The organism is Companilactobacillus keshanensis (assembly GCF_003946205.1).
GTDB lineage: Bacteria > Bacillota > Bacilli > Lactobacillales > Lactobacillaceae > Companilactobacillus > Companilactobacillus keshanensis.
The window spans coordinates 1-57,671 of sequence record NZ_RHOS01000003.1 but is presented as its reverse complement, the minus strand read 5'-3'; the positions used below and the strand labels follow the sequence as shown (position 1 = coordinate 57,671).

Sequence of the window (57,671 nt, the reverse complement as noted above, 5' to 3'; positions counted from 1 at the left end):
GACTGGTGATAAAGCTCAACACTCTGATATGATAGCTAATTCACAGTTCATAATCCTCTTCCATCAATATATGATAGGAAATAATAAGAATAATTCACCACAGACACCAAGTAAGAATCCTCGTTAAATCTTGTATTACCCTGAAAACTTAAATACAATGTTTATATGGTATATATAGATTGGAATCTCAGCTTAGTTAATAACTTTGCAATTTTGTTTTTAATGTTACAGCTGACACATTATTTTTTAAAAGAATTTAAACCACTGTATATTTTGACTGATATTCTAGGTGCTTTAATTTTTGCCTATATCGGTCTATTTATTGACGATATTTTTATTCTACTATTCGTTGGTTTTATTCTAGCAATGCAACTGGCTTTAGCAAAAAATCATAAATTAGATTTAAAAGCTGCTATTTCTCTAGTAATGGCGGCTAATCTTCAATTAATTATCTCTAGTTTAGCTACATATATCGCTAGAATATTACTATTTATTTCTTCAGGCCAGTGGCGTCTGAGAACACTTGAAAAATATCAAAATATCTTCATCGGACTGACTGTTATTGTCACAGTAATGCTTGCTTTGGTGTTCATAATTGTCGTCAGTCAATTCAGAGACCGTATAACTCAAACCAGACTACAGATCGAACATTATCATTTGGGTAAACGTGTCTTCATGATCTCTCTAAGTGTTTTCATTTCACTGATCGTCATCATGACCATCAGCGACTTTCAGGAAGTTACTGCAACTATTCAGGCTGCATTGATCATTATTTTTACCATCCTTATTGGATTCACGTATTGGCAAGTAACCTTTTTTATTAAAACTTTTGCTCTGCAAACTGAAGCCAAAGAAAAAATCGAACGCAACGAACAATTGAACAATTATTTAACCTTGGTTCAAAAGCAATACACTGAGTTAAGAAAGTTTAAACACGATTTTCAAAATATTATGTTATCGCTAAATCAAGTATTAGAAGATAACGACTCAAAACAGTTGAAGTATTACTATAGTGCTCTATTGAGCGAAGAAAAGGATTTAAACAGCGTTCAAAATGGTAGGATCACACAGATTCAAGCTATCGATAATGATGCTATTCGAGGTCTATTGATCCAGAAATTTTTCAGTGCTAAGGCTCGAGATGTCAATATTAATTTTGAGTTGGATCAAAAGCATTACAAAATCAAACCAAATATTTCAATTGTTAGAGCCTTAGGAATTTTGTTAGACAATGCAATCGAGCATGTTCAAAACTCCGAGGACAAAACTGTTACTTGCGCCTTTTTAAAAACTGGAAAAACTCTTGAAATAACTGTTGATAATAAAATAAATGAAGATGTAAATCTCAATCAAATCTTTGACTGCGGATTTTCTACCAAAAAAAACCATACTGGATTTGGTCTAACAAACGTCAAAGAACTTGTTGACCATTCCGAAGATCTTTTCTTAGATTCAAAAATTATCCATAATCATCTGATGATGACCTTAATTGTGTTAGGAAGTGAATAAATGTTTCCTGTATTCTTATTAGAAGATAATGATATTCAACGTCAGCATTATAAGACATTTATCAATAACGGTATCATGATAAATGACGCTCCTATGGAGCTTAAAAAGGCTGTAGCAACCACTGAAGACTTATTTACTGATCCTCTACCCGAACAAGGGCTTTTCTTCTTAGACATGGAAATTAATAGCAATAAAATGGCCGGACTAGAAGCCGCAACCAAAATTAGACATCAAGTACCTTTAGCACAAATAGTTTTTATAACCACGCACGACGAACTTTCCATTGTTACTCTGGAAAGAAGAATTGCACCACTGGATTATATTCTAAAAGATAAAGGTTTCGATGATATAAAAGAAAGAATCAATAATGATATTCAATCGGTTCAACTAAATATTGAAAAATATACTCATTACTCACAAAATCTTTTTGGATATAAAATTGGTGAACGATATTTCTCTATAATTATGGATGATGTCATTATGTTGTTAACTGAAAAAAGTGCTCCCGGAAAAGTTACTCTTATCGCTAAAAATCAGCGTGCTGAATTTATTGGATCGTTGAATGCACTTGAAGAACAATACACTAACTTGTTTAGATGTGATCGCAGCTACTTGGTAAATTTAGAGAATATCAATAGTTTTGACTCCAGTAAAAAAGAATTATCATTCATTGATGGTTCAACTTGCAAAGTTTCATTTCGCAAAACCAAAGAATTAACTGAAAAAATAAAAAAACTGTAGGAAAATCGAGGATACTGACAAAGTATTCGGTTATTCAACATCATGATTCCTGTAAATAAAAATAACGGTCCAACCAGCAAAATTCACTGGTTGGATCGTTATTTTTTTCTATCTTTCTACTAATCATTTCGTGATTTTTTATCTTTTTAGTTGATTAGTGATAGAAATCTTATCAGAACTGGCTTGAGCCATTCTAAATTAGTCACTGACTAAATACTCCAAACGCAATATGGCCGTTGTGGCTTCCGCCATGCGAATATCTTCGTTCACGTTAATTTGCCATAGTGGGCCACATAGACTTAGGTGCTTAGAAATGGCGTATTGATGTAGTAGATCGATGCCATTGCGGATAGCGGTGTCATCGTTGTCTATGTCGATTGCCAAGTAATTGCCGGCAGGTCGGTCAATAGTGGTAAGATCAGTGTTAATCGGCGTTGTGGCTTCTTTAATCAAACGAAACGGCGCATTGATGAAATTAGCTGCATTCTCGTCAGGCAGATCGAGAACAAAACCTGAACATTTACCGTTAATACTTACCAACGGATCTAACTGCTTATAAAATTGGGCAAACGCCTGCGCAATTTGTTGTCTTGAGCAATCATGCAAAGTTGCTGATTGCCAAAAAGTCTGCCGTTGATGTTCATTAATATAAGGTTGGTCACGGTGAATTGGCGTTTCCATGTTGATGACAGCCATTCTAGTGCTAAGTGACTGCTTAACCGCAAGTAGGTCATGAATTTGATTGTCAACTCGATCTTGTAAATTCGTCAGCAGCGCATTCGGTGATTTTTTATCGCTATCAGAACTGATTTGCTTAATTTCATCCAGTGATAACCCGAGTTTGCGCAAGGTCAGAATGAAAGATAGTTCATACAACTGATCGTAATTGTAAAAACGATAGCCCTCTGGACTGACATATTCTGGCTTAAAAACGTTTTGTTTATCATACAAAATCAGCGTGCGACGAGTAGTTTGGGCGAGTTTAGCAAACGCACTAATCTTTAACATAAAAAGTCCTCCAAATAATTTGAACTTTATAGTTGACTGTAACGTAACGTCACAGTTTATCGTAGTGTACATCAGTTAAAGGAGGAATTCAATTATGAGTAGTAAGGAACAAGTAACGATCATTTATGTGCACCCTTGGGATGGTAGTTTTTCACACGCTGAATTGGAACAGGTCAAACAAACATTAGCAGCACGTCATCAAGATTATAACTTGATTGATTTGTACGCGGATGGATTTGATCCAGTCATGCGTGCCAACGATTTGTCAGTCTATGGTAAGGGTGACTTTAAAGATCCAATGGTTGGGAAGTATATCGAAACAATTCAGAAAACCAATAAAATTATTTTGATATTCCCAATTTGGTGGTTAAGTATGCCGGCCATGTTGAAAGGATTCTTTGACAAAGTTTTTCTGTCTAACCGAATCATCAACTTTGTCAATAAAAAGGCGGTGACACATACGTCAGTTGACAATGCCATGGTGTTATCGACTTCTGAACTTACCAATGATGAACTATTTAAGGAGTACGATGGTTCCGTAGAACGGATCGTCAACTTCCCATTGGAATCCATCGGTGCTAAAAAGGTGACGTGGCATAATATGGGCGACATTATTGTGGCCAAGCGCCCTTCACTGGATGGTTACCTCAAGCAACTTCCAAGTTATGTAAATGAATTCTTGGATAGCGAGCCAAATGCATAATATCAGTTAGATAAATGAAAATTAAAAATGTACAATAAAGCCCCGACTTGTCGGGGTTTTATTGTACAAAAATAGACATAAATCACTTCATAATACTTAAAGTGTCCAAGCCAAAATATACGATGAGTGCCAGGTCCATTATCGAATATTGAGAATGTTAGAACCTTAGACTGGTTATTAAAAATGATAACTGATTTAGGTGAACGATTTGAAATTATGGCAAAGATTCTTGCGATGAATTCAAAAAAGCACTACCAAGCAGCATAATCTGGCTACTTGGTAATGCTCAATAAAACTGAAGATACTAATATTTGATTCCACACGCCTTATGTATCAAGGTGCGTGGTCTATTTTTGTGCTTTCAGCCTTTAGAGCAATTCCTTAAAATAAGCTACTTTTTCAGCAGCCTCAGAAAATCCCCACAGGTTTTATTTTTTGCAATTTAAATATTTTATCTTTTTCTTTTTCGACCAACTAAACGATCCAAAGTGACATTATAAACGTCAGCAAAACGAATCATCATATAAATGTCAGGAGTTCTGACATTATGTTCATATTTAGAAATAGTTGTAATATCAACGTGCAACATTTTGGAAACTTCTCGTTCTGAAAGATTTTGTCTAACACGGTAGTTTCTTAAATTGTCGCCCAATTGTACACTCTCACCGTTCAAAACCATTTGTTTCATAATAATGCTCCTTATAAATATTGTTGGGAACATTATTTCATATATTTTACAAACATATTACAAAAATCTATAAACGTACCGTTATAGACTATAAACGTTATTTAAGATTTAGGCTTATGACACATTCAATGTGATTTGTCATTGGGAACATATCAACTGGATTTGCTTCACCAATATTGTAAGTATCTGAAAGTAAAGCTAGGTCACGAGCCAAAGTAGCAGGATTACAACTGATATAAACCATTTTTCTTGGCTTTAAATTCTTGATTGAATCAATCAATGAGTTTGCCAATCCTTTACGTGGTGGATCGACCATCAAAACATCCATCTTACGATTGTCTTTAGCCCAGTCATTTAAAACAGCTTCGGTTTTACCAACGATAAAATCAGCATTCTCGATTTTATTGATATCAGCATTTTGTTGAGCATCTTTTACAGCATCTTCAATAACTTCGATACCAGTAACATGCTTAACGTTTTCTGCTAGTGACAAACTGATTGTTCCGATACCTGAATAAGCATCAACGACTTTTTCGCTACCATTTAATTCAGCTTTGTCGATTGCCAATTGATATAAGTTTTGCGTTTGAACGGGATTTACTTGATAGAAAGAACGTGGTGAAATTCTATAAGTGTGACCCAACAGCTTATCATCGATATATGGACTACCTGCTAGCAAGATCATTTCATTACCCATGATTACATTAGTCTTCTTAGAATTGATGTTTAGATAAACTGACTTAACATCCTTATTCTTCATAATTTCAGCAGAAATTTCTTTGTAATGAGAAATATCGCGGACACGTGATACTAGAACAACCATCATTTCACCAGTGTAATATGCACGTCTGACCATAATTGTTCTAATTTGACCTTTGAAATTAACTTCATCAAATCCACGGACATTATACTTACGTAAAATATCACGAACACTGACGATTTCAGCATCAATTTCAGGATCTTGAATCAAATAATTTTCCATTGGTACAAGTTCATGCGAATGGCGACGATAAAAGCCTGTTGTTAGCTTACCGTCAACTTGTCTAACTGGAACCTGAGCCTTATTACGATAATGTAAAGGATTTTCCATACCCAAAGTTGGATTAACTTTAATATCTAATTTAGCTTTCTTAAAGTCAATTTCTACTTGTTTTTGCTTGAACTTCAATTGTTCTGAATACTCTAAATGACTTAGAGGAGCTATTCCTGTTCTAGTATAAACATTGTCGATCGTTTCAACACGATGTGGTGATTTTTTAATAATTTCAGTCGCTTTTGCGAAACCGTAGCTTTTGGCAACTTTTAAAATTGTGGCTTTAACTACTTCTCCAGGTAAAGCATTATCAACAAAGAGTGTAAAGTCATCAACTTTAGCGACACCTTTCCCTTCGTATGATAAATCCTCAATATTTAATTCTATTTGATCATTCTTTTTTATGTTTGGTTTTTCCATATTTTATCCTATTAATTCCATATTTTAGTTATATTCTATAACTCCAAAAAGTGCGACATTTGCTCAGCAAATATCGCACTCTCTTTGCGTTGTTTATTCTATCCTAAGTTCTTTTCTTCTTCAATGATCTTTTTACCGGCATCTTGCTCACTTATAGTAGTATCGATCGCCTTAGCTGGCATTGAGTCAACATTAGCATAGATATTTAAATGTTGATGAAGATTAACAAACTCCATCGGGGCATCCCCACCATATTCTCCATCCAAGTTGATCATAATTCGATTTTCATCATTAGCTTTAACAGTTAATTTCTTTGTCTTCGTATAAATAATTTTGGGATTATTGACATGACGTCCACCATTTAAAACAAGTGCGATCAGATGTACTAAATCTCTAAGATTTGTTTCTTTAACAATTATCAACGAGAAAGTTCCATCACCGATAACAGAATCGGGAGCAATTTGCTCCATTCCTCCAATTGAATTCGTCAAACCAATCAGGAACATAGTAGCTTTGCCATCAAAAACACCATCATCATACGTGATGTGCATATCAATTGGATTGATCCTAGGTAACATTTCTGCACCCTTGACCAAATATGCTAAGTAACCAAGAATTGATTTATAGGCTGAAGGAACTTCATAAGTTAGCTCCGTCATCGATCCGCCACCAGCAATATTAATGAAATAATTGCTTCCGGCCTTTCCAATATCGACAGGTATCTTTTGATTCTTTAGAATTATCTTAGCAGCCTCTACAACATCATCACGCGGTATCTTCAAAGCTCTGGCGTAATCATTAGTTGTACCAGCAGGAATAATGGCCAATTCTGGACGTCTATCTAATGGAGCAACTCCATTAACGACCTCATTAATAGTTCCATCTCCACCGGCAGCAACAATCAAATCAAAGTTTTCTTGTGCCACGCGTCTGGCCTCATCCAAGGCAGAATTTTTTTTCGGCGTAGTACGAAAAGCACTAGCTTCATAGCCGGCCTTTTCCAATACATTTAAAATTTCACCTACATTATTCCTCAACGTTTCATGCCCGGATGTAGGATTGTATATCAATCTAGCACGCATAATTAACCCTCACTAACGATTATTCAGCTCGGACATCAAGATTTTATTTACCACTTTAGGGTTAGCCTGACCATGAGTTTGTTTCATGATTTGACCAACTAAGTAGCCGACAGCACGGTCTTTACCATTCTTAAAGTCATCTATAGATTGTTGGTTATTATCTAAGATTTCAGTGATCATTGGTGTTAAGACAGCGGGATCAGACTCTTGAACAAGTCCTTTTTCTTTAACCCAGCCTTCTGGTTCTGTTCCATTACTAATTGTTTCTTTAAAGACTTTTTTAGCAATTTTAGATGAAATAGTTCCATCTGAAATCAATTTGATCATTGTAGATAAGTTTTCTGGTGTCAATTTAGTATCTAATAGACCAATTTTCTTATCATTCAAGTAAGCATTAACCTCACCCATCAACCAGTTAGAAATCAGTTTAGGATTTGCTCCAAATTTAACCGCTTCATCAAAGAAATCTGACATTTCTTTAGTATCAGTTAAAACGCCAGCATCATATTCAGGAATCTCTAATTCGTCGACATAACGCTTACGACGCTTGTCAGCTGGTTCAGGTAAATTTTCTTGAATTTCTTTGACCCAATCAGGAGAAACTTCGAACCCTGGTAAATCTGGTTCTGGGAAATAACGATAGTCATCAGCCCCAGATTTTACACGCATAAGCATGGTTTCGCCAGTTTTTTCATCAAAACGTCTTGTTTCTTGTCCGATGCTGCCACCATTTTTAATAATAGCTGACTGACGTTTTTCCTCATAAGCTAGACCTAATTTAACAAAGTTAAATGAGTTCAAGTTTTTTAGTTCAACCTTTGTTCCGAATTTGTCAGATCCAACTGGACGAATTGAAATATTTGTATCAACACGCATTGAACCTTCTTCCATCTTAACATCAGAAGCACCAGTAAATTGAACAATTTGACGAAGCTTTTCCAGATATTGATAAGCTTCCTCTGGAGAGTGCATATCAGCTTTTGAAACAATTTCGATCAACGGTGTACCTTGACGGTTCAAGTCGACATAAGAATAGCCATCATTTCCGTGGGTATTCTTACCGGCATCTTCTTCAACGTGAAGTTCTTCAATACCGATTTTTTTCTTTTTACCGTCTACTTCAATTTCGATCCAACCATTATTTGCCAAAGGTTTGTCATGTTGTGTTAATTGATAGGCTTTAGGATTATCTGGATAGAAGTAGTTCTTACGATCAAAGTGTGTATGATTTTCAACATCAGCGTTTAGGGCCAAAGCAACCATAACACCTAGTCTGTATCCTTCTTTATTAACAGTTGGTAATGTTCCAGGGAAACCAAAATCAATTACGTTGGTATTGACATTAGATTCTGCACCATAGGCAACTGGTGAAGGACTAAACATTTTTGATTTTGTCTTTAGTTCAACGTGAACTTCTAGACCGATAGTAGTTTCAAAATTCATTAGTCTTCCCCCTTTAAAGCAGTTGGTATTTTTTCATAAAATTTATTTTCTTCTTGTAATGCATAAGCAGCATTGAAAATAGCTTGTTCATTAAATGATTTTGCCATAATTTGAAGTCCAACTGGCATACCATTAGCTAATCCTGCGGGAACAGAAGCGGCTGGTAAACCAGCCAAGTTAGCGGGAATTGTCAAGATATCATTCATGTACATTGCCAATGGATCATCAATTTTAGCACCGATCTTAAAGGCGGCACTCGTTGTTGAAGGTCCCATGATCAAATCATATTTTTCTAGAACTTCATTCATTTCTTGAATGAAAATAGTTCTAACTTGAGCAGCCTTTTTAAAGTAAGCATCATATGCACCTGCTGAAAGGGCAAATGTTCCTAACATGATACGACGTTTAACTTCATCACCGAATCCTTCAGAACGTGAATTAACAAAGAGATCTTTGATATTCTTAACATCCTTAGCACGGAATCCATAACGAACGCCATCATATCTTTGTAAGTTAGATGAAGCTTCACTAGAAGCTAAAACATAATAAACTTCAACCGCATGTTTCAAAGTGGGAAGACTAACTTCTTCAACAGTTGCTCCCATTTTCTTATAAACATCAATTGCATTATTTACTTGTTGGATAACCGCAGGATCAGCACCTTCATGCCAGAATTCCTTAGGAATAGCGATTTTAACACCATTCATATCCTTATTAAGGTTGGCACGATAATCAGGAACTTCTTTTTCTGAACTAGTACTGTCATGGTAATCATGACCAGCCATAGTTGAAAGAACAGTTGCTGAATCCTCAACGCGTTTTGTCATAACACCAACTTGATCAAGACTTGATGCAAAGGCAATAACACCCCAGCGTGAAACACGTCCATAAGTTGGTTTAATACCAAAAATACCATTAAAGGCAGCGGGTTGACGAATTGAACCACCAGTATCTGTACCAAGAGCAGCAACCACTTCACCAGAAGCAACAGCGGCAGCTGAACCACCAGAAGAGCCACCAGGAACTGAATCTAGATTCCAAGGATTATGTGTATCACCAAAGAATGAAGTTTCAGTAGATGAACCCATGGCAAACTCATCCATATTTGTTTTACCAATATTGATGGCACCGGCATTTTCTAGTTTTTCTAGAACTGTGGCACTGTAAACTGGCATGAAATTGTACAAAATTTTACTTGCGGCAGTAGTCTTGATCCCATTACTGACAATATTATCTTTGATAGCAATAGGAATACCGGATAATGGTCCCTTAATGCCATCTTCATCAGTTTTTTGAGCCACTTTGGTTGCTTTATCATTAACAGTGATAAAAGCAGAAATATCCTTATCAGTGTCTTTGATCCCGGCTATTGTTTGTTCTGTTAATTCTTTTGAAGTTAGTTCTTTATTTGCTAATTTCTTGTGTAAAGAATCAATCGTTTCGTTTAAATAGTTCACTATTCATCTTCCCCCTTTGCGACAATTGTAGGAACTTTGATCAAGTTATCCTCAGATTCAGGAACATTTTCAAACATTTGCTCTCTAGTTTGAGTATGAATTCCTTTATCTTCACGGAATGTTGTACTTGTATCTCCCATATTGTATGTGGGTTCAATGTTAGTTGTATCTACACTGCCAAGATTGCCTTCCATGTTGACGATCTTTCCCAGTTGACTAACGAAACTGTCTACTTCATCATCTTTTAATTTCAAGTTAGCCAATTCAGCCACATGTAAAATTTCTTCTTTAGAAATCATGAAATATCTCCTTATTAATGAATAGGTTTTATTTAAACGAGTTGTGAAGAGATATTCAGGAACTAAGTACCTCTTCAGCCCTCTTTAATCTGCGTTATAAACGTGTGTATAGAACTTCCCATCAGTTCTAGTAACAACAGCTTGTTGTTCATCGACAGTCTGGATATTAATATCTAGATTGGCGCTAGATGGTAAATATTTAGTAGCACTATTTTGAACGAATTGGGTAAAACTAGTTATCTGAGCCAAGCCGTCGAATTGAGTATTAATAGTAATATCCATTGATTTAAGATTATTCCCATCATAATGAGCCTGAGCTGTTACACCTGACAAGTTAGGGAAGTAATTTTGAATATTGTCTTTAAAGTTTGAAAAGGCATCTGAATCACTACTATTGATTGCTGTTTCATTATTAACAGTTGGCAACATTTGATTTTTGTAATTCAATTCTTTCCAACTACCTAAAGTTCCACTCCTACTTACTGAATATTGGAAATAAGTTCCACCAACTAATGTATCTTCAGGTGCAACTGAATAAAGACCAACAACAATTGGAATATTGCCGACCTTATTCATTTTACGTAATCGTTTAACAACTTCTTTAGCAATTTTTTCACCCTGTTGCTTTTGTTCAGCACGGCTGATAGTGGTATTAAATGTGGCACCATATTGTTTCTTCTGATAGTAATCAACTTTATTAATTGCAATACCGATCGACATACCAGCCAATTTATATTTACCATCTTGTTTTTGAAGATAGTCCTCTTCAAGCATTTGTTGTAAATACATTGGATTACGTTTATTTTCACTCTTTGAGCCATTTGATGCTGGATTTAAGCCAGTTGCATTACTCTTAGATTTTCTTTCCAACCATTTGTTAACAACTGAAGATTTAAGAACTTGTCCTTCTTGGAAAGTATAAGAATTTGTTGAATATTCTTTTTTAGACAAACTCAATAGACCACTTTCAAAGCTGCGACTGTTGAAGGCATTGCTATTATCAGCGGCTGTCAATCCTGAAATTGGACTTGTTTTATACTTACCATTACTCATTAGCACATCGTATGAACCTGAATCAGATGCATTTGATGTTTGAACACTGCTATTACTGCTGTTACCACTTCCAGATGAAAGACTAGAATCCTGAAGATTCCCACAACCTGCTAAAAGAAGCGAACATAAAAATATCAGCGCTGTTGATTTTATGACTTTTTTCAAAACTTTTCTCCTAATTTGTTGCATCATCTAAATAACTAGATAACGTTGCTTCATCAATAATTTGCGTCCCTAATTGTTGTGCTTTAGTCAACTTGCTGCCGGCTTTTTCCCCTGCAACCAAGATGTCAGTTTTCTTAGTGACTGAACTAATAACTTTAGCACCGTAACCTTCTAGAATATCGGATAATTCTGAACGTTTATAATTATTTAATGTTCCGGTTATAACCACTATTTTATCAGTAAAATGAGCATTTGTTTCATTTGAATTAGAACTACCGGAAAAATTCATATTGACATCAACTGATTTTAGTTCATTTATCAAGTTTTTTACATCATCATTTGCAAAATAAGTCATAATACTATCAGCAATTATTTCGCCCATTGTATTAACTTCTAATATTTCATCCTTAGAAGCATTGATCAAATTATCCAAATTACCAAAGCTTTCAGCTAAAATTCGGCCTGCCTTAGCTCCAACATGACGAATTCCCAATCCAAAAATCAATCGCTCTACAGAATTATTTTTTGAATTATTGATAGCCGTTAATAAATTATTAATCGACTTTTCTTTAAAACCTTCTAATATGGCCAAATCATCATCCGTTAATTTATATAAGTCAGCGACGTCTTTGATTAAGTTTTTAGTATACAACTGTTCGATGATCTTTGGGCCAAGTCCATCGATATTCATCGCATTTCTTGAAGCAAAATGAGTTAATTGCTCTTTTACTTGAGCTGGACACTTAGGATTGATACAACGTAGCGCTACTTCATCTTCCAAATGGATCAGTTCTGAATCACAGTAAGGACAATGTGTTGGAATTTCCGCTGGTACTGAGCCACTAGGACGTTTACTTAAAACAACTTGCGAAACCTCTGGAATAATATCGCCTGCCTTGTGCAACAATACCGTATCTCCAACGCGAATATCCTTTTGCTTGATCATATCTTCATTATGTAGCGTAGCTCTGGAAACTGTTGTACCAGCCAATGAAACTGGATCCATTACAGCCGTTGGCGTTAAAACACCTGTCCGTCCAATCGTCCAAGTGATCTCACGAACAATTGATTCTGCCTGTTCAGGTGGAAATTTATATGCAATTTCCCAACGCGGTACTTTGACAGTGTTACCCAATCTTCTTTGAATTGCCAAATCATTGACCTTCAAAACAACTCCATCAATACCGTAGTCCAGATCATCACGAATCTGATCATACTTGTCTATATAATTTTTGACACCTTGTAATCCAGTAGTCACCTCGGAAGTTGGATTAACATGAAAACCCAATTCTTCCAATGTCTCTAAGGCCTGACTTTGAGTTTCAATATTAAGATCATCAAACGTTACGATCGTATAGATAAAAGTATCAAGTTTACGATCGGCAGTATTTTTAGGATCTAGTTGACGTAAACTTCCGGCTGCAGCATTTCTAGGATTAGCAAATACCTGTAGACCTTCTTTTTCTCGTCGTTCATTTAAATTTAAAAATTCTTTTTTTGACATATAGCATTCGCCACGAACTTCAAATGACAATGGTCTGCTCAATTTTTGTGGAATCGATTTGATAGTCTTCAAATTTTCTGTGACATTCTCACCTATAGTCCCATTCCCTCTAGTTGAACCTTGAATCAAGATACCATTTTCATAGACTAATGAAATAGCTAGGCCATCAATTTTTAATTCCACATTATAATCGACTTCATGACCAACATTTTTTTCAATTCGATCATTAAATTCACTTAGCTCATCTTCAGAAAAAACATCCCCCATTGAAAGCATCGGAATATCATGGGTGACCTTGTTAAAGTCATCATTAGTTACATCGCCGACTAATTGTGAAGGTGAATCCGGCGTAACTAAGTCAGGAAATTTCTGTTCGATTTCCAGTAGACGATTATAAAGTTGATCATAAATATTATCTTCGACCACTGGGGCGTCCTTCGTATAATACGCAACACGATACTCATTTAATTTTGTACGAATACCAACTAATTCTTCACTTGCTTGTGATTTGTCTAAGTCTGCCATCTTATCCTCCTACAAAATTAGCTTTCTTTTTTGATAGGTGCATATTCTGCTAACAAACGTTTAATTCCTTCATTATTAAATGCAATATCCAATTCAGCGGCTTCACCTTTTCCATTAACTTTAACGACGGTTCCTTCGCCCCATTTTTTGTGCATTACTTTGTCACCAATATTCCAGCTAACTTTTTCGGCGCCTTGAGCTCCGCTAGCCTTAGTTTTAGCTTCAACCTTGTAACTCCCATGTAGAGCAGATTCATGACGACGTTTACTGAATGGAAATTCTTTCTCTTTAGTACGCATTGGGATACTGCCAGCATTCTTATTGACTAATTCCAAATTATCTTCGTCGATCTCTTCAACAAATCGAGACACTTGATTACTTTGCAATCGTCCATAAAGCATACGGCTATATGCATTTGTCAGGTATAGAACTTTTTCAGCTCTAGTTATTCCTACATAGGCTAAACGACGTTCTTCTTCTAGTTCCTCTTGTTTCATCATGGCACGTGACAGTGGAAAAATTCCCTCTTCCATACCAACTAAAAAGACAACTGGAAATTCCAATCCTTTAGCGGCATGTAACGTCATCAAAGTAACTTCTTGTTGATCTTCTTCTAGATCATCCTGATCACTGACCAACGATAATTCCGTTAAGAATGATTCAAGTCTAGTTTCGTCAATTTCTGGATCTGGTTCATAAGTCTGGTCAAATTGAGTCGTAACCGTCAAAAGTTCTTGGATATTTTCAATTCTTGACTGTGATTCTAAATTATTCTGTTTCTTCAATTCATCAACATAATCTGATTGTTCTAACAACTGTTCCATCAAATCAGTCATCGAATTAGCCTGTGCCATCTTGGTTAAATCATTGATCATCTTATAGAATTCTTCAAAAGTTTTTCTAGGTTTAGCGGCTAATGGTGACAGTTCAATATTTTCACAGGCTTCTAATAATGACCAACCATGTTCGTCAGCATAATTCTGTAGTTTTTCGATTGTACCTGGTCCGATACCACGTTTAGGACTATTGATAACACGTTGAAAACTCATTGAGTCATCATGATTGGCAACTAATCTTAAATAGGCCATAACATCTTTGATTTCTTTTCGATCGTAGAATTTATGTCCACCAATAATTTTATAAGGTATATTAGCTGACAAAAGTTTCTCTTCAAAAGTACGTGATTGAGCATTTGTCCGGTAAAGAATCGCCATATCCCCATAATTGAAATTCTTTAGTAGAAGACTCTTCATCTGATCGATAACATAAAGAGCCTCATCAGTTTCATTTTGACCACGATAAAATTTAATCTTATCGCCTTGTTTATTATCAGTCCACAATTCCTTGGGCTTACGATTTTCATTGTGATTAATGACCTGATTGGCCGCACTCAAAATTGTTTTAGTTGAACGATAGTTTTGTTCCAGTTTAATAGTTGTAGCTTCAGGATAATCTTCTTCAAAGTTCATAATATTTTTCATGTTAGCGCCACGCCAACCATAAATACTCTGATCAGCATCACCAACAACACAAACATTACGATACTTAGCACCTAGTTGTTTAACCAATTTATACTGTGCTTCATTGGTATCCTGATATTCATCAACATGAATATATTGGAATTTTTCTTGATAATATTCCAAAACATCTGGACACTGTTCAAATAAAATATTTGTTTGCATGATCAAATCATCAAAATCTAACGCTTGGTTACGTTCCATCTCTTTGGTGTATGCGTCATAACAGTTAGCGACAATTTGCTCAAAGGGAGATTTAGTACTTTGTGCATAAACCTCCGGTGTTATCAAATCATTTTTTGCATTACTGATCGTTGCCAAAATGGCCCGTGGATCATAACGCTTAGGATCTAGGTTCATACGATTGAGGATTTGCTTCATCAAAGTACGTTGTTCTGATGGATCTGAAATAGTAAATGAACGGGATCTACCCATTTTATCGATATCACGTCTTAAAATGCGGACACACAATGAATGGAAAGTTGAGACCCATACATCATTTGCAGCTTCATCCAACAATTTACCAATACGTTCTTTCATCTCTTTAGCAGCCTTATTGGTAAAAGTAATCGCTAAAACATGCCACGGCATGACATTTTTTTCTTCGATAAGGTATGCCACACGATGTGTCAAAACACGTGTTTTACCACTACCAGCACCTGCCATGATCAATAGTGGGCCTTCAGTTGTTTTCACAGCCTCTTTTTGCTCAGTATTCAAACCTTTTAACATAGTTTCATCCAATTTTATAAACCCTCAAATCCTTAATATATCAACGTTTTACAGAAAAACATTCATTTTACATTGTAGCAAATTTTTCATAACAATAATACTAACACGGATTTTTTAGAATCAATAATAAAAGCGGACATCATTTGCCACAGCAAACAATACCCGCTTTTATCAACTTTAAACGCTATTCTAATCCAACACGTTTAAAAATATTATCAATATTTCTTAAATGCCAATGATAATCAAAGGCATCATCTAAATCTTGTTCTGTTAATCTATCAGTCACACGACTGTCATTTTCTAATAATGTTCGGAAATCCTTTTGTTCATCCCATACTTTGGCAGTCATAGGTTGAACAATATCGTAGGCCGCTTCACGACTAAGTCCTTTTTCAACTAATTTCAAAAGGACTCTTTGCGAATAAATCAATCCATGTGTAAGATTCATGTTTTCGATCATCTTATCTGGAAAGACTGTCAAATCATCAACTATTTTAGTAAATCTAACTAAGATGTAATCTAATAACTCAGTTGAATCAGGGATGATGATTCTTTCGGCCGAACTATGTGAGATATCACGTTCGTGCCACAAAGGAACATCTTCTAGTGCAGTAAAAGCATGCCCCTTGATGACTCTAGCAAGCCCCGTAACGTTTTCTGAACCAATGGGGTTACGTTTATGCGGCATAGCAGAAGAACCCTTTTGACCGGCTGCGAAGAACTCTTCTGCTTCTCTAACTTCGGTTCTTTGTAGATGACGAACTTCTAATGCGAAACGTTCGATCGAAGTTGCAATCAATGCCATTGTCTGAATATATTCAGCATGTAAATCACGAGGTAATACTTGAGTAGAAATTTCTTGTGGACGAATGCCTAATTTATTGCAGACAAATTCTTCAACTTCTGGTGGAACATTAGCAAAACTACCAACAGCTCCACTGATTTTACCAGCTTCAACGCCTTTTGCAGCATGCTCAAAACGTTCAATATCACGTTTGATCTCCGAATACCAGTTAGCTAAGACCAATCCAAACGTTGTTGGTTCAGCATGAACGCCATGAGTACGGCCAATCATAACTGTATCTTTATATTTAAGAGCCTTTTTGCCCACAACATCTAAAAAGTTATTCAAATCTTGACGAATAATATCGTTAGCTTGCTTCATCAAATATCCATAGGCAGTATCAACGACATCAGTTGAAGTCAATCCAAAGTGGACCCACTTCTTTTCATCGCCTAAATATTTAGAAACATCCCTTGTAAAGGCGACAACATCATGTTTAGTGATTTTCTCTAATTCTTGAATCTCAGTTACGTTAAATTTAGCATTCTCAGCAACTTTTTTTGCATCTTCAGCAGGAATCTCTCCTTGCTTACTCCAAGCTTCAACAGCGGCAACTTCTACCTCCAACCAAGCTTGATATTTATTCTGATCAGTCCAAATAGGTCGCATGGTCTTAGTTACATATCTATCAATCATAATTTACTCTACTCTCCAAATTTTAGTTGATAAAATATCTTCTCTTAGATCTTTTTCATCGTCCGAAACGACTGATATATATCCAACATCTCTAGCCGCATCATTTTTAGCCTTGAACCCTGTGTAATAATTGAATTTCCATTGGGCCTTTTCTTGCAGCAAGTCCAAACTTTGAGGGAGATTTCCCTCAATTATCTTCAACGTTGCAGTATTGATCAGCGGATAAATTTCCGGAATGGGCCAGTCACAAATAGCACGAATGTGGAGCTCAAATTGAGACACGCCAGTTGCTTCTTGATAAACATTAGCCGAGTAATTGATCCCCGGAAAAATACGTTTAACATATAACACACCACTATTTGAAATAATAAATCCGATTCCAAAAATACCAACGTATTCAATGTTTCTCGCTATGATCAACGCAACCCGTTGAATTTCAGCTTCTACTTCAGGATCATTCTTTTTGTACAAATAAGAACTCATCAAATGTGAACCATCATAAATCTCACGAATCATTGGAAAAGTATGGATCTTGCCATTTTTACTCTTACTGACCATGATCGAATATTCTTCTTTAGTATCGATCCAGGCCTCAAGAATATATGTCCCATTAGCTAATAGACTCTGAACATGTTCAACATCAGACTCGTTATAAAGCACGTGACGCCGTAAAACATTTTGATTTTTTTGGATCGGTTTAATCATACATGGAAACCCAATTTCTTCAACAGCTTTTTTTATATCATCGACTGTCACTATTGAAAAAAATGGTGGAACATTTATCTTCAAAGAATTGAGAAAAGTCCTTTCAATATAACGATCCTGTACGATTGCTAGCATATTTGAACCTTGTACAACATCGTATTCTTTTTCAAGACTTTCCAAAATGTCACTATCGAAGTTCTCATCCATATATAACAGAAGGTCACTTCTATGGCCCAACTCAGATAAATTCTCACGGTCCTCTAAATCGCCGACTAAATATGCATCAGATGCTTGAGTTGCAATATCATCCTCTTCAGTTGTCAAAAGAACAGTTCTAAAGCCCATACGTTTTGCCTCAAGCTCAAACAGATATGTTTCACTGCCACCGCCGATTATTCCCAGAGTTTTACCGGGCGCAATAAAAGTCATAAGTCCACCTTCCTAAATATTTACTCTTTTTCTTCTTCAAAAATTACTTGTCCATTATCAAAAGCCTTGATTCTAGCTAATGAATAAATAGGAATTCCTGCTTTATCAATCAACTGTCTTCCCTTTTGGAAAGATTTTTCAATGACGATACCGATACCAGCAAGGTTAGCCCCAGCAGCATCAATAATTGTATTTAACCCATTGACAGCTTGTCCATTAGCCAAAAAGTCATCAATGATCAATACCTTGTCATCACTTGATAAGTATTTCTTAGAAACACTTATATGATTTGAAGTTTTCTTAGTATATGAATAAACCTCAGATGTATATAAATCGTCATTTAAAGTAACTGACTTGTGTTTTCTAGCAAAAACAACTGGTACACCGAAGCTCAATCCAGTCATAACTGCTGGAGCGATTCCTGATGATTCAACTGTCAAAATTTTATTGATTCCTTGGTCCTTAAAATGTTCGTAAAATTCCTTGCCCATGCTTTGCATCAGCATTGGATCAACTTGATGGTTCAAGAAGCTATCAACCTTCAAAACATCCTTACCTAATACTCGACCATCTTTTTTAATTCTCTCTTCAAGTTCTTTCACAACACTATCTCCCACAATAATTATTAATTAGAGTCTATCATATTTTTCTTTTTCACTTTATGCCTTCGTCATATTTTTTTAGATTATATTTCTGAATAACACGAATGATTTTAGTCGTATAACCAGGATCGGTCGCATATCCGTCTGTTTGCAGGGCCACAGCAGCTTCAATGTAATCTTTAGAATGAAGCACCTGTTGGTATTGTTGAGAATTCCATGTCGTTCCGTTGACCAGCAATTCAGCATGATCTTTCATTGATTCACGATAATCCGAATAAACTCTAAATCGTCCATTGATCGTGATCCATTGACCATTGGTATATTCTTTAGTTTGCAAAACCTTGGTATTATTAGGATCCGTCCCTTTAACACCAAAATAGTTATTATAATCTTTGGCTAGGGTACTTCTGCCCCAATCACTTTCAAGAATAGCCTGAGCAATTGTAATACTTGGCAGGACTCCATATTCTTTACCTAAATATATTGCATATGGCGCCACCTTTTTGACAAAAGCATTATGTTCAGTTGCAACTTGCTCAGTTTGAGCCACTTGCCTATACTCTTGATAACGATGATAGCCAAAAATTCCTGCACCAATCAAAACAAGAGCCGTCAAAAAGATGATCAGCGTTTGATTATATTTAGCTTTCCCTCGTCTACGGCGAGTATTATTTTTTCTTTGTGGCAATCTCTTAAGTCCTTTTTTGTTATTGTTATCATTATAGCTGATAGATTTGAAAAAATTATGACAAAATGAAATATATCAAGGGAGTCTTATTTATGAATAATCAAACTGTCAAACAAGCTCTATCTAAAATTATCGATCCTGATATGAAAATTGATATTGTTAACTTAGGATTGATCTATGATATAAATTTAAATGACGATACTTGCACGATCACGATGACTATGCCCACACGAAGTTGCCAATATGGAGAAAGCATCGTTTCTAAAACAAAAAAAACCGTCGAAAATCTCGACGGCATAACAAATTGCATTATTGATTTAGTTTGGGATCCTATCTGGACAAAAGAAAGAATGAGCAAATTAGCTCGTCTGTCTTTGGGTATGTAGTCGATAATATAACACCCAGACCAATAGTGCCACCAGTTCTACCAACGCTCCAAATACAAAAATTGCCTTATACCCAAAGCCACTCGAAATAAGTGCTGCACAAATTGGCCCTATTACACTGCCCATGGACTGTGCAGATTGATTAAAACTAAAAATCCGCCCAAAAATAAAATTTGGTACCATTTGAACGGTCATGACCTGTAATGCTGGCAATAATGCAGCATCTGTAATACCTACTAGCAATCTAAAAATGGCCAGTTGCCAGATATTTTGAATCATACTAGTTATAAATAAACAAATAATTGCAAAGCCCATAAAAATAAGTAAACTTTTCGGAGCACCTATTTTATCTAGAATATTTCCCACCGAGCCCGCCATTAAAATAGTAGCTAATCCTGGCATAGATGCAACTACTCCAGTTGTGATACTTAAATTATATCCAGTGGGCAGTAATTCCTCAACTAGCAAGCCGATCATAGGTGTTACTGAAGCAATTGTCGCTTGAATCGCCAGAAAACTAGTTAATAAGGCAGCAAAAAAGCCCCAACCAATACGATTCATTTCTGGTATTAACGGTAAAAGATCAGTTTTCTTTATTGGTGTAAAATCCTCTTTGACCCAAATTAATGTGGTCAAAAAAACTATTGCCATACAAATACTTGTAACAAAGAAAATTTCTCGATAACCCATAAAGGCGGCTAAAAGCCCTCCGATAACAGGACCAAACAGTGTGCCGCTAATACTGCCAGTAACCAATTTACTCATTGTTTTACCGCGGATATATTTAGGAACACTAGTGGATATTAGTGCATTAGCATTATTAATATATCCCGAAAATATGCCTTGCAGACTTCTAAATAAAAGAACGAACCAGACATTTGGTGATAACCCTACTAAAAGTATCGTCAATGTCATAACACCCGAGGCTCGTAAGCACATCAGCTTACGGCCTTTTTGATCGGCCAATTTGCCCCATAAAGGTGCTGCCAGGGCTTTAAATAAATAAGTTAATGAAAACGCCAAGGCTCCGAACATATTGCTCTGAGAACGTGTGAAATTGCCTAAAGTATCAATATACAAAATCATAAACGGTAAAGTCATAGCATTACCCATATCAGTCAACAAACTGCCAAACCAAAGAATCCTAAAATTTCTTTCCCAATTTTCCATATAAAACCTCATATGAAAAATATTTTAAAATAATTTTGTATATTTAAGGTTTTGTTAATGTAAATTTTTAATTCAAGATAAAAAAAGCCAACTCCTGTGAGTTGGCTTTAAAACATTATTATAAGTTATTATGCCTTATTAACGTTTGATGCTTGTGGTCCGCGATCGCTATCTTCGATATCGAATGTAACGGCTTGGCCTTCTTCCAAAGTCTTGTAACCGTCGCCTTGGATTGCTGAGAAATGTACGAATACATCACTACCATCCTCGCGAGTAATAAAACCATAACCTTTTTCGGCGTTAAACCATTTAACTGTTCCGTGTTCCATCAGACTGTTCCTCCTGATAATTCATATATTTGTGCATTATTTCGTGGTACATCATGGAAGAAAGTCTTCAGAAACCAAAACCATTCGAACCATTAACCATTCAAAAATACAACATTTATTCTAACATGGAATTTAGCTCTTTACAATCATTAAAGAGCAAACTCCTAAAATAATTCGGATTTTTAAAATTCTACCTGATTATGATAAGGTATAGAATTTTGCGCACCCTTCTCTTGAACGGTGATCGACGAGGCTTTGTTAGCAAACCTCATCGCACCTTCCAGGTTATCAAGTTCTTTATGTAATTGCGATGCCAAGTATCCAATAAAAGTGTCACCAGCAGCAGTTGTGTCGACAGCTTTAACTTTAAAAGCATCAACAAAACCATAACTATGATCTTCTAGTGAATAGAACGAGCCCTTAGAACCGACAGTTATCAAAACGATTCCTACACCCATTTCATGCATTTTATCTGCAGCTTCCTTCATAGAAGCTTCATCAACCACTTTAACTCCGGTAATAGCCTCAGCTTCCGTTTCATTGGGAGTAATGATATCCGTCAACTTCAATAGTTCAACTGGGATATCTTTTTTGGCCGGTGCGGGGTTAAGAATAGTTAATACATTATTAGCCTTTGCAATTTTAAAAGATTCAATAATAGCGGGAACTGGTACTTCAAACTGAGCAATCAAACAATCTGCTTCACTAATAGCATCTGACGCATTATCAACATCTTGCGTCGTAATGGTTTGATTAGCACCACCATAGATCAAAATACTATTTTGACCATGCTCATCAAGCAGAATGTAAGCCTTACCAGTACCAGCATTCTTATCTATTGTAACATTATCTACGTTCAATCCGTCATTTTTAAACGTATTCATCATAAAATCTGCTGCATGGTCATTCCCAATCTTAGCGATAAATGATGTTTCTGATCCAGCACGTACGGCTGCAATGGCCTGATTTGCGCCCTTACCACCACCCGCAATTGAACGATCATGCATGGCCATAGTTTCACCAGGTAATGGTAGTCTTTCAATATTTAAAATTGTATCAATATTAATTGATCCTAATACAACTATTTTTTTCATTTAATTCCCTCTCAGTAGTTAGAATACAACTCCACTTTCCAAAATAATATTGGAATATGGTGTCTCCTCACCAGTACGGATGAAAGCTTTATTATTATTCAAATTTTGTTTCATCTGATTGTGAGCAATAAACTCGATTGGTGTATCACCAATGAGATTTTTTACTGCTTTAAGCTGTTCAGGATTTTGCAGCTTCATTTCTTCGGCTAAATATACCTTTTGGACCTGTAATTCGCTTAAAACATTTTCAAGAACTTGCATGAAACTTGGCAATCCTGCTTCAACCGCCAAATCTATCTTTTCAGTTCCTTCAGGAACCGGCATACCGGCATCCCCAATACTTAAAGTGTCAAAGTGGCCCATTTGGGCGATAACACGTGAAATATCAGAATTAATAACTCTTGTTTTTTTCATGAAATACTCACCTTTTCTGTAATCGTTTGCATAGATATTTTAACATCATAATTTTTGATAGTAAATAGATATCATCAAATTGGTACGCTCCAATTTGTCGAAATATTTATTGCTTGAATTAAGGATAAAAGCTATTCTTATTAGAGACATTAAAGATTAAGGATACATTTAAATGAAACGAACAACAAAATTAAGCTTCTATATTATTTTATTCATTGTTTTTGGTCTAATAGGATTTTGGATGCCACTTACTGGCGATGATCTAAATTGGGGTAGCTATTGGGGACACAATTATTTCCCTGAAGGACACTTTCTTACATACGATGGTCGTTATCTAGGTGACTTATTAGTCATCGTTATGACGAAGATAAAACCTGTTGCATTCGTAGCTTACGGACTATTCTCCACTTTAATCGTGTATATGGTCCAAAAGATTCACGATCAACTGTCTAAGCCTAAATTCATAGGTTTATTTACAGCCTCGATCATGGCCGTCTTCATGATCATCGCACCTAAATCTATTTTTAGACAAACACTAGGTTGGCATGCGGGATTCGCAAACTATGTTCCGTCTGTGATTTTCCCATTGTTACTACTGTATTTGTTCCTAAAAAACTACGATAAAAAAGATGTCCATTATTATAGAACAATTACCTTTTTAACATTTCTTGCCTCAATCGCAACACAAATGTTTGCTGAACATATGACACTCTTAAATTGCTTTATCAGTGTTATTATCTGGTTATTTTTCAGAAAGCATTTTTACGCTGACGCAAAGAGACTTTTCAACTACATACTCTTAGGTAATTTCATCGGTGCCATTTTGATGTTCATCAATGGTGCCTATATCAAAGTTTTAACTGGTACAGATAGTTATCGTCACGTCACCGGTTCAAATTCCGGCGACACAATCATCAGTTATATGAGGAATACTTATACTCCAAAATTTCTAGCTTTAATTATTGTTGCTGGTTTTATTTTTATTGCTGCTGTCGTCCTATATACCTACCGCCTGAAAGACTTAAAGCGTAAAATTGCTAACTACACCCTGCTTGTTTTTGCAGCTGTAGCAGTTGCTCCATTCTTAGTTGTTTCACCATTTGGTTCTAGGTGTATGTTTGCCAGTTTTGTCTTTTGTGCGGCAATCATTGCAATCAATTTAGATATAATAGGCGATCGTTTTGAGAAGATCTTGTTACCATTAATGACCATTATCTTTTTGATACTTGGTATCAGAATGGATTACTTGGCTCATGATTATGGAAACAGTTTTGGCACATCGATCGATTATACAAATTATCAGAATACTGTTAAGCGTAATACATATTACATGTTGCAATATCGTGATACTAATTATATTTGGCTACCAGCTCCAGTAGAAAATGATGCTGTTTACAATGCTTTATATGTTCGTCATCCTAAACGTAAATTTGTTGCCATAAACTATTGGGATTGGACTGATGCCATGCGTAAGGCTAAGGCCAAAACTAGTAATCGTGATGATTTGATGAAATCATTCGACAAACAAATCCAACATAAAGTCAAATTGATCAACGAAAAAAATAATAAATAAAAAAGCTATCCTTCATAGGATAGCTTTTTCTATGCAAAATTTATGATTAATTTTTTATCTAATGCTGAAGCGACCTTACTCAAAGTATCAATACTTGTATTTTCACAATTTTCGATTCTGGCAACGGTCGATTGTGGAACTTGGACTCGGGCTGCTAATTCAGATTGAGTTATCCCTGCTGCTCGTCTAGCCTCTATCACTAAAGTAGAAATATCCAGTTTAGCCTTTTCTATTTCAAATGCAATTTTGGCCTGAGGATCGTTAGCATGTTCAACTAACAACCTTTCAAAATTTTCCCTTTTCATAATCCATGTCCCCTTTAGTAACAAATAACCACATTTATATAAATGATTTTACCAAATAAACTAATACTATAATTTTACACTATTCATAGAAAACATTTAAATTGTTTTTTGAACTAGCATCCAATGTTTATAAAAATTATATGTATATTTCGTTTACTGACTTTATTATGAACCTAACATTATTAATAATCTTTTCAATTTAATTAAAATTTTGCATGAGAATATGAACTATTTTGTGAACTATTTTATGATATAATTCTATGTTAAAAAAATGAACTGGGGATCGTATCCTCAGTTCATTTTTTATTTATTAACATCAAATACATACTTACTTGAATAGAACGGAACTCTATAAGCACGATATGCATAAGCTTTTGAGGATGCATTCTTAATTGTTACATTGAAGACCTGATTGCCATCCGCGTCCACTTCAATGATATTACTTTCTTGACCACCACTCTTAAATCCAAAATCAACGAGTGTATTACCATTAGATTCACGTTCAGCATAACCGATAATACTTGTAAAGTTAGCCTTGCCTAGGCTCTTACCATAGGCCCAAGTCTGATCAATCGTCATTTTCTTAGTATCTATATGATACTCAACAGCCTGAGAATACTTACCTGAAGTCTTTTTATCACCATTAGTTACGTCAATATTGTTGTCATAAAGAATAATATCTTCGCTATCACCATCATGTTTTAGTAGATAAAGACCATGTTGTCCACCAGTTATAGTCGTTCCTTGTGTCGGTGTAAGGATCTTGTCACGATATTTCTTCGGCCAAGTTGCTTTGGCCTTACCACTATAAATCCAAATTATCTTATTAGTCTTATAATCAAGTTTAATTATCATGTCCTGATTACGTCCAGAAATCATAATACTATTATCAGATTTATCATAGTCGACGGCATTTTGATGGAACCAATCGACCTTCTTGTCAGATCCGGCCTTATATTCCTTATACATTGAACTTGGTAAAATTTTCTTCAAATCAATAACTTTAACAACTTTACCGGTTTTATGAGAAATTTGAACCATAACATCTTCTTTATATTTCGATCCATCATTTACTGTTGCTAACAAATCATGATTCGGTAGTTCTACTAAATCATGATGAATCACAGTCGTCTCATCTTTAGCATTGCCAGAATCATTTGACTCAGTTCCGGAACTGAAACTATATTCCTTATAGATTCGTCCTAAAACATCAGTTTCTATCAAGTCATTGTAAACAGATGTATCAGCTTTTTTCTTAGTCAGAATCAACATATGTCCGTTAGAAATTTGCTCGATGGTATGTTGTGAATAGTTAGTTGAATACCATCTAACTTCACCATCAGCATCAATCGCAAATGGTTCTTTAGTAGTTCTATTAATAATGGTTAGTTTATTGTCACCAATATCCATTTTAGTTTTATTGTTCTTAGAAACAGTTATTTTAGCACTCTTAATGTACTTGGGCAGTGAGCCCGTTTTAATATTTATTGTCTGGGTAGTCGTTGTTCCATCTTTATATTTAGCAGTCACAGTGACCGTATTATTATAGTTGGCGTATAGTCCCACAACTGGCACTTGATGTGTCTTGGAATATCCACCGTTTACAGTATTAGTTACGCTGGTATCATCACTTTTACCCTCAACTGTATAAGTGATCTTGGCAGCTTGATCAGTTTTAAAAATTACTAAAGCGGTCAATGGTGATGTCTTATACGGATTTAATTTAATATATGGATTATCAAGCGTATATGATGCATCCTTAACTTTTTCTTGATACTTTTTAGTTAAAGATTTCTGAGCATCCTCTCTAGCAGTGGTCAATTTAGAACCAATATTTTTCTTGATCTGTTCTGTAGATAAAATATCATTATCACCTGTACTACTCTTAGAACAAGCAACTAAAACTAATACAAAACAAGTCAATAATACGGCTATAATTGGCAGTTTCTTTTTCATTCTTACCCTCATTTCTCAATGTTTTTATTTCCCGATTTAATAAATATTATAAATTTATAATATTGGCATATCGTCAATATTCTATGAAGACTTTATGAATTTATGCTGGCTAAAAAAGTCCTTTGATGTAAACGGCTTAAAAAAAAGCCTCTAAATATACATATCTGCATATTTAGAGGACACTTAATTATTATTATATTCAAATTTAAAATTATCCTGATGATTCAAGTAATGAGATCAAAACTTGAAATTTAATTCACAGATCCATAATCAGATAGATCTGTATAACGGTTAGAATAAAGCTTTACAAATACTCAGTAAAGCTTTCTTGTGTAACATCTGTCATACATACAAACTCATCTGTCGACACTCTGACATAAGGAATAGACCCGGAATAAATAATTCGATCAGAAAGCCAATAAGTATCTGGTTTCAAAGCTACATCTGATACTTGCTTAAAATTATATGTATATACCGGTGTACTAGAATCCATATCATCTCGAATAATTTCTAGACGATTTTGATAAAGATAACTATCCTTGCTGCTCAAATATGCTCCGGTTGAAACTTCATAGTAATCTGTTCCATTGATATTTAAGGTACTTCCAACTTTCCAATCACTTCCATGTGCTAGTCCATATTTCAAAACATCCCCGGATGAATTATACAGAGTTGCTGATGTAGAACTCGTTACTTCGGCATCATAACCAGGTTGAGTCACAGATTCGGCTTTTGCCACGTTAGTCAGGGAAGAAAAGCTCAAAGTCAGCAAAACCGTCAGCATTAAAATCACAATAGTTTTTCTTTTCACTTTTCTCAAATCCTTCTTTCGATATCTAACTTAAATATCGAGTACATTTAATCATGATGTTTAAACAAATACAAAACAATTGCTCATTTTTTAATAATTTATTTTTGAATTTGCTGATATAACAGCCGTTTTAGACACAAAAAAAGACCAAATGACGATTTCGTCATTCAGCCTTAGTGATGCGGGTAAGAAGATTCGAACTTCCACGGAGAAAACTCTCCACAAGATCCTTAGTCTTGCGCGTCTGCCAGTTCCGCCATACCCGCATGCAATTAACATGTTACACAAAAAAAGAATAATTATCAAGATAACATTTGAATATCTTTGATAAATTTCAATTTCCCATGGCATTTTCCACAAACATAGCGTTTTGTATCTAATTTACGAACTCTCTGATACTTTAAATGACAACGAGTACACTCATATAAGTGAATCGTCTTATGTTTCCTTTTTCCAGTGGTCAAATTTGGAGCATAACGCAATCCACTAACTTGTTCGAGTAATAATTTAAATTCTTTATTACGATGTTGAGCCGGTAATCCTGCATTATATAAATGATAGTGACACAATTCATGCTTGATCACACCAATGAGCTCAGGCATCCCATAAATTTGATAAACACGTGGATTTATATCAATATGACGATCGTTCAAATGAAATCTTCCACCAGTAGTCTTCAAACGATTATTAAAATTAGCCCGATGAACAAAAGGTTTCCCAAAGTATTCTTGGGAAACCTTTTTGATTAGTTCTGTTAGTTCTTGATCCGTCATTACATTTCAGTCAACTTTTGAATTTGTTTAGAAAACTTGTCCATATCTTCATCTTGTTGCTTTTCAGCTTCATTAAACATTTGACGATCGACCTTTTTATCTTCACCAATACTTTCCGTCATCTTGGCGCAACCGTCGACATAATCTTTAAAAGCGGCAACTAATGAAATATGTGCTCCCATAAAACGCGCAGGGGCCTTACCCTTTTGTAATTTTGTTAAAAGATCTTGATATGTTTTAGTACCTTTATCAAAGTCTCTTCTGATTCTTGAATATTCAACATCATCAATTCTTTCAACAATGTCGCGGTCCAAATGTTTACGTAATGTTTCAAACTCTGGATTCAAAGTATCTTGTTGTTCATCAATTGTTTGAACTGTTTTATTGATCAAATTGCTATATAACATAGCTTTCTTTTGTGCTGCATTCATAGGTAATTCCTCTATTTTTCTTCAGTATACGTATCTCTTTCAATTGTAAAACGTGGTCGTTGTTTAACTTCACTAAATATCTTACCGACGTATTCGCCAATAACACTAATGCAAATCAACTGTACTCCACCTAGTGCCCAGATGGAAACCATCATGGACGACCAGCCAGAAACTACATGACCATTACTCTTTTGGACTAAGGTATAAATCAATAAGAAAATGCTGATAAATACAATAAAGAATCCTAATCCCATAATCATTTTGATTGGAACTATCGAAAATGAAGTTATTCCATCCATGGCAAATTTAAGCATCTTACGTAGAGGATATTTAGATTCACCCGCAAAGCGCTCTTTTCTGGCATAGTAAACCTTAGAGGTCTTTAATCCGATCAAAGGTACTATTCCACGTAAAAACAAATTAGTTTCATGATAACTTAATAGTATTTCACAGGCACGTTGACTCATCAAACGAAAATCAGCAGAATCAGGAATCAAGTTTACACCCAAAAATCCCATAAATTTATAGAATAATTCAGCTGTATTTCGTTTAAACGCCGTATCAGTATCACGATTATTACGGACACCATAAACTACCTCTGCTCCTTTGATATATTCATCAACCATTTTAGTAATTGCATGAACATCATCCTGCAGATCAGCATCAATCGTAACCACTGCGTCAGAATCCTTTGAGGCTGTCGTAACACCTGCCAACAATGCTCCCTGATGACCAAAATTACGACTTAATTTAACGCCTGTAACAAATTTATTATCAATTGTAAATTGATCGATCAATTTCCAAGTATTATCACGACTACCATCATCAACGTAGACTATTTTACTTGTGGAAGCAATCTTCTCATCATCAACAAGCTCTTGAAGAATTTGACTCAGCTCTTTAGTAGTTTCATGTAAAACTTCTTCTTCGTTATAACAAGGTACAACAATGCTTAACTTAAACACTTAGATTTCTTCCCCCACTTTGAATTTATCCAATTACAGATGCTGTACAAACCAACTCCAGAAACGATAGCCCAGATAGGTGTGAACTCAATTCGATATCTTCCTTGAACTTCAATCAACAATTGTACAGCAACGTATGCCATAAACGGCAATAATAACAGGAATATATTCTTATTATAACCAATTTTGAACATTCTCAAAGAACCAAACCATCCAAAGATCACCAATAAAACTGTTCCAAGATAACTGATTAAATTTACTGCACTGATAACTTTTTGTGAATGATTCTGTTGTAAATTAGCGAAATCAATTGCTGACGAACGGTTGGCCCACATAATCGCCAACTTATTCCAGAACAATGGGACCCATTTATTATTTTCATTTAAATACTTTATTTCTTCGTGAATAACTTTATATTCCTGCTTACTGACTTTCTTACGGCTTTGATTCATATCAATCGAATCAACAACATTTTGATCATAGATACCATTAGTATTGTAATCAAATCCCGTCACAAATTTCCACTCAGAATCACGATTCGAAATTCCGTATTCATTTAAACCACTAGCTTTTACTGCCATTCCAAAAGCACTAAAGATAGCTAGATAAACTACAAAGGTTGTGGCTAACTTTAAAATATTCTGAAAATTGATTTTCTTATCATAAAATTTATATACAAGTGCAAAAACAACTATTCCGGCAATTGCGACTGGGCCAATCGGCCTAATAATGTTTCCTAAAGCCAGTGTTAATCCGGCCAATAAATACTGCCAATATTTATCATGCATCAATAGGTAGAACGAGATCAGAAATAATAAAGTGCCAAGATATGAATTATTATTCTGTGGACTCATAGCAAACCAGTCCAGATCGATCATCAATAAAAATACTGATGAACGAGCAATTTTAACATTATCAAATACTTTTATTGCTAATTTATAAATAATCAATAAAGTTAAAGTTTGATAAACGACATTTAATACCTGTAATACCAATACATGTGCTCCAAATAGCTTAATAATTCCCATTACGTAAGTTAAATAGCCTGTTTGATAAGCCCATTTAGCAAAATAGTCATTATCAGTTTTATAGATAGCTCGTCCTTTCAAAGCATCCTGAGATTTTCCCCAAAAAGTTGCAAAATCGCTCAACTGTTCATTGGGAGTGAATTTCAGCCAGAAAAGTCCTACCAAAAAGAATACTGCCAGCATCGCCACTAACACTATTCGATTTGTTTTAGGATTATCTTTTAATTTCAGCAAGAGATAGCCCACCAAAATGACTAACACAATAGCACAAAGAAGAACCAGTACACTTAATACTGGTTCTTCTGCAATATGAAACGTACTATAAAATATACCCGCTTGAACGAGTACTATCGTCATTAATAGCGCTACACATATTAAAATAAATTTACTAATAAAATTTTGAAATTTGTCAAACATATTCCCTATATAATTCCCTCAATAAGTTTAGACGGTTGCTTGACTATGCATTTTCGCATAATCGGCCAACTTAGCTAGACAACCTTCAATATCCTCCATGCTTGCAGCATAGCTGAGTCTTAGGTATCCTTCACCGCCAGCTCCAAAGAAGCTACCAGGCAAAATAGCTAAGCACTCTTCATCAAGAATATCATTAGCTAATTGTACATCATCTTGATTAATATTTTCAGGGATTTTGGCAAATAAGTAGAAGGCTCCATCAGGTACCGGACAATTGAATCCAATCTTTTTGAGTCCTGCATAAAGCACATCTCTTCTTTCACGATACTTCTCGCGCATAGAAATTGGGTCATCGAATCCATTTGTATATGCTTCTAAAGCAGCTTGTTGAGAAATCGAGCTGATCGAAGTAGTAGCAAGTTCATGGATTTTATTGATTTCAGCAATGATATCTTTAGGTCCACAGACGATACCAAAACGCCAACCTGTCATAGCATGTGATTTAGACAAACCGTTTAACAGGATAGTCTGATCAGGCAATAGTTTTGGAAATGCAACATGCTTACCGTTATAAACTAATTCACTATAAATTTCATCGGATAAGACAAAGATGTCGTAATCCTTTAAAATATTAGCTAAGGCCCTCAATTCATCTTCAGTGTAACTAACACCAGTCGGATTACTTGGATAATTAAACATAAAGATCTTTATTTTCTTATGCTCATCCAAGACTCTTCTCAAAGCATCAGGCGTAACTTTAAAATTACTTTTTGATGTATCTAGATAGATTGGATTGGCTTTATTAAATTTTGCATCGGGACCATAGATAGTAAATGAAGGTGAAGGGATCAACACTTCATCACCAGGTTGTAAAATAGCATTGAAAGTTGAAAAAACACCCTCCGTAACGCCACCAGTTGTTATAATTTGGCTTTCAGGATCATAGTCTAGATCATATTTTTTATTTAAATAATTAGATATTGCTTTTAATACTTTGTGATTACCCTCAGGCACCGTATAGTGAGTTTGATTATCATTGATGGCCTTAATAGCGGCCTCTTTTATGTGCTTAGGTGTAGGAAAGTTCGGTTCACCAATCGTCATATTGATTACATGATCCATTGATTTAGCTCTTGCATTAAAGGCAAAAATAGCTTGTTGTTTCATGGCAACAACTTCTGGTTTCATTAATGTGATAGGATTTTTGTTCAAAATAGACACCTCTTCTACAATTTAAAATAATCATTTCACAAGTCCAGTTTATCATAAATGAATTTATTTTCATTCAAAAAAGGACACTCCAAATGGAATGTCCTACTATTTAAATATCAAAAACCGTGTATGGTTGACGGCGCTTATGCGCTGTTTTTTTATACCAATTTTCAATAATTTCTGCACTCTCATTGGAAATTCCTTTTCCTTCAAGATAATTGTCAATATCAGTATAAGAAACACCTAGCGCCTTCTCATCAGGTAGACTAGGGCGATCTTCTTCAAGATCAGCTGTTGGTGTCTTCTCATATAAGTTCTTGGGGGCTACTAATTTTTCTAGCAAAGCGCGGCCTTGACGCTTATCCAACCTAAATAACGGTGTTACGTCTGCAGCGCCATCACCAAATTTAGTATAAAAGCCAGTAATATTTTCAGCAGCGTGATCTGTTCCGACCACAACGCCGTTATTATCACCAGCAATCGCAAATTGAGCAATCATCCTAGTTCTAGCTTTAATATTACCCTTGTTAAAATCAGAGATACTCATACCATTAGCCTCAACAGCCTTTACCATTGCGTCAACACTATCTTTAATATTTACTCTAACAACTGTATCAGCTTTCATCCATTCAATGGCTTGCATGGCATCCGACTCGTCGGCCTGTTCACCATAAGGCAAACGAACTGCAATGAATTTATAATCAGTTTCTGTTTCTTGACGTAGTTCACTTACAGCTATTTCAGATAATCTTCCGGCCAATGTGGAATCCTGACCGCCGGAAATACCTAAAACTAATGTTTTCAGTCCCTTATTTTTAAGAAGATAATTTTTTAGAAAATCAACCGATCTACGGATCTCTTCATCAACATCAATGACAGGCTTAGTCTTCTCATATTCAATTATTTCTTTTTGCAATGGTCTCATTGCTTATTCACCTACTTTGATATTGTTTATATCGTTACGTACTTTTTCAATATATCTCATCTTGTGACTGTATAATTTAGAAGATAAATCAACTGGATAAATTTGTGGATTCAAAATACGCTTATACTCATCCCAAAGTGAATCTAAATTATCAGCACAATATTTACGAATCTCTTGTACAGCCGGAAGATCATAAACTAACTTACCATCTACATAAATATCTTGTAACAATGGTTTAGCTTGAAAATCTTCGACTGTCTTATTGATATACGTGTATTGTGAATTGAACATATAAATTGAATTATGTTCACGTGGATCTTCATCAAAGAGACTGATATAATCCCCTTCTGATTTATTATTTTCTTTATTATTAGTAATTCTCCAAACCTGTTTTTTACCAGGTGTAGAAATTTTGCTAGCATTATTAGATAATTTCAAAGTATCCATCATATTGCCAAGTTCATCTTCAATGCTGACCATCTTATAGACCGCACCTAAAGCTGGTTGATCAAACGCAGTAATGTTCTTAGTTCCGATACCCCAAACGTCAATTTTGGCATGTTGCATTTTAAGGTTTAAAATTGTTTTTTCATCCAAATCATTTGATGCATAAATTTTAGCATCAGTAAACCCGGCCTCATCCAATTCTTCACGAACACGTTTAGAGATATAGGCCATGTCACCAGAATCAATTCTGACACCTTGAAAATTGATTTTATCGCCAAATTCTTTTGCAACTTTAATGGCACTAGGAACGCCACTCTTTAAAGTATCAAATGTATCAACTAGAAATACACAATCACGATGTGTTTCAGCATAGGCTTTAAAAGCCTCATACTCATTACGATATGTTTGAACTAAGGCATGCGCATGTGTACCAGAAATTGGAATACCAAATAGCTTACCAGCCAATACATTGCTTGTAGCGTCGAATCCTCCGATATATGAAGCACGGCTACCCCAAAGGGCAGCATCAACTTCTTGGGCACGACGTGAACCAAATTCCAAGACAGGATCATCTTCACAGACAGTCTTGATCCTGGCAGATTTTGTGGCGATCAGAGTTTGAAAATTAATAATATTTAAAACCGCTGTTTCAATAAGCTGACATTGTGCCAATGGGCCTTCAACTTGGAAAATTGGCTCTTCATTGAAGACAATATCTCCTTCTTGAGAAGATCTGATCGTACAGCTGAAAGTAAAGTCTCTCAACCAAGATAGAAAGCCTTCGTCAAACTCCCCAAACTCACGTAAATATTCGATATCTGAGTCGTCAAATTTAAGGTTCTCTAGATAATCCACCACATGTTCTAGACCAGCGAAAATTGCAAATCCGTTGTCGAATGGCAAAGTTCTGAAATAACATTCAAAAACTGCATTACGATTATGAAGCCCCTTTTTCCAATAGGTATACATCATATTTAATTCATAATAATCAGTATGCAACGTTAAATGTTCGTCTTGATATTTAGTCATCGTTTCTCCTCATAGATGAAATTATGGTATTCATTTTACCACGATTTACTAATAAAGGTTAATATAACCTTTATTCACGGCATTAGCCAAGTTGTCAATTGAATAGTTATCTCTGACTAGCTGGTAGAGTGCTAACCCCTTTTGATTTAGGTTGTTTTCTTTCCAACTTAAATATGCATCATTTAAAGCTATCAATAACTGTTCTTCATTTTCTGAATCAACTAACCAACCAGTATCTTGATTGATCAATTTGTCGGTGGCACCAACATTTGTTGCAATAACTGGACGTCCATAGACTGCCGACTCTAAATAAACAGTTGGCAAACTCTCTGATTTAGATGTTAAAACTGATACATCGCAGCCTTCATAATAATCACCAGTGTTTTCTTTGAAACCAACGAACTCTACATTCTCTGAGATACCAAGATCATGTGTCATTTGACGTAATTTATCCATTAACGGTCCATCACCAACGAGTGTTAGATGATAATTAAATTTAACTTTGCTTAAAGCATTCAGCAACAATTCATGATTCTTAACTTCAACTAATCTAGCAATTTCCACCAAACTAAAAGTTGAATGTTTCTTTGGTAATGGTTGCTCATCGCGAAAATCGATTGCATTAAATACTTCCAAAGTCTTATCTGAATTTATACCTAATGATTCAAAATAAGACAACAAACTAGGATTCATATAGAACAATAAGTCAGCACGTTTCAGCGCATGGAGATTAAGATTAAGCATAACCTTACCCTTCAGCCCTGAAAAATCTATCCTAGGATCAGAATGAACAGTAATGACCCACTTTGCTTTGATCTTTTTGTAAATCAAAGACATAATAAAATTGGTTCTGGGGCCATGTGTATGGACGACATCAATATGATTATTTTCAATATAAGCAACTAGAGGTTTTAATATGGACAGATCAAATCTCTGTTTTTGGGGCATAACCGCAACGTTCAACCCATTTTCACGAGCCATTTTTGCTACAGGACCATCTTCAAAAGTTAATAGACTAGATTCAGTTTTTATCAACTTTTGACCCTTCATTAGATTAACAATATAGGTTCTTGCTCCACCGTCTTCGTTACCAGCATTTAAATGTAAAACCCTCATCAAGACACCTCTCAAATTAATTTCTCGTGTATAATGATAGCATGAAGTACACCCACTGAGAACTTTTTAACAAAGTAATACCGTAAAAAGGAGAACTACATGCGCAAAAATAGAATAGATATCCTCGGAACTAAGTTTGATAATTTTACCGAGAAACAATTTCATAAATATTTGATTGATGATTTAGATGTCAAAAGTAATCGTTTTATCGTAACGCCTAATCCAGAGATCGTTTTATCGGCTCGAGAAAATTCAAAATTTTCTAAAATCGTTAATGATGCTGATTATGTTATTCCAGATGGCATTGGTATCATTAAAGGAGCCAATTCACTTGGCACACCAATGCATGGCCGGATAACTGGTTTTGATACATTAATGTTTCTAATGAAAACTGCTAATAAACGCGGATCAAAAGTTTACCTCCTTGGTTCAAAACCAGATGTTATTGAAGCAAGTGTGAATCGTATCAAGAATGAATTTAAAGATATCGATCTAGTTGGCTATCATGATGGATATTTTAAAGATGAACAGACTATCGTTAATGATATCGTCGACAAGAAGCCAAATATCGTTTTTGTTGCTTTAGGATCTCCTAAACAAGAATATTTCATCAACAATTATAAAAAACTCAATCCGGCAATTTGGATTGGTGTTGGTGGAAGTTTTGACGTCTTCTCTGGTACAAAAAAACGTGCTCCAAAAGTTATTCAAAAAATTGGCATGGAATGGTTCTATCGTTTAGTTAAAGAACCTACTAGAATTAATCGAATGATGGCAATTCCTAAATACATGCATTTGATCAAAAAAGAACGTCAAAATAAAGATTAAAAAAGTCGCTAATCCAATAAAATGGATAGCGACTTTTTTAATCTTCAACATCGATCGTATAAGGATCTTCATTAGTTCTAATCAATAGTCGTGCATTAAACATTGCATACGCAAGGACCGAAACAAAGTAAATGCTTACAGATGGTGCTTCGATAACATGTCCAGTTAAAAGTGCCATACCATAACCTAAAATTACACTGGCTACTAACATAGACCATTTGAATGACCACATATACTTGAACTTTCTAAAGAAAGTGCCAATTAAGTAAATAAAACTATAGATCAATGGTGCTAGGTAGACGATAGCCCCTATATATCCAAATTGGAACAAGATATCAATGTAATCCATCTCAACCAATTTAGCATCTTTAACTTTCTTAAAGCTTGTAGCATAGCCCATTCCAAATAATTTTTGGGCAACGTTTGCTTTAGCAAAATTATGAGAAGCATTTTCAAAGTAAATTGTTCGTCCACTTAATAGATAAGAAACGGTTTTGTTTGTCTCAACATACTTTTTTTGATCTTTATCTAAGCCCTTCTTGGTCTTAGCCTGCTTCTTCTTATAATGGATCATTTCAGTATGTAGTTCAGCGGTTCTAGAAACCGCCATAGCTGGATACGAAATGGCTATACCACCAATAGTTAAAGCCAACAAGACTACTATTCCAGTAATAAGCTTTTTATCACGTGCTCTAAACCATTGTACAATAGCTACGATCAGTCCAAAACCGGTTCCAGCTACGATCGATAAGAATGAGCCTTTAGTTCCGATCAACAGAACTGAATAAATAGCTAAAACAATTGAGATCCAGTAATAAATTCTTGTTCCTGTATTTAATTTCTTTAGAGCATACCAAATCATAATTGGAAATGTTATAGAAACAATCGCACTCAACTCATTAGCAGCGAAAAACCAGCCACTTTCTCCAAGTTTATAGTATGAATATGAACTAAAACTCGTGTTTGTAAAATGAGCAATCAACATGATAGCACTGATAATATTGACAGCATAGAAAATCACTTTAGGAAAGAAACGATTGATAATTCTATCTTCTGCCAATTCTTCAAATGCATAAAGATAAGCCAACAACATTACTGGATAATAAAAACTCTTAGCGAGCGTAGTTATTTCAAGTGATGGTACAAATAATTCCTTAGACTTATAATTAACAGCTAAACTTATTATTGCCATTAAAATAAGCAACACAAAGTAGCCAATAATGAAGAATCCTTTTTTATTGTTTCGATTTAAAATCAGATAAACTAATATATAAAATGCTGTCAAAACCATGACGATCATTCGAACAAAAATACCGAAAGTTACGTCCATGTTCATTCTGAGCATTCCCCCAGTAAGTGCATCTAAAAGGGGCTGAAAAATAATATATAGCATCAAAAAGATACTATATTTCTTTACAAAGCTTTGCATAATTAACTCCCAGCTGAATATTTAAAAAACGTTATTTATATAGTACCCCAATTCCTTAACTAAAAAAACGATTGGTACTATCTTTCAAGATAAAATTCAAAACGATCCCCAGCATATTGTGAACGCACATATTCAAAGGGCGTTCCGTCATCAAGGGTCGTAATCTGCCTTAGTCTTAAAATTGCTGAACCGCGTTTAACATTCAATAAAGTAGCGATTTTCTCAGATGCAAGCATAGCAGATACCGTTTGACTAGCACTGCCTAATTTCAATCCTGCCTTATCTTCGAGTGCTTTATACAATGATGACGTTATATCATCTTTGCCCAAATTATCAACAATTTTGATTGGAATCGTTGTTACTTCAAAACAGATCGGTTGTTTATCAGCATAACGAATTCGTTCCATTCTAAGAACTTGTTCATCATCAGACAATTTTAATTTTTCAATTTCACTCATTGAAGGATCAGCCGTATGATAAGAAACCGTCTTACTAGATGGTTTTTTGCCTTGTCCTTCAGTGATTTCTGTAAAACTAGTTGTACCGGACATTTTTTCTTGAACTTTACTACTAGCTACATAGGTTCCCGAACCTACCTGTCTTTGCAATATTCCTTCGTCTACAAGCGTTTGAATTGCCTGACGCAATGTCATACGGCTGACACTAAAATCCTCAGCTAGCTGTCTTTCTGAAGGAATTCGTTCCCCTACAGTCCACTTGCCTAATTCAATTTCTTTTCTGATGCGATTATGTATTTGAATATACACTGGTACCTTCATGGTAAGAACTCCCCCTCAATGGATTTTCTTCATTATACAGTAAAATTGGTCTAGATTAAAAAAAGGACCGATAAAATCGGTCCTTTTAAGGATTGGGTTAGCTGGATTCGAACCAGCGCATGATGGAGTCAAAGTCCATTGCCTTACCGCTTGGCTATAACCCAATTAATGGAGGGGAGTGGATTCGAACCACCGAACCCGAAGGAGCGGATTTACAGTCCGCCGCGTTTAGCCAGACTTCGCTACCCCTCCATGTCATTACTCGACTTAATAATATTACCGAAAATTGGTCTGCTTTTCAAGTAGTGAAATGACTTTTTTAATAGAAATAGTCGTTGGAGTGATTCCAACTGTTACTGAACCAGTTCCATTACTCAAAATCGAGGCTTCAGACCATGGCTGAAGCCGGTCCCATTGCGGGTTGATCCCCGCACACCTGCTGGCGGCAAAAAAAAGCCGTTCCTACTATATAAGTAGACACGACTTCAAAATAATCAATAATTTTAGTTAACACCTTGCATCAATGGTTTGATCTTAGGCACTAACAATGCCAAAATAATTCCGGCAATTAATGTTACGACACCTGTGATACCAAAGAACATCATTTCGTTAGCAGGATCTCCAGGTACAAAGAACTTAACTAATTGTGCATTAGCAGCTTGTCCGGCTGAATCTGCTAAGAACCACATACCCATCATTTGAGATGCGAATGCTTTTGGTGCTAATTTTGTTGTAGCTGATAATCCAACTGGTGAAACTAACATTTCACCAATTTCAATGATTCCCCAACTTAATACTAACCAAAGTGGGTTAACTTTACCGTTTGAGCTTAGTCCCATCAAAGGAATGATAAGAACAAAGTATGAAACAGCTGTAAATACAAGTCCCATCCAGAACTTAGAAGGTGACGATGGTTGTCTCTTACCTAACTTCAACCATAGCCAAGCAAACAATGGTGAGTAAATAATGATAAAGAATGGGTTAAGCATCTGGAATTGTGGAGCTGAAAGATTTAATCCAGCAAAGTTCAAGTTTGTTTGTTCTGCGGCAAATAATGCTAAAACAACTGAACCTTGTTCTTCAATTGCCCAGAAAATAGCTGCGGCAATGAATAATGGGATATAGGCAATAACACGTGATCGCTCCACTTTCGTAACCTTCTTACTTGTAAGCATTACGATGAAGTAACCAACTGGTAATGCAATACCTAAAGCACTAAGGATATTGATAAAGTTATTGACTGTTAATGAATTTGTAAATGCCATAATAATAACTACGATAGCGATGGCAGCAATTACATAAAGAGCTCTTCTGATGAACTTAGTACGTTCAGATCCTGAAAGTGGATCTGGAGCTTGGAAGCTTTCTTTAGGTAGATACTTACGACCATCAAACCAATAAACGATAAGTCCAAAGAACATACCGATAGCAGCCAATGAGAATCCAGCGTGGAAACTGAAGTGGTGCCACATTGAGTTAACTGCTTGTGGTGCAATCAATGAACCAAGGTTAATACCCATAACGAAAATACTGAAACCAGCATCACGACGAGTATCTTCTTCGGTATATAATCCACCAACCATTTCGGATACGTTTGGCTTCAATAGACCGGTACCAATAGTAATAAGACCAATAGAAACAAATAGTCCTGTTTGACCAAGTGGTAGTGATAAGGCGATGTGACCAAACATGATCAAGACACCACCCCAGAATACAGTCTTTCTAGGTCCCATAAATCTATCACTTATAATTCCACCTACAACACTAGACATGTAGACAAGTGAACCATAGATTGACATAACAGATGCGGCTGTGACTTGATTCATACCAAGTCCACCCTTATCTATTGCATAGTACATATAGAACAGCAAGATAGCACGCATACCATAGTAACTGAATCTCTCCCAGAATTCAGTAAGGAATAGCGTTCTCAAGCCAAGAGGTTGTCCGAAGAAACCTCGATTCTTCTTTTCTTCCATTAAAATTCTCCTTACATTACAACAATGTTGTACTAAATATTAAACCCAACTTTGTTTAATGTCAAAAGTTTTTTAATATATTGTCTATCATTGCCTATATAACAGCAAAAAAAAATAAGAACCTTCTAACTTGCGGCTCTTATTTCGTTAATTATTATTTTTTATGTTTGAAAGCCATTGTAGCATTTACGGCATCTTTCCAGCCGGCATACAAATTATCACGAACTTCATTTTTCATTTTAGGCTCATATAAATCACCTGAGTGATAATTCTTTTTAATATCTTCAATATCTTTCCAAAAACCAGAACCTAGCCCGGCCAAAAAAGCTGCGCCAAGTGCCGTTGTTTCTAATTCCACGGCACGTTGCAAAGGAATCCCTAAAATATCGGCCTGAAATTGCATCAGATATTCATTTGCAGTCGCTGCTCCATCAACTTTTAAAATATCTATCGGGGTTTTGGAGTCAGAACTCATAGTATCAATAATATCTTTAGTCTGATAAGCGATTGCCTGCAAGGTTGCCTTAATAAAGTCATCCTTATTAGTTCCGCGAGTCAATCCAAAAATTGTTCCATGAGCTTTATCATCCCAATATGGTGCACCAAGTCCTGAAAAGGCAGGCACAACATAAACTTCATCGCGACTATTAGAACGCATGGCTGCCTGTTCAGTATCAGGGGTTTTTTTGATGATCCTGAGATCATCCCGTAACCACTGCAAGGCAGCGCCAGCAACAAAGACACTACCTTCCAAAGCATAATTTATTTTACCATTTATACCATAGGCAATTGTTGTTAGCAAGTTATTATCTGACAAGGCTGGAACATCACCAGTATTCATCACAACAAAGGCACCAGTTCCATAGGTGTTTTTGACCATACCTTTATCAAAAGCCATTTGCCCGATCAAAGAAGCTTGTTGGGAACCTGTCATCCCCGTAATAGGAATTTCTGAACCATAGAAATGATAACTCTTAGTTGTTCCAAACAGTTCCGCGTTAGACCTGACTTCTGGCAACATAGATCTTGGAATATTGAATAACTCTAGTAAATCATCATCCCACGTCAAATCATTGATATTGAACAGCATTGTTCGACTGGCATTAGCATAATCGGTCAAGAAACTCTCACCGTCAGTTAACTGCCAAAGCAGCCAAGTGTTGATCGTGCCAAATAGTAATTCCCCTTTTTCTGCACGTTCTTGAGCACCGTCGACATGGTCCAAGATCCACCGAACTTTAGTGGCTGAGAAATATGGACTAACGATCAGGCCGGTTTTTTGATGTATTTCATCTTTGTGACCTTCGTCAATCAATTTATTAGCCAGATTCGTTGTCTGTCTAGATTGCCATACAATAGCGTTGTGAATTGGTAAGCCAGTCTTCTTGTCCCAAACTACAGTTGTTTCACGTTGACTAGCAATACCAATTGACTTAATTTGTTTTGGCTTAATACCTGATTCAATCAAGGCAGTAGCAATGGTCGTCTGTACGGCATTCCAAATTTCAGAGGCGTCATGTTCAACCCAGCCGGGATTTGGTAAAATCTGTCGAATCGGATGGCGTGCTGCTGCAACTTTTCTGCCGCTATGATCAAAAATCATGGCCCTGGCCGTAGTTGTTCCCTCATCAATTGCTAAAATGTACTCTTCGTCCATCAAGATTCCCTCCAAATAACTTGGCTACATTGGCTTATGTTTAAATTTTCTCGTAGCGCTAACTGCTTCTTGCCAACCTTCATATAGATAATCAGCACGATTTTTTTTCATTTCTGGTTTAAATGTAGCACCAGTTGCATATTCTTTTTTGATTTCATCGATATCTTTCCAGTAACCCACGGCCAACCCTGCCAAAAAGGCTGCACCTAAGGCTGTTGTCTCCAAATCTTTAGCGCGTTGAACAGGTGTCTGTAAAATATCAGCTTGAAATTGCATTAAATATTTATTATTAGCAGCTCCACCGTCAACTTTCAATGTTGGAATGTCGATACCTGTATCTTTTTTCATTGTATCGATAACATCGCGCGATTGATAGGCCAATGATTGTAAGGTTGCCTTGATAAAATCTTCACGGCTGGTACCACGAGTTAATCCAAACACAGCACCACGAGCATTTGAATCCCAATATGGTGCACCAAGACCTGTAAATGCGGGTACAACGTAAACTTCATCATCGTCACTTGAAGACATAGCTGCATCTTCAGAATCTGGCGCAGAGTCGACTAATCTCATTGCATCACGTAACCATTGAATAGCAGACCCGGCTACGAAAATACTACCTTCAAGGGCATAGTAGACTTTTCCGTTAATTCCATATCCAATTGTGGTTAACAAATTATTATCTGAAATTTGTGGCTTTTCACCTGTATTCATAACAATAAAGGCACCTGTACCATAGGTATTTTTGACCATACCCGGTTCAAAGGCCATCTGACCAAATAAAGCAGCCTGTTGATCACCGACCATACCAGAAATTGGAACTTCGGACCCATAAAAGTGATAACCCTTTGTTGTAGCATAAACTTCAGAATTAGGACGGGCTTCTGGCAACATGGCCTTTGGAATATTCATAATTTTTAAGATCTCATCATCCCACTTTAATTCATGGATATTAAATAACATTGTCCGGCTGGCATTCGAATAGTCCGTTACATGGGCTTCCCCACCAGACAATTTCCATAATAACCAACTGTCAATCGTACCAAATAGCAATTCGCCTTTTTCAGCACGTTCCTGAGCACCATCCACATGATCCAAGATCCAACGTATCTTAGTAGCCGAAAAATAAGAGTCGATCAACAGACCCGTTTTTTCATGAATCATCTGATCGTAACCTTCGGCCTTTAGCCTGTCAGCAATGCTAGTTGTCTGACGACTTTGCCAAACAATTGCATTATAAATTGGTAGACCTGTTTTTTTGTCCCAAATAACTGTCGTTTCACGTTGATTAGTGATACCGATACCAGATATTTGATTAGGTTTGATACCTGATTCAATAAAAACATTGGCTATCGTGGACTGAACCGCGTTCCAAATTTCATTAGCATCATGTTCTACCCAGCCTGGTTCAGGAAAATGCTGCGTGAATTCACGTTGAGCATCGGCCACTTTGCCACCCTTTTTATCAAAAATGATAGCCCTCGTGCTAGTTGTTCCTTCATCTATCGCCATAATGTAATCTGTCATCAATCTACCTCGAATTATTATTGTAAGCGTTTCATAACAAAATATTATAACATTTTACTTAATTTACAAAATTATATGATTAATCGTTCATTTTTGGATCAATTTTTCGTTTAATAATCAAGAATAGTCCAAATAATATCATCGAAATTACCGTTATGATCCAGCCGATCTTCAAACCTGGTACTTCATACTTCAAAACTATCTTATGATGACCAGGTTTCAAATCAATTGCCGTTAAGTTTCCAATCACTTGATATGTCTTAACTTGTTTACCATTGTCAAAAGCTTTCCATCCATTATCAAATGGTATTGAAAACAACATTGGGGAAGACTTTTTGACATCAATATTTCCACGAACAGTATCATGATTCAAGCGTGATGTAATATTCAGTGAATTCTGTCTAATATTATTTTTTGATTTAGAAAATTCAGCTGCATCCAAAGTCTTAAAATATCCCGGATCTTCTTCCAATGGCTGTTTAGTCCGAATTCCCACTTTCACTTTTTCACCAGAATCGTAATTACCTAGGTCAATAACCGTAGCACTATTTATCAGAGTGTCCATTTTTAACCTTTTACCGTTTATATAAACTTTAGAATGAACATAATTTATTGGAGATGTATATAAGTATAGTTCTCCATTAGTCGTGGTTGTTAAATCGTATTCATAGAGATTCTTTTTACCAGATTTAATTTTGGTCCAATCATTTATTTTAGCGTTTTTAAAATATTGTGTGTTAGTTCCATTGATCGATTGCCAAAGTCGATTCTGATTATCCAAGGCACGATTTGACATCAATTGGAAATCATAAATATCAGAACTTACAAGAAATCCTAAACTAGGTGAATTATAATCGGTTTCTACTTCATACGAATGACTCCATTGACCAATGTCGTCATCTACACCAAACAAGGTATTCGTCAATTGTGTTCCACCAATATAACTGATCCGACGAACATTACGACTAAAATAGCCCAGTTTATTCATCGTGTCGAGTGTACTTTGGCTCAAAGTGGAACTGTACAAACTTAATCCATTGATATTAAATAAAATCGGATCGTTATAGTTATTATATTGCTCTGGAAAAGCTTTGTTCAAACCAGATTTAGAAACGATTATTCGATGACCGATCTCACTGTCTCGTTTAATACCTGTTAAAACATCTGCCTCTTGTTTGTACTGCTTTTGATAGATACTCTGACTACCAAACCCAGCTGTATCAATAACAGACGTAAAATTGGCTCCTACTTCAAAAGCAATTAAAACCATCAAAGCGATTCCAAAATATTTGTTTTTTCCATAGAGATAGATAAATATTGCCGAAATCATTATGCAAATTAACGTCAGAGTATAATAATAACCATTGTATTCATTATCAGGTTTGCCGAACCCCATCTGTTGAATTAGTTTAGGAATCATCCATTCAGTTAGATAACCAACAGAAATCAAAATTCCAGCTGTACAACTGGCATAAATTACTGTATTTACATCTTTAAATACTCCCGCTGAAAATGCTTTATGAGCAATAAGGATACAAATAAATGAGAAAATAAAACTATTTCTAAATGGAAATCCCGCAGGATTTTGAAACATGTGCCAAATAGTATTAAAAGTCGTCACGAACATACTCAATAGCAAGACGCCAATCAAGAAGAACGCATGCCCTTTGTCTTGCTTAGTAATACGTTTACTAAAGAAATAACCTAACAAAAGTATTAAAACTGTTGTGGTCATGAAAACAGAAGGACCATGATGCAATCGTTGTGCAAAGGTATTGCCACCGATTCCCAGTTGTGTAAAAGCCTCAAAGCCAAAACGGGCCGATGGTAAATAGTTAAATACATCAAAAGACGTTTTAGCCGTTTTCATCATTCCCGCAAAAGTCGGGATCAAAACAAAGGCCGCGCTCAACCCAGCTAATATAGAAGAAACTAGAAAATTACGAATAATAACGAAACGATTTCTTTTCTGGAAAAGATTACTTTCTAACGCTAAATAAATAAAGAAGCACACTGAGAAAATACAGAGCATATAACCTAAATAATAATTAAAAACAATTGCTAGAAACAATGAGAAGTAATAAAGAACAACTTTATTTTTATCAATTAATTTTAGCAATCCACAAGCTACCAATGGCAACATGATCAAAGCATCAAGCCACATTAAATCATAGAAATAGGATGCTACAAATCCACAAAAGGAATAAGCAACTGTGAAAAAATAATTAGAATAGCTATTATTTTTGAAATACTTTGCCAAAAAATAAGCCATCGTCAGACCCATGGTCGATATTTTTAACATAATAATGACATCGGCTGCAATCGGCACTTTGGCACTAGTAAATAAAACTAAAATCAAATTAAATGGTGATAAAAGATAATAACTGATTATTGGGAAAAAATTATCACCCAAAGATTGACTGAATAGATACAAGTGAATATTGCCAGTCACTAATTGTCGACGTAGCTCAGTTAGAAAAGCGATATATTGTGTTCCTAAATCACTAGTTAAAAAGTTGCCATCACCAAAAGGAACTAAACCAACATAATAAAATATTGCTGATATGAGAAAAAGGTTGATAAAAAAAGCCAGTAAATAATATAAAACATTGTGTTTGCGCATAAAAATTCTCCTAATGAATTCCCCCCTCAAATCATAGGGAATATATCAAGTAAAGGCAACTAAAAAAGGCTTGCTTACGCAAGCCACCAAACATAATTTTTTTCATATTTTCTACCTCTTTAGATTTTTTTAATTGAATAGTTTTTTATCGTTATGAGTTTTAATTATTTTGCCACAAACCGCTGCAACGGCCGACAAGCCGGTTAGTACTAAAATTGGATGTCTTTTCATGATCAACATCACCTCTTTCTCGATAGCCTCAATTGACTATATGTACATAATATCCCCAAGGTGTGAAAGAAAAATTTGGAAAGTTTGAAAAAAGTTTGAACATCGTTGAATGATTTTTAAATTCTGTCTGTTAAATTCACGTTTCAAATATTATCCATTTTATCCATTAAAAAAGGTCATATTCTGCATATTTGCAGAATATGACCTTAAAATTTTATTTAACGTATACACTACTAAGCCAAAAGGCACGAGGGTCGTGGGCCAGCAGTGAAATTTTCATTGGACGTCATAGATAGACTTACGGAATAGATATATTTTAAACTTCGCTTTCGGAAATCTCAAAATCGAAATATGAGACCAAGACTCTCTAGCCCCACAATGCCGACGACCCTCGTGCCTAGAGGCGGCAATTTAAATACTATTACTATTCGTTAATTTTACTATCAGCTTTTGCCACCGCAGCTCCGGCTAATGCACTTACATAATTAACAGGTTTATCAAAGTTTGGTTGGAATAGGAAATCAACCATAGATAACTCATCGATTGTAACTTCCTTTTGAATGGCTAATGAAAGCAAGTTAGCTGATTGAGAGACATCATACTTACTTGTCAAAGCTCCACCTAAAACAACACGTGTTTCAGGGTCCCAAACTAGATTCATCAAAACAGGAGTCGTTGTCAGCATGAACTCAGGGCGATAGTTATCCTCAAGAGTTACTGATTCTACTTTCTTGCCCAATGCCTCTGCATGAACTGCTGTTAAACCACTAGCAGCATATGTTCTACCGAATAATTCAACAGCTGAACTGGCTTGTGTTCCCATATACTTAGCAGTGTCTTTTGCAATGTTAGCACCTACTAAAATCCCTTGACGTACTGAGTTAGTAGCTAAAGGAATATATTGATTATCATTCGTTGGATTGTAATGAACAGAGGCAGCATCACCAGCTGAAAATACATCTGGCTTACTTGTATGCATATATTCATCAACGATCAAAGCACCATTTGGTAGTGTTTCAAATTCATCTTTGAACATATCAGTATTAGGACGGAAGCCAACACACATAACGGCGATATCTGCTTTATATTCGTTCTTATCAGTTTTAACGATCACACCATCAGCAGTATCTTCAAATGATTGAACTTTTTCGCTCAATCCTAAAGTTACATTATTATCTTTGTAGTCTTGTTCGGCTACAGCAGACATATTTGAATCCAAGTTCTTAGCCAAAACGTCAGGCAAAGCATCGATCAAGGTCGTCTCTTTGCCAAGAGTTGCATATCCTTCAGCAAGCTCAGCACCGATATAACCAGCACCAATAACGATTGCACTCTTGATATCACTAGCATTTTCTTTTAATTCATTGGCATTTGTCCAATTCTTACATAATTTAACTTTATCGGACTTGATTCCAGGAATATTAGGAATAATTGGAGCTGAACCAGTTGTAATAACTAGTTTGTCATAATCTTGTTCAAAAGTTTCACCAGATTCAAGATTCTTAACAGATAATTTCTTATTATCAAAGTTCACATTTGTCACATCATGTTTCATGTACATATGTGCACCCAATTTAGCTAAATCATCAGGGCTTGAGTAAAACATCTTATTAGGATCTGAAACACGATCACTGACCCACAGTGCAATTCCGCATGATAAGAAAGATAAATTATCATTACGCTCGAATACAGAAACTTCCCAATCTGGGTGATCCTTCAAAATGTTCATTGCTGAAAATGTTCCCGCGTGTGTACATCCAATAATACTTACTTTCATATTCCTCTACCATCCTTTGTGATAACATTAACTAATTGATTAATAAAATCTTACCTCAAAAGAAAGCGCTTTACAATAGAATTACTTAAAAAAGTAATATTTTTTATTCCACTTCAATATAAAATAGAGAACGCCGTTATACAGGCGTTCTCTAGCGTTAATAAAATAAATTTATTTTTAAAATTATTGAATTTAGAACAAGAATATCTGATCTGATTTTTTACATGGACTTACTTATACTATGACATAAAATCATCTATTTGTGATTTTAAAAACATATAAAATTTTTTATCAAAAATGACTACAATTGTTTAAACATCTGTTATATACTGTATTTGTGAAAGGGACAAGACAGTGAGTGTCAATGCAATTCCTTCCTTTTATCAAAGAAAAAGAATATCAATGATATCATCCTCAATATCATTAAATATTTCTCAATCACCATAAACAGAAAATTGCCCCCCTCAAACAATTTTCCGATTAAATAAAAGATTTTGTCAGTTCCCATTTCCCATTCCAAAGTTTATTAATAGAATGCTTTCATTCGTTAATAAAATCCCTCTCTATTTTGACACATGGAAACCTCACATACACTCACATACTTGGCCCCGACACTACTGGTAATACGCCGAATAAACCCATTATCCCAAGAAATGGGTTTATTTTTTTGTTCTAAAAAAGATCAGTCATTACTTGATAAAAATTCAAGTTATAACTGATCTCTTTTTTTATTCGTATAGTTTTGCTACTTGTTCTTGAACTTTTTCGTGAGCTAAAAACTCATCATATGTTGTATCCGCACGATCAACGATTCCTTTAGGACTAACTTCAATAATACGGTTAGCAATCGTTTGAATGAACTCATGATCATGTGAAGTGAAGATAATACTACCCTTGAAGCCTACTAATCCATCATTCAGAGCTGTAATAGATTCCAAATCCAAATGGTTAGTTGGATCATCTAGTAAGAGTACATTAGCATTGCTTAACATCATTTTAGATAGCATGGCGCGAACCTTTTCCCCACCAGACATAACGTCAACTTCACGATTAACATCATCTCCTGAGAAAAGCATTTTTCCTAAAAATCCACGCAAAAATGTATTGTCATTCTCTTCTTTAGAGGCAAATTGGCGCAACCAATCAATCACGGACATTTTATTCTCAGCAAAGTAATCATTAACATTTTTTGGCAGATAAGTCGTGCTTGCTGTTTGTCCCCAGATAATCTCACCCTCATCAGGTTTCATTTCTCCAGAAATGATCTGCATTAAAATTGTCGTTGTTAAATCATTACGACTAATGAAGGCAATTTTTTCATTTGGACGAAGAGTCAAATTAATATTGTCTAGAATTTTAACCCCTTCGATTGATTTAGAAATACCCTTTAATTGAACCAGATCCTTGCCAAGTTCACGTTCAGGATTGAATTTGATAAATGGATATTTACGAGATGAAGGCTGAATATCATCTAAAGTAATTTTTTCCAATTGTTTCTTACGTGAAGTAGCTTGTTTTGATTTAGACGCATTCGCACTAAACCTAGCTACGAATTCTTGTAATTGTTTGATCTGATCAGCCTTTTTTGCATTGGCATTAGCTTGTAATTGTGTAGCAAGTTCACTGGATTCCATCCAGAAATCGTAGTTACCAACAAACAGTGTTATCTTTCCACGATCAACATCACACATATTTGTACAAACTTGATTCAAAAAGTGTCTATCATGGGATACAACAATAACGGTATTTTCATAATCGGCCAAAAAGTTTTCTAGCCAAGAAATTGACTTAACGTCAAGACCATTAGTGGGTTCATCTAGAAGTAAGACATCGGGTTTTCCAAATAATGCTTGACCTAATAATACTTTAACCTTTTGGGGTTCGGTTAATTCGCTCATTGGTAATTGATGAAGTGATTCTTCAATACCTAGTGCTTGTAACATTTGGCTGGCTTCAGCTTCAGCTTCCCATCCACCCATTTCACCAAATTCAGTTTCCAGTTCAGCAGCACGAATACCGTCGGCATCACTAAAATCTGGTTTTAAATAGATAGCGTTCTTCTCAGTCATGATATCGTAAAGTTTTTGGTGACCTCGGATCACCGTATCCATCACTAAGTTGTCTTCAAAGGCAAAGTGATCCTGATTTAGACTAGACATACGCTCGTTAGGGCCCATCGAAACTGTACCAGTCGTTGGTTGAAGTTTTCCTTCAATTATTTTTAGAAATGTTGATTTACCAGCACCATTTGCACCAATGATCCCGTAACAATTTCCTGGTGTGAACTTAAGATTAACATCCTCGTATAACTTTCTATCTGAAAATTGCATACTGACATTATTGACGGTTAACATGAACAATACCACCCTTTTTCCGCATAAAAAAACAACGTGTCAATGAAACGGCGACGTTGGTTTCAGCTTATTTTTATTTGACATATTGGGGTAGCTTAACATAAATTCACTGGACAATCAATGTGATCAAAAATTGCTGATATAGATTCACCAGACATATCTATTTTATAAATAGTAATAGAAAATATCCTCAATTTCACATTATTTCATCGCAGAAATTTTTGATCATCTTTTTCCTTCTGGAATAAAGATAAAAAAATATCTCCAAAAGTAAGTAGTTAAAAACATATGCCAGTTGCAGGATTTGAACCTGTGACCGCCGGTTTACGATACCGATGCTCTACCAACTGAGCTAAACTGGCAAAATAAAAAGATTACACCTACTAGATGTAATCTTATCACCTAGGCAGATCCTAAGTTTTAATACTCCGGATGTCAGACTCGAACTGACGACACCCTGATTAACAGTCAGATGCTCTACCAACTGAGCTAATCCGGAATAATTCAATAATTGTTTTTCAACAACTATTAAATTTTATCAATCTGTCAAATAAAGGTCAATAACTATTTGGCATTTTCTTTAGTGATTTTAGTAACTCCACCCATATATGGTACTAAAACGTCAGGAATTGTAACTGAACCGTCCTCATTCTGGTAATTTTCCAAAATTGCGGCAACTGTTCTACCACAGGCTAGACCTGAGCCATTTAATGTATGAGCCAGTTTTGTCTTACCATTTTCATCACGGTAACGAATTTGTGCACGACGAGCCTGGAAGTCCAGACAGTTTGAACAACTTGAGACTTCACGATATTTATCTTGTGCAGGTAACCAAACTTCAAGATCATATGTCTTAGTTGAACTGAAACTAGCATCTCCACTTGATAACACAATAACGTGATATGGTAGATTTAGTTTTTGAAGGATATTTTCTGCATTAGCAGTCATCTTTTCCAATTCGTCAAAAGAGCTTTCTTGGTCAGTAACCTTAACCATTTCAACTTTGTTGAATTGGTGCATTCTGATCAATCCACGTGTATCACGACCAGCACTACCAGCCTCTGATCGGAAACTTGGTGACAAAGCAGTAACCTTTTCAGGCAATTCTTTACCATCAATGATTTTGCCAGCGAAGTAATTTGTTAAAGGAACTTCAGCCGTAGGGATCAAAGTTAGAGGGTTTTCGTCAACCATAACTGTATAGACATCTTCAGTAAACTTAGGAAATTGACTAGTACCAAACATGGCCTCATTGTTAACCAAGTATGGAGGAATAACTTCTGTATAGCCCTCCTCATGATGTTGATCAAGCATGAAGTTATAAACGGCACGTTCCAATCTTGCACCCATACCAATATAGTAAACAAAACGGCTACCAGAAACCTTAGCGGCTTGGTCAAAGTCAAGGATACCTAATTGTTCACCAATATCCCAATGATGCTTTGGTTTAAAGCCTTCTGTTGGGATAGTTCCCCATTTGCGGATCTCTTTGTTAGTGCTTTCATCTGGACCAACTGGAACAGAATCATCAGGGAAATTTGGCAAACGAACTAAAATATAGGTCATTTTGTCATTTACTTCTTCAAGTTTAGCATCAAGTGATTTAATATCAGCCCCAACCTGTTGCATATCAGCAATTTCTTGGTCGGCATTTTCTTTATTACGTTTCTTTTGGGCAATACTTTGAGAAACAGTATTACGTTTTTCTTTCAAAGTTTCTGTTTGAACTAATAAATCACGACGGTTCCTATCTAAATCTAACAACTCATCAATTTCCTCATTGGGAATACTACGAGCAGCTAATTTTTCTTTGGCCCAATCAGGGTTTTGTCTGATCAATTTAATATCTAACATAAATTTCCTCCTATTAAAAAATGGCCGAATCATCCCTATAAAGGGACGAATCGACCATTCGCGGTACCACCCAGTTTCAATGTTCTCACATTGCACTTTCAGATTTTATCGGATCAAACCGAACGGAATTACCCGTTACCAAGATACTGGAATAGAAATCTTAACGATTCGCACCGACCATCGTTTCTCTGAAAGATTCATGAGTAGGTATCCTATTAGTTTTAATATTTAAACATATCATAATTGAAAATAATTATATTTTCAACTCTTAGATTTTAAAAATGATGATTCTTCTTTGTTTCGGCAACATCAATATCATCTAATTTAACGAACTTAGTCTTATATCTAAGTTTGTAGTACAACCAACAGATGAAGAGAATGATCAGTCCACTATAACTGATCAATAAACGACCAATATTGAAGTTAACAAGTGATCTGATATCTTGACCAATAATGATAATGATCCCTAAAACAATAGCGAGGATTGGACCAAATGGGAACCACTTAGCTTTGTACTTCAAATCATCTAATTCATAGCCCTTGTTCAAATAAGCCCTTCTAAATCTGTAATGTGAAAAAGCAATCCCTAGCCAAGCAATGAATCCTGTTAAACCACTCGCAGCAACTAATAATTCGTAGAATGAATCCCCGTACAAACTTGTAAATAGAGCCGCACCACCAACAATGGCAGTCAACAATAGCGAAAATACTGGGACCCCATGGCCATTAGTTCTTTCAAAGGCCTTTGGAGCCATGCCTTGCTTACTCATTGACCAAAGCATACGACTGGCAGCGTATAACCCAGAATTTGCAGCTGAAATAACTGATGTCAAAATAACAGCGTTCATAACTCCAGCGGCTAGTGGAATACCAACACGTTTGAAGACGATAGTAAATGGACTAATAGCAATGTCTCCGGCCTCTGAACCTAACAAGTTAGGGCTTGTATAAGGTATCAAAGCTCCAATAACAGCAATTGATAAAATATAAAATAGCAAAATACGCCAGAAAACTTGTTTGATAGCCTTTGGAATACTCTTTTCAGGTGTAGCCGATTCACCGGCTGTTATGCCGATAAGTTCAGTACCCTGGAACGAAAATCCAGCAACAACGAAGACGCTCAGTACCGCGGGTATTCCACCAACGATCGGTGCCTTCTTGTATGTATAGTTTGATAAACCAACAGCTCCATCATGACCTAAGATACCCATGATAGTTAATGCACCAACAATCAAGAAAACAATAACAGCTGTAACTTTAATTGATGACAACCAATATTCAGTTTCACCAAATGAACCAACAGAAATTAAATTAATTACTAACAATACTACCAAGAATGTCAAACTGATCTTCCATGAAGACCAATTTGGGAACCAATACTTAATAACTAAAGAAATTGTCGAAAGATCAACCGCTAAAGTAATGGCCCAGTTGAACCAATAATTCCAGCCTAAGGCAAATCCCATAGCTGGATCAATAAATTTTGTCGCATATGTAGCGAACGAGCCAGAAACAGGCATGTATGTTGCCATCTCACCTAAACTAGTCATCAAGAAGTAAACCATGATACCAATAGCCACATAGGCTATCAATGCACCCCCAGGACCAGCTGTTGAAATGGATGAACCACTAGCGACAAACAGTCCAGTACCGATTGAACCTCCTAAAGCGATCATTGACAAATGACGAGTCTTTAGCGACCGGTTGACATCTGTATTTTCCATATAATTCGTTTCCCCTTTTTGGATTAAAAAAATCCTTATTACCAGAAGAAACTACTGACAATAAGGACTTTCGTATCCAAATGATCAATAGCTCAACGCAATTAACTTGCGACAGTCCGCTACTTATTCAGTAACGTCCCAACAAAACACACCATTAGGGGCGAGTTCGTTTCGGCATTTTCACCTTTTACACCTTTGTCAAAGTATCCTAAATTACTCGAAAAGTGTGACTAATTGAAAATGCTCCTCTATCTGATTACAAAACATTATAAATAAATGTTAACATAGTATCAAGTAGGTTATTAAATTCATCTGTTTTAACTTCATTTTTATTTGGGAGAATCGGATTATGCTGGAACAAGTATTTTTAGTGAGGCAAGAAGTCGAAAAGTATAACATGTTTACCGTAATCAAATCATTGCCTCCTCAAGAATTGAACTTAAGCAATATTGGTAATCGAATGGAATTTCATACCAAAAAACTTACAATATTTTTCAGGCTTTACTGAACGACTTACTAGAATTGGTTCCCGATCTTGACCCTAAGGTAACCAAGATTGAGTCAATCGATTTTGACAAACTCTCTGTGGATAAGTACCGCCTGCACTTGGTCAAAAATGCCATTGTCTTTCAGGCTTTTAACTATGGCCTAACAAGTCCTAACCCATCGTTAGAAGCTTTCAGCAATGACCACTTTACTAGCAAATCCACTTTGAATCGTAAAATGTCTAACTTTCGTATTTTTCTAAAAAACTTTGGTTTAAAAGTATCTAATTCAACTTTAGAGATCAAGGGTGACGAGAAAAATATCCGTTGGATGGCTTACTTTGTCTATTGGCAAGTCTACCACGGCTTGGAATGGCCATTTTCATTCGTACAAGAAGATAATATAAAAAAAGTCATCAGTGATGCCGATATTGATTTCGACAATCCCATCGCTGGTCTGCAACTAGAATATCTAATTGCCATCTCACAAATCAGGATCACCAAACGGTGTTATATCAAAGACATGGGTAAATTTGATGAAGTCTTTGAAGACAACGATATTGGTGAACCAATTTTGAAGCCTGAATCTTATACTTTGGTACCGATCAACGCTCTAAGTGAAGAGAATAAATTTGTTAATTTATTTAAAGAGATAGTCTTTGAAGCCGGTGAAACAGACAGTGATAAACCGATTAATCTAAACTTCAAAATAAATTCCAAATTCTACGCTCTTGTTTATCGTTTTGTTGACTTCCTCAAAGAACGTTATAACGATGATATGAGTGTCTATCATAATCAACGGATCTTAACTAACATTATGACTTTCGTCACTCGTGAGATTATCTTCTACTACATAATGTCTCCGGATTCCTTAGTACGATGGAGTCATTATGACGATCCACCTGAGGATACCAAAGAATATACATCGTTATACCAAGATATTTATGAGTTTTTCAGTAATGTTGATTCTGAAAAATATCCCGGTGTTTATAACGCTGCTGAAAATATAGCTAGAGATCTGTTCAAAGTATTACCTAGCTACATTTCCACCATCAAAGAGGGCGATATTATTCACGTTAAACTATTAGCTGATCCTGGCAATCCGATTGAAGCGGTTATATCAAGAAATATTCGTTCGTTAGACTTTGCGGAAATCGTTCCGATCACGACTTTTGAGAATGTCGATGTTTTGATCACAACTTTGGATATCTATCCTACAAAAGAAGAGTTACATAAATATCCTGAAAACTTGGTCGTTATGCCTTGGGATATTTCCTCAACTAGATCAGATTATATTTATCTTATGATTCGACTAAATAAAATTTATGTGGCTAAATTAAAGGCAAAAGTAGAAAAAATGAAGAAGAAACGTAAAAAAGCAAAATAAGAGTATCTGGTAAATTCCAGATACTCTTATTTTTTTAATTATCATCTTCTACGACTAACTCTGATTATAATTCTAAAAATTGCTAACCTGATTATGTCTATCAAATAACAGACGACCATAATTTCTAGCACTGCGACAAATCCCGACAAGTTAACATTTACTAAGTCATGCATTGATTTAAATTGGAAATTCTTCCACAGTGGTTTTAAAACGAGCACATTTTGCGTTATTAAATATACTGCAAATATGTGCCGAGCCACTTGATTAAAAATCACGTGGAAAACCGGTTTGAAATTAGTAAAAATCAAAAATAGGCCTAACGCCGCCAACATCGCGAACACGCCTGTATAAATATTGGTAAAACGATCTTTTGTCAAAATTATCTCAAAATACATAATTATGTAGATAACCAGTGTATTCACTGTGAATAACAACAGTCCTATCACATAATTCCAGCTACTTCTGTGGATAAATTTAGCAACAAAAACTCCAAATAAATATACGGCCAATAAAACACCTAATCCAACTGACTGTGTAGCAATGTCGTTATTAACAAGTGGAAAAATACCACAGATGATCGTCACAATTATCAACAAATAAATAAATTGTCGTTTAGTCAAATTTTGAACGGACTGATTGATAAATGGTACCAACAATATCAAAATCAGATAACCCGTTACAAACCAATACTGATTAAATGTCATCGGCATTAATGATTGCCACAGTTTAGGACTCTTAACGGGTGCTTGCCACTTTAGAGCCAATATTAAGAACAATATACTATAAAAATAGACTTTGCAATGAACCCCAGTAATTGGAGTTGATTATGAAATTTTACGTCTAATCACTTAAATGTGATTAGGCGTTTTTTGA

At 35.6% G+C, this 57,671-nt stretch carries 49 protein-coding genes, 5 tRNA genes and 1 riboswitch (1 of these 55 running past the window's edge); of the genes, 9 read left to right on the top strand and 45 right to left on the bottom strand.

Features of this window, described 5'->3' with window-relative positions; genetic code table 11:
* The 3 genes in view from EKM64_RS02720 to EKM64_RS02710 are tightly spaced (at most 38 nt apart) and all read left to right on the top strand, a layout consistent with a single transcriptional unit that may run on beyond the window.
* Positions 1-127: the 3' end of an alpha/beta hydrolase gene (locus tag EKM64_RS02720; protein ID WP_125675349.1), read on the top strand. 734 nt of this gene lie to the left of the window's left edge; the window shows 127 of its 861 coding nt (coding positions 735-861); the start codon falls outside the window, past its left edge; its stop codon occupies positions 125-127.
* Between the two features lie 38 nt (positions 128-165).
* Complete coding sequence (locus EKM64_RS02715; RefSeq protein ID WP_125675347.1) at positions 166-1,509, top strand: sensor histidine kinase; 1,344 nt, start codon at positions 166-168, stop codon at positions 1,507-1,509.
* Entirely contained in the window at positions 1,510-2,250 is a 741-nt protein-coding gene (locus EKM64_RS02710; protein WP_125675345.1) for a response regulator transcription factor, read from the top strand.
* Between the two features lie 198 nt (positions 2,251-2,448).
* Here the strand turns inward: EKM64_RS02710 and EKM64_RS02705 are convergent, their stop codons facing one another.
* On the bottom strand, positions 2,449-3,258 hold the full coding sequence (locus EKM64_RS02705; protein WP_164505281.1) for a MerR family transcriptional regulator: 810 nt from the start codon (positions 3,256-3,258) through the stop codon (positions 2,449-2,451).
* 94 nt (positions 3,259-3,352) lie between these two features.
* Here EKM64_RS02705 and EKM64_RS02700 point away from each other — a divergent pair, with 94 nt between their 5' ends.
* Complete coding sequence (locus tag EKM64_RS02700; protein WP_125675341.1) at positions 3,353-3,961, top strand: NAD(P)H-dependent oxidoreductase; 609 nt, start codon at positions 3,353-3,355, stop codon at positions 3,959-3,961.
* A gap of 126 nt (positions 3,962-4,087) precedes the next feature.
* Complete coding sequence (locus EKM64_RS11365; RefSeq protein WP_164505280.1) at positions 4,088-4,228, top strand: hypothetical protein; 141 nt, start codon at positions 4,088-4,090, stop codon at positions 4,226-4,228.
* A 184-nt stretch (positions 4,229-4,412) separates the two neighbouring features.
* On the opposite strand, the gene EKM64_RS02695 is transcribed toward EKM64_RS11365, so the two are convergent.
* The 13 genes from EKM64_RS02695 to EKM64_RS02635 all read right to left on the bottom strand — a co-directional run bounded on the left by EKM64_RS02695 (position 4,413) and on the right by EKM64_RS02635 (position 19,723).
* Positions 4,413-4,649, bottom strand: coding sequence for a helix-turn-helix domain-containing protein (locus EKM64_RS02695; RefSeq protein ID WP_164505279.1), 237 nt, complete (start codon positions 4,647-4,649; stop codon positions 4,413-4,415).
* A 97-nt stretch (positions 4,650-4,746) separates the two neighbouring features.
* A complete protein-coding gene (gene rlmD, locus EKM64_RS02690) occupies positions 4,747-6,102 on the bottom strand; it encodes a 23S rRNA (uracil(1939)-C(5))-methyltransferase RlmD (protein WP_125675338.1) in 1,356 nt (451 codons plus the stop codon).
* A gap of 98 nt (positions 6,103-6,200) precedes the next feature.
* Positions 6,201-7,187: a diacylglycerol kinase gene (locus tag EKM64_RS02685; RefSeq protein ID WP_164505289.1), complete on the bottom strand. Its 987-nt coding sequence runs from the start codon at positions 7,185-7,187 to the stop codon at positions 6,201-6,203.
* Positions 7,188-7,196: 9 nt separating this feature from the next.
* Positions 7,197-8,627: an Asp-tRNA(Asn)/Glu-tRNA(Gln) amidotransferase subunit GatB gene (gene gatB, locus EKM64_RS02680; RefSeq protein ID WP_125675333.1), complete on the bottom strand. Its 1,431-nt coding sequence runs from the start codon at positions 8,625-8,627 to the stop codon at positions 7,197-7,199.
* On the bottom strand, positions 8,627-10,084 hold the full coding sequence (gene gatA, locus EKM64_RS02675; protein WP_125675331.1) for an Asp-tRNA(Asn)/Glu-tRNA(Gln) amidotransferase subunit GatA: 1,458 nt from the start codon (positions 10,082-10,084) through the stop codon (positions 8,627-8,629). Before gatA ends, gatB begins: the two co-directional genes overlap by 1 nt.
* On the bottom strand, positions 10,084-10,383 hold the full coding sequence (gene gatC / locus EKM64_RS02670; RefSeq protein ID WP_125675329.1) for an Asp-tRNA(Asn)/Glu-tRNA(Gln) amidotransferase subunit GatC: 300 nt from the start codon (positions 10,381-10,383) through the stop codon (positions 10,084-10,086). The genes gatA and gatC overlap by 1 nt, the downstream gene beginning before the upstream one ends.
* 84 nt (positions 10,384-10,467) lie before the next feature.
* Positions 10,468-11,601, bottom strand: a complete 1,134-nt coding sequence (locus tag EKM64_RS02665; RefSeq protein WP_125675327.1) for a CamS family sex pheromone protein — start codon at positions 11,599-11,601, stop codon at positions 10,468-10,470.
* Positions 11,602-11,611: 10 nt separating this feature from the next.
* Positions 11,612-13,630 carry an NAD-dependent DNA ligase LigA gene (ligA, locus tag EKM64_RS02660; RefSeq protein ID WP_125675325.1) on the bottom strand — a complete coding sequence of 673 codons (2,019 nt, stop codon included), beginning with the start codon at positions 13,628-13,630 and terminating at the stop codon, positions 11,612-11,614.
* Positions 13,631-13,647: 17 nt separating this feature from the next.
* Entirely contained in the window at positions 13,648-15,879 is a 2,232-nt protein-coding gene (pcrA, locus tag EKM64_RS02655; RefSeq protein ID WP_125675595.1) for a DNA helicase PcrA, read from the bottom strand.
* Positions 15,880-16,063: 184 nt separating this feature from the next.
* Positions 16,064-17,359: an adenylosuccinate lyase gene (gene purB / locus EKM64_RS02650; protein WP_125675323.1), complete on the bottom strand. Its 1,296-nt coding sequence runs from the start codon at positions 17,357-17,359 to the stop codon at positions 16,064-16,066.
* 3 nt (positions 17,360-17,362) lie between these two features.
* Complete coding sequence (locus EKM64_RS02645; protein ID WP_125675321.1) at positions 17,363-18,493, bottom strand: ATP-grasp domain-containing protein; 1,131 nt, start codon at positions 18,491-18,493, stop codon at positions 17,363-17,365.
* A gap of 20 nt (positions 18,494-18,513) precedes the next feature.
* Positions 18,514-19,095, bottom strand: coding sequence for a xanthine phosphoribosyltransferase (locus tag EKM64_RS02640; protein WP_125675319.1), 582 nt, complete (start codon positions 19,093-19,095; stop codon positions 18,514-18,516).
* Positions 19,096-19,147: 52 nt separating this feature from the next.
* Positions 19,148-19,723, bottom strand: coding sequence for a glycoside hydrolase family 73 protein (locus EKM64_RS02635; protein WP_377769943.1), 576 nt, complete (start codon positions 19,721-19,723; stop codon positions 19,148-19,150).
* Between the two features lie 152 nt (positions 19,724-19,875).
* Between EKM64_RS02635 and EKM64_RS02630 the strand changes: the two genes are divergently transcribed.
* Entirely contained in the window at positions 19,876-20,169 is a 294-nt protein-coding gene (locus EKM64_RS02630) for a metal-sulfur cluster assembly factor (RefSeq protein ID WP_164505277.1), read from the top strand.
* Here EKM64_RS02630 and EKM64_RS02625 read toward each other — a convergent pair.
* The 4 genes from EKM64_RS02625 to rbsD form a co-directional block, all read right to left on the bottom strand.
* Complete coding sequence (locus tag EKM64_RS02625) at positions 20,143-21,339, bottom strand: MFS transporter (RefSeq protein WP_125675313.1); 1,197 nt, start codon at positions 21,337-21,339, stop codon at positions 20,143-20,145. The two genes, EKM64_RS02630 and EKM64_RS02625, sit on opposite strands and share 27 nt — an antisense overlap.
* Positions 21,340-21,467: 128 nt before the next feature.
* A complete protein-coding gene (locus tag EKM64_RS02620) occupies positions 21,468-21,668 on the bottom strand; it encodes a cold-shock protein (protein ID WP_125675312.1) in 201 nt (66 codons plus the stop codon).
* Between the two features lie 182 nt (positions 21,669-21,850).
* On the bottom strand, positions 21,851-22,762 hold the full coding sequence (gene rbsK, locus EKM64_RS02615) for a ribokinase (protein ID WP_125675309.1): 912 nt from the start codon (positions 22,760-22,762) through the stop codon (positions 21,851-21,853).
* A gap of 18 nt (positions 22,763-22,780) precedes the next feature.
* Complete coding sequence (rbsD, locus tag EKM64_RS02610) at positions 22,781-23,176, bottom strand: D-ribose pyranase (RefSeq protein WP_125675307.1); 396 nt, start codon at positions 23,174-23,176, stop codon at positions 22,781-22,783.
* Positions 23,177-23,348: 172 nt separating this feature from the next.
* Between rbsD and EKM64_RS02605 the strand changes: the two genes are divergently transcribed.
* On the top strand, positions 23,349-24,749 hold the full coding sequence (locus tag EKM64_RS02605) for a DUF6056 family protein (RefSeq protein WP_125675306.1): 1,401 nt from the start codon (positions 23,349-23,351) through the stop codon (positions 24,747-24,749).
* A 29-nt stretch (positions 24,750-24,778) separates the two neighbouring features.
* Here EKM64_RS02605 and EKM64_RS02600 read toward each other — a convergent pair whose 3' ends face one another.
* From EKM64_RS02600 to EKM64_RS02545, 12 genes are all read right to left on the bottom strand, one after another.
* Entirely contained in the window at positions 24,779-25,054 is a 276-nt protein-coding gene (locus EKM64_RS02600) for a helix-turn-helix domain-containing protein (RefSeq protein WP_125675304.1), read from the bottom strand.
* A gap of 303 nt (positions 25,055-25,357) precedes the next feature.
* Entirely contained in the window at positions 25,358-27,010 is a 1,653-nt protein-coding gene (locus tag EKM64_RS02595) for an aryl-sulfate sulfotransferase (protein WP_125675302.1), read from the bottom strand.
* A 304-nt stretch (positions 27,011-27,314) separates the two neighbouring features.
* Positions 27,315-27,821: an SLAP domain-containing protein gene (locus tag EKM64_RS02590; protein WP_125675299.1), complete on the bottom strand. Its 507-nt coding sequence runs from the start codon at positions 27,819-27,821 to the stop codon at positions 27,315-27,317.
* Positions 27,822-28,001: 180 nt separating this feature from the next.
* Positions 28,002-28,087, bottom strand: a tRNA-Leu gene (locus EKM64_RS02585).
* A 36-nt stretch (positions 28,088-28,123) separates the two neighbouring features.
* Positions 28,124-28,594: a SprT family protein gene (locus EKM64_RS02580; RefSeq protein WP_125675297.1), complete on the bottom strand. Its 471-nt coding sequence runs from the start codon at positions 28,592-28,594 to the stop codon at positions 28,124-28,126.
* Entirely contained in the window at positions 28,594-29,025 is a 432-nt protein-coding gene (locus EKM64_RS02575; protein ID WP_125675295.1) for a hypothetical protein, read from the bottom strand. The genes EKM64_RS02580 and EKM64_RS02575 overlap by 1 nt, the downstream gene beginning before the upstream one ends.
* An 11-nt stretch (positions 29,026-29,036) precedes the next feature.
* Positions 29,037-29,990 carry a glycosyltransferase family 2 protein gene (locus tag EKM64_RS02570; RefSeq protein WP_125675293.1) on the bottom strand — a complete coding sequence of 318 codons (954 nt, stop codon included), beginning with the start codon at positions 29,988-29,990 and terminating at the stop codon, positions 29,037-29,039.
* Positions 29,978-31,252: a hypothetical protein gene (locus EKM64_RS02565; protein WP_225420933.1), complete on the bottom strand. Its 1,275-nt coding sequence runs from the start codon at positions 31,250-31,252 to the stop codon at positions 29,978-29,980. Before EKM64_RS02565 ends, EKM64_RS02570 begins: the two co-directional genes overlap by 13 nt.
* Before the next feature lie 210 nt (positions 31,253-31,462).
* On the bottom strand, positions 31,463-32,647 hold the full coding sequence (locus EKM64_RS02560) for an aminotransferase class I/II-fold pyridoxal phosphate-dependent enzyme (protein ID WP_125675289.1): 1,185 nt from the start codon (positions 32,645-32,647) through the stop codon (positions 31,463-31,465).
* Between the two features lie 109 nt (positions 32,648-32,756).
* The gene (gene nadE / locus EKM64_RS02555) at positions 32,757-33,572 is read right to left on the bottom strand and encodes an ammonia-dependent NAD(+) synthetase (protein WP_125675287.1); all 816 of its coding nucleotides are present in this window, start codon (positions 33,570-33,572) and stop codon (positions 32,757-32,759) included.
* Positions 33,573-33,575: 3 nt separating this feature from the next.
* A complete protein-coding gene (locus tag EKM64_RS02550; protein WP_125675285.1) occupies positions 33,576-35,048 on the bottom strand; it encodes a nicotinate phosphoribosyltransferase in 1,473 nt (490 codons plus the stop codon).
* Positions 35,049-35,096: 48 nt separating this feature from the next.
* Positions 35,097-36,164 (bottom strand): glycosyltransferase, encoded by a 1,068-nt coding sequence (locus tag EKM64_RS02545; RefSeq protein ID WP_125675283.1) that lies wholly within the window; start codon positions 36,162-36,164, stop codon positions 35,097-35,099.
* A 99-nt stretch (positions 36,165-36,263) separates the two neighbouring features.
* Here EKM64_RS02545 and EKM64_RS02540 point away from each other — a divergent pair, with 99 nt between their 5' ends.
* The gene (locus tag EKM64_RS02540; protein WP_125675281.1) at positions 36,264-36,992 is read left to right on the top strand and encodes a WecB/TagA/CpsF family glycosyltransferase; all 729 of its coding nucleotides are present in this window, start codon (positions 36,264-36,266) and stop codon (positions 36,990-36,992) included.
* Positions 36,993-37,029: 37 nt separating this feature from the next.
* On the opposite strand, the gene EKM64_RS02535 is transcribed toward EKM64_RS02540, so the two are convergent.
* The 14 genes from EKM64_RS02535 to EKM64_RS02470 form a co-directional block, all read right to left on the bottom strand.
* Positions 37,030-38,385, bottom strand: coding sequence for an O-antigen ligase family protein (locus EKM64_RS02535; protein WP_377769941.1), 1,356 nt, complete (start codon positions 38,383-38,385; stop codon positions 37,030-37,032).
* A gap of 113 nt (positions 38,386-38,498) precedes the next feature.
* On the bottom strand, positions 38,499-39,200 hold the full coding sequence (locus EKM64_RS02530) for a GntR family transcriptional regulator (protein WP_125675277.1): 702 nt from the start codon (positions 39,198-39,200) through the stop codon (positions 38,499-38,501).
* 92 nt (positions 39,201-39,292) lie between these two features.
* Positions 39,293-39,364 (bottom strand) — tRNA-Gln (locus EKM64_RS02525).
* 5 nt (positions 39,365-39,369) lie between these two features.
* Positions 39,370-39,452: transfer RNA gene (locus tag EKM64_RS02520), tRNA-Tyr, on the bottom strand.
* A 251-nt stretch (positions 39,453-39,703) separates the two neighbouring features.
* Entirely contained in the window at positions 39,704-41,179 is a 1,476-nt protein-coding gene (locus EKM64_RS02515; protein ID WP_125675275.1) for a peptide MFS transporter, read from the bottom strand.
* A gap of 154 nt (positions 41,180-41,333) precedes the next feature.
* Positions 41,334-42,836 carry a glycerol kinase GlpK gene (glpK, locus tag EKM64_RS02510; protein ID WP_125675273.1) on the bottom strand — a complete coding sequence of 501 codons (1,503 nt, stop codon included), beginning with the start codon at positions 42,834-42,836 and terminating at the stop codon, positions 41,334-41,336.
* A 24-nt stretch (positions 42,837-42,860) separates the two neighbouring features.
* Complete coding sequence (glpK, locus tag EKM64_RS02505) at positions 42,861-44,363, bottom strand: glycerol kinase GlpK (RefSeq protein WP_125675271.1); 1,503 nt, start codon at positions 44,361-44,363, stop codon at positions 42,861-42,863.
* 79 nt (positions 44,364-44,442) lie between these two features.
* Positions 44,443-46,986, bottom strand: coding sequence for a YfhO family protein (locus EKM64_RS02500; protein ID WP_125675269.1), 2,544 nt, complete (start codon positions 46,984-46,986; stop codon positions 44,443-44,445).
* A gap of 655 nt (positions 46,987-47,641) precedes the next feature.
* Positions 47,642-48,994 (bottom strand): FAD-dependent oxidoreductase, encoded by a 1,353-nt coding sequence (locus EKM64_RS02495; RefSeq protein WP_125675267.1) that lies wholly within the window; start codon positions 48,992-48,994, stop codon positions 47,642-47,644.
* A gap of 728 nt (positions 48,995-49,722) precedes the next feature.
* Positions 49,723-51,348, bottom strand: coding sequence for an ABC-F family ATP-binding cassette domain-containing protein (locus EKM64_RS02490; RefSeq protein WP_125675265.1), 1,626 nt, complete (start codon positions 51,346-51,348; stop codon positions 49,723-49,725).
* 289 nt (positions 51,349-51,637) lie between these two features.
* A tRNA-Thr gene (locus tag EKM64_RS02485) sits at positions 51,638-51,710 on the bottom strand.
* Positions 51,711-51,774: 64 nt separating this feature from the next.
* A tRNA-Asn gene (locus tag EKM64_RS02480) sits at positions 51,775-51,847 on the bottom strand.
* 65 nt (positions 51,848-51,912) lie between these two features.
* Positions 51,913-53,202, bottom strand: a complete 1,290-nt coding sequence (gene serS, locus EKM64_RS02475; protein WP_125675263.1) for a serine--tRNA ligase — start codon at positions 53,200-53,202, stop codon at positions 51,913-51,915.
* Positions 53,203-53,477: 275 nt separating this feature from the next.
* A complete protein-coding gene (locus EKM64_RS02470) occupies positions 53,478-54,926 on the bottom strand; it encodes an amino acid permease (protein ID WP_125675261.1) in 1,449 nt (482 codons plus the stop codon).
* 80 nt (positions 54,927-55,006) lie between these two features.
* A riboswitch (Lysine riboswitch) is annotated at positions 55,007-55,185 on the bottom strand.
* Positions 55,186-55,511: 326 nt separating this feature from the next.
* On the opposite strand from EKM64_RS02470, the gene EKM64_RS02465 reads away from it, so the two are divergent.
* Complete coding sequence (locus EKM64_RS02465) at positions 55,512-56,798, top strand: helix-turn-helix domain-containing protein (protein ID WP_164505276.1); 1,287 nt, start codon at positions 55,512-55,514, stop codon at positions 56,796-56,798.
* A 41-nt stretch (positions 56,799-56,839) separates the two neighbouring features.
* On the opposite strand, the gene EKM64_RS02460 is transcribed toward EKM64_RS02465, so the two are convergent.
* Positions 56,840-57,574, bottom strand: a complete 735-nt coding sequence (locus EKM64_RS02460; RefSeq protein WP_377769900.1) for an acyltransferase family protein — start codon at positions 57,572-57,574, stop codon at positions 56,840-56,842.
* Between the last annotated feature and the right edge of the window lie 97 nt (positions 57,575-57,671).

Coding starts and splice junctions, on each gene's coding strand:
- EKM64_RS02715 (WP_125675347.1), top strand. CDS start 166: ATGGTATATATAGATTGGAATCTCAGCTTAGTTAATAACTTTGCAATT.
- EKM64_RS02710 (WP_125675345.1), top strand. CDS start 1,510: ATGTTTCCTGTATTCTTATTAGAAGATAATGATATTCAACGTCAGCAT.
- EKM64_RS02705 (WP_164505281.1), bottom strand. CDS start 3,258: ATGTTAAAGATTAGTGCGTTTGCTAAACTCGCCCAAACTACTCGTCGC.
- EKM64_RS02700 (WP_125675341.1), top strand. CDS start 3,353: ATGAGTAGTAAGGAACAAGTAACGATCATTTATGTGCACCCTTGGGAT.
- EKM64_RS02695 (WP_164505279.1), bottom strand. CDS start 4,649: ATGAAACAAATGGTTTTGAACGGTGAGAGTGTACAATTGGGCGACAAT.
- rlmD (WP_125675338.1), bottom strand. CDS start 6,102: ATGGAAAAACCAAACATAAAAAAGAATGATCAAATAGAATTAAATATT.
- gatB (WP_125675333.1), bottom strand. CDS start 8,627: ATGAATTTTGAAACTACTATCGGTCTAGAAGTTCACGTTGAACTAAAG.
- gatC (WP_125675329.1), bottom strand. CDS start 10,383: ATGATTTCTAAAGAAGAAATTTTACATGTGGCTGAATTGGCTAACTTG.
- ligA (WP_125675325.1), bottom strand. CDS start 13,630: ATGGCAGACTTAGACAAATCACAAGCAAGTGAAGAATTAGTTGGTATT.
- pcrA (WP_125675595.1), bottom strand. CDS start 15,879: ATGTTAAAAGGTTTGAATACTGAGCAAAAAGAGGCTGTGAAAACAACT.
- purB (WP_125675323.1), bottom strand. CDS start 17,359: ATGATTGATAGATATGTAACTAAGACCATGCGACCTATTTGGACTGAT.
- EKM64_RS02645 (WP_125675321.1), bottom strand. CDS start 18,493: ATGACTTTTATTGCGCCCGGTAAAACTCTGGGAATAATCGGCGGTGGC.
- EKM64_RS02630 (WP_164505277.1), top strand. CDS start 19,876: ATGAATAATCAAACTGTCAAACAAGCTCTATCTAAAATTATCGATCCT.
- EKM64_RS02625 (WP_125675313.1), bottom strand. CDS start 21,339: ATGGAAAATTGGGAAAGAAATTTTAGGATTCTTTGGTTTGGCAGTTTG.
- EKM64_RS02620 (WP_125675312.1), bottom strand. CDS start 21,668: ATGGAACACGGAACAGTTAAATGGTTTAACGCCGAAAAAGGTTATGGT.
- rbsK (WP_125675309.1), bottom strand. CDS start 22,762: ATGAAAAAAATAGTTGTATTAGGATCAATTAATATTGATACAATTTTA.
- rbsD (WP_125675307.1), bottom strand. CDS start 23,176: ATGAAAAAAACAAGAGTTATTAATTCTGATATTTCACGTGTTATCGCC.
- EKM64_RS02605 (WP_125675306.1), top strand. CDS start 23,349: ATGAAACGAACAACAAAATTAAGCTTCTATATTATTTTATTCATTGTT.
- EKM64_RS02600 (WP_125675304.1), bottom strand. CDS start 25,054: ATGAAAAGGGAAAATTTTGAAAGGTTGTTAGTTGAACATGCTAACGAT.
- EKM64_RS02595 (WP_125675302.1), bottom strand. CDS start 27,010: ATGAAAAAGAAACTGCCAATTATAGCCGTATTATTGACTTGTTTTGTA.
- EKM64_RS02580 (WP_125675297.1), bottom strand. CDS start 28,594: ATGACGGATCAAGAACTAACAGAACTAATCAAAAAGGTTTCCCAAGAA.
- EKM64_RS02575 (WP_125675295.1), bottom strand. CDS start 29,025: ATGAATGCAGCACAAAAGAAAGCTATGTTATATAGCAATTTGATCAAT.
- nadE (WP_125675287.1), bottom strand. CDS start 33,572: ATGAGACCATTGCAAAAAGAAATAATTGAATATGAGAAGACTAAGCCT.
- EKM64_RS02550 (WP_125675285.1), bottom strand. CDS start 35,048: ATGACTAAATATCAAGACGAACATTTAACGTTGCATACTGATTATTAT.
- EKM64_RS02545 (WP_125675283.1), bottom strand. CDS start 36,164: ATGAGGGTTTTACATTTAAATGCTGGTAACGAAGACGGTGGAGCAAGA.
- EKM64_RS02540 (WP_125675281.1), top strand. CDS start 36,264: ATGCGCAAAAATAGAATAGATATCCTCGGAACTAAGTTTGATAATTTT.
- EKM64_RS02535 (WP_377769941.1), bottom strand. CDS start 38,385: ATGCTATATATTATTTTTCAGCCCCTTTTAGATGCACTTACTGGGGGA.
- EKM64_RS02530 (WP_125675277.1), bottom strand. CDS start 39,200: ATGAAGGTACCAGTGTATATTCAAATACATAATCGCATCAGAAAAGAA.
- EKM64_RS02515 (WP_125675275.1), bottom strand. CDS start 41,179: ATGGAAGAAAAGAAGAATCGAGGTTTCTTCGGACAACCTCTTGGCTTG.
- glpK (WP_125675273.1), bottom strand. CDS start 42,836: ATGGACGAAGAGTACATTTTAGCAATTGATGAGGGAACAACTACGGCC.
- glpK (WP_125675271.1), bottom strand. CDS start 44,363: ATGACAGATTACATTATGGCGATAGATGAAGGAACAACTAGCACGAGG.
- EKM64_RS02500 (WP_125675269.1), bottom strand. CDS start 46,986: ATGCGCAAACACAATGTTTTATATTATTTACTGGCTTTTTTTATCAAC.
- EKM64_RS02495 (WP_125675267.1), bottom strand. CDS start 48,994: ATGAAAGTAAGTATTATTGGATGTACACACGCGGGAACATTTTCAGCA.
- EKM64_RS02490 (WP_125675265.1), bottom strand. CDS start 51,348: ATGTTAACCGTCAATAATGTCAGTATGCAATTTTCAGATAGAAAGTTA.
- serS (WP_125675263.1), bottom strand. CDS start 53,202: ATGTTAGATATTAAATTGATCAGACAAAACCCTGATTGGGCCAAAGAA.
- EKM64_RS02470 (WP_125675261.1), bottom strand. CDS start 54,926: ATGGAAAATACAGATGTCAACCGGTCGCTAAAGACTCGTCATTTGTCA.